Here is a 42932-nt window from a genome sequence, read left to right as displayed (position 1 = left end):
TTCATTTCTTCGTGTTGCATTTCATTCTACAATGAGCCTGCAAAAACTCGCTAACGTAGTTGACAAAAACATGCCTTGGAGTTAATATATGGTTGGTATCATTGTTTTTTTGACAAGGTTCGGGATCGATTTCTGAAATCGATTGCGGAAAGCAGGCGATTTGTTGTGCAACCCGAGTGGGCAGGCAGTTCCCCGGACCGTTGGCTAAACTGTGGGGTGGAAGGAGGTGCACGCAGCGCGTGCTCGGGTGAAGCATAGACAAACCCATAAGCCAATCCGATTAAGGGAGGAGAACAATGAAAAGATCGACCCTATCGATGCTTGTGTTGTTTTTGGCCCTTTGGTTCGCCTTCTCAGGGCCTGCGGCTGCTAACGTCACAAAGTTCACGTTCTGGACGTTTATTCCCCAGCATGCCCGCTTTTTCGATGTAATGGCGGAGAAGTGGAACGAACTGCATCCCGATCGCCCAGTCGAACTAGAATCCAGCGTAATGCCCTACGACGACATGCACAACAAGCTGCAGATCGCCCTGCAGTCTGGTGTGGGAGCTCCGGACATCTGCGATATCGAGATCAGCCGTTTCCCCAACTACCTCATGGGAGTTCCCCAGCTCATGCCGCTCAACGCATATTTCGAAGCCTATATCGACGACATTGTCCCGTCACGCCTTGGTATCTATTCCAAGGACGGCAATATGTACGGCGCGCCTACCCATGTGGGGGCCACCATGGCCTTCTACTATGTGGAGATTTTGGAGAGCGCTGGCATCGACTACCGTGAGATCAAGACCTGGGACGACTTCGCCGAAGCCGGCCGCAAATTGAAACAGGTCCATCCCGATAAGTTCATGGGTATCGCCGAGACCAGCGCGGCCTGGACTGTCACCGCCATGCTGGCCCAGCAAGGGACGGACCTGGTTTCCGAAGACGAACGGCCCCTGATCAATACGCCGGAGATGCTTAGAGCCGTGACCACCATGCAGAACATGGTCAAGGAAGGAATCATGACCACCTGCCCAGATGGCCAGCCCGACACCGAAGGCGGTAAAGGCTTCATCGACCAGGGCAATGTGGCCTGCGTGATCATGCCCCAGTGGTTCATGAGCCGCTTTGTGGATGAAATGCCCAGTATGTATCAGAAGATGGCCATAGCACCCATGCCCGTCTTTGAAGAAGGCATGCCCCGCTCCGTGGGCCTGGGAGGTACGGGCACTGTTGTCACCAACTTCGCCAGCAACAAAGAACTCGCTGGGGAGTTCGTAGCTTACGCGAAGCTTTCTGAAGACGCCAACCGCATGATCTGGGAAGACATGGGCTTCGATCCCTGCAATACCGCGCTTTGGACGGATCGGGAGATGACCCATAATCCTGAAAACCGCTATAACCAGTACTTCCTCACGAACGCCTTCGACGTACTGTTGGAGATCAAAGATGAGATCATGATGGTTCGCTCCACATCTATTTCGCCCACCATCAACCAGTATCTGACCACGGTAATGCTCAACGAGCTGTTTGAGGATCTGCTGGATCCCGCGGAAGTTCTAGAGAACGCCCAGTACGACATCGAAAACCAGATCTTCTAGGCTGTCTCAACTTCGGGGGAGGGAAGCTCTTTCCCTCCCCGCAAGTTCTGCAAGGGTGCGTGGTAAAGTGACCAGGATTCGCAAGTTTCTCTATAACCAGAAAGCAGCGCCATACGTTTTTGTACTGCCCTTTGTGCTGACCTTCCTCATCTTTTTTGTCTATCCCGTCCTTACCACTATACGCATGAGCTTTCAGGAAGTCCTGCCGGGTATGGTCACCAACGTGGGCTGGAAGAACTACCAGCGGCTTTTAGGCGATAGGATTTTCCGCACGGCGGTGGGCAACAGCTTCCGCTATATGTTCTGGACTGTGCTGATCCTGATTCCCATGCCCCTGGTTCTAGCCTATATGCTCAACAGCAGGCTGATGGTGGCCTCCGAGTTTTTCAGGGGTGTTCTCTTTTTGCCCATCCTGGTCAACGTGGTGGTCGCGGGCACCATCTTTCGCCTGATGTTCGGCGAGCTGCCCGGTTCGTTTATGAACACGGTGCGGGCCTTCTTTGGCCTTGAGCCCATAAAGTGGCTGCGGCAGAAGGAGACGGGCATGGCGGCGCTGGTGCTCATGGCTTGCTGGCGCTGGACGGGCGTGAACATCCTGTACTATCTGGCCGCTCTGAAGAACATCCCCCTGGAGATGTATGAAGCGGCGGAAATCGACGGGGCAAATGGCTGGCAGAGGTTCCGTCACCTGGCGGTGCCATTAGTCAAACCCACGATTATTTACGTCCTGACCATCAGTATCTACGCGGGTCTGGCCATGTTCACCGAAAGCTACATGCTCTGGGCCGGGAACAACTCTCCCCGCAACATCGGCTTGACCATTGTGGGCTACCTCTACCGCCAGGGTTGGGAGCAGAACCGCATGGGTTTCGCTTCAGCGGTGGGACTGGTACTTTTGCTGGTTGCTTCGATCATCAACTTCATCCAGCTGCGCATCACAGGAGTCTTTGGAAAGGAGCGGGATTGATATGGCTGCCAGAAAACACACCAGCATGCAGGCTTCCGTCCGCTTGGTCATGCTCCTCTTTTTCCTTCTCATTTCCGCTGTGGTGCTGCTGCCTTTTGCCGCCATACTCCTGGCTTCCTTTAAGCCCGGCGATGAGCTGATCCGCTTTGGGCTGAACCTGCGGCTCGATTGGGACGTTATGTCCTTAGCCAATTACAAGTACCTGTTTACGGGCATCACCAGAACCGGGCAGTATCTGCCCCATGACTATCTGCTCTGGTACCGGAACAGCGTGATCCTAACCGTGATGCAGACCGGATTCACCCTCTTTGTGAGCTCCTGGGTGGCCTACGGTCTAGCTGCGTACCGCTTCAGGGGGAGAAATGCCATTTTCACCTGCATCCTCGTTATTCTGATGATCCCCTTTGAAATCCTCATGCTGCCCATGTATGCCCAGGCCAGCGCCATGGGGCTTCTGGACAGTTTTTGGGGGATCGTCCTGCCCTTTATGGCTCATGCCTCCACCATCTTTTTCTTCCGCCAGTTCCTGCTGTCCATTCCTCAGGACATTGTGGACGCTGGACGGGTGGACGGGGCCAGCGAGTACGGTATTTTCTTCCGCTTGATAATACCCATCATGAAACCCGCCTTCGCGGCGATGGCCATTTTGGTGGGCATGCACAGCTGGAATAACTTCCTCTGGCCCCTTTTGGTTCTGCGTTCGGGGAAGAAATACATTCTGGCCATCGGCCTGAATACCCTGCTTACGCCCTACGGCAACAACTACGATATCTTGATTGCTGGAGCTTGTTTTTCCGTCATCCCCCTTTTGATCTTGTTTGCTTTCACCCAGAGGTATTTCATCGAAGGTATGACCATGGGAAGCATCAAGGGTTGACTTTGCACAGGAGGTGGAGCTGAATTTGATAACTATTTCTGACGTAGCAAAGAGAGCCCAAGTGTCCCGCAGCACAGTGTCGCGAGTGTTGAATAACCAGACGCACCACATCAGGGAAGAGACCAGGCAGAGGGTACTGCAGGCAGCCAGGGAGCTTAACTACAAACCCAATCGGGTGGCCCGCAGTCTAAAGACAAAAAAGAGTCATTGTATCGGCGTAATCACAGACGACATCGATACGCCCTTTCTGCCCTCCATGCTCAAAGCCATCGAGCAGTACGCCTTTTCCCGGGGCTACAACGCTCTGGTTTGTAACAGCGGCTACGAGTTCGACCGCCAGAAAGCCTATATAGAAATGCTGGTTCAGCGCCAGGTAGACGGGATTATCTTTGCCGCCTCCTTTGTCTCCTCCTACACCCAGGAGTTGATCAAGCCGGATCTGCCCATTGTCTATGCCTACTCTTTTTCGCCCTACACCAAGAAAAACTCGGTGCTATCCGCCGACGCGGACGCCGCCCAGCAGGCCGTGGACTACCTGGTGAGCCTGGGCCATCGGCGCATTGGCTACATCAACGGCCCGGAGAACGTCATCCCCTCCCGGGAGCGAATTAAGGGCTACCAGAAGGCCCTGGAGGAGCACGGCATTGCCTTTGATCCCGCCTTGGTAAAGAACGGCGAATGGGAAGAGCCCGCCAGCGCCTACAAGGCAGCGCGGGAGTTTCTAGCTCTGTCCGACCCGCCCACAGCCGTTTTCGCGGCCAACGATGTCATGGCCAGCGGGGTCATCGACGCCGTAACTGACCTGGGCCTGCGGGTGCCTGAGGATGTGTCGGTTGTGGGCTACGACGATCGGGATATGGCGCGCTTTCTAAAGCCCCCCCTCACCACAGTAAGGCTGCCCATGGCGGAGATCGGATCCACCGCGGCAAAAATGCTCATCGACTGCGTAGAGCGGGGCGAAACGCTTATCGATTCGGCTTATGTACCCTGCAAGCTCATTATCCGCGGCTCATGCGCGGCGAACAGCAGGTAGCAGGGGCAAGGGACAAGTCGAAGGCAGCAAGGAACAAGGAACGGACAGCAAATCCTGGTTCCTGCCTCGTGCTTCCTGCTTCTTGGACGGGAGGTGATACTGCAAAGGCTGTGTAGGGTTGTTGTTTTCTCCTGTACAGTGAAACTTAGGCCAATCAAACGGGAGGTATCTGCATGAAGAACAGAGCTTTGCTGCTCGCAGTTGCTGTCCTGGTGTTAAGTATGTTGGGAAGCGGGGTCAGCGCGGCCGAGAAAATCACAGTAGCTGTTGGCGGCTGGGCCCTGGAAGACACCATCCGGGCCCTAGAGGAGCTGGGCTTTACCGAGAAGACCGGCATTGAGGTGGAAGTACAGGTCCGGCCGGGAGCCGCCCCTGATTTTCTTTCCCAGATGACCAGTGCCATCATGGCCGGCACCACGCCCTATGACGTAATCGCTCTGGAAGACGAATGCTTCATCAGCATGTCCCGGGCGGGTTGGCTGGTGCCCTTGGATGAGCTGTTCGACGACGAATTTTGGACAGATTTCCCCCAGGATATGCTGGATATGATCGAGGTCTGGCACAGGCATGACGGCCAGCTCTACCGCATGCCCCACAATTTCGAGGCCCAGTATTTCTGGTACCGCAAGGATATTTTAGATGAGCTGGGCTTAGAGGTGCCCCAGACTTGGGAAGAGCTCATTGAAGTGGGCAAGCAGCTCACCGATGATGGCGTCTGGGCTATTTCCGACGGCATGGCCAAGGGTGCTTATCTCATGGTTAATCTGGGCTACTGGACGCTGCAAGCGGGTGGCAATGCCTTCGATCTCGGGCCGGAGTTCGAGACGGCACTCCAGTTCCTGCATGATTTGATGTACGAGCACGCAATCTTCCCAGTGGCCGCCCTCAACCGCGACTTCGACGCCCTCAATCAAGACTACATGAATGACCGCGTGATCATGATGCGCCAGTGGCCGTACTTCTGGGATGTGGGCCGCTCCGATCCCGAATGGTTTGAGGAGGATAAGATGGCCATTGCCTTGCCTCTCGAGGGTCCTGGTGGGAGGGCAACTTATGCTGCCGCCTGGGGATGGTCCATTCCCAAGACCTCTACCAAGATCGACGCAGCCAAAACCTTTATCGAGTTTATGACCTCGATTGAGAACGCACCGAAGCTGGCCCAGATGAGCGTGTGGTGGCTGAGCCCACGCAAGTCCATCTTGGAGGTAGTAGGCGATGAGGGCATCGCTAAGTACATGGCTTGGTACTCCGCGGAAGGCGTCATCAAGCCCCGGCCCTTCCATCCCAGGTTCCTGGAGGCCGGCACGGTCCTGGAGGATATCGCCTCTGCTTACCTCACCAACCAGATCACCCTGGAAGAGACCCTGAACCGGGCCCGGCAGCGATTTGACGATCTCTAGTTGATTTTGCGCTGGGGTGGCGGGTTTTCCCGCCGCCCCCGGCACGAGCGAGGGGGCAACAATGGTCAGTACAAAAAAGCGCTACTTCCTCTTTTTCGTCTTGGTGGGCCCTGCCATTCTGCTCCGTTTCCTGACGGCTGTCTACCCCGTCCTGGAAACCCTGTACCTCAGCGTTTTCAAGGTGGATCTGCTCACCAACACCCGGCAGTTTGTGGGATTGAGGAATTTTCAGCGGCTGCTTGCGGACCAGAGTAATCACGATATCATGTATTTTACTCTTATTTTTATCCTCGCCTCAGTGGCCCTGCAGCTGATTTTGGGTCTGGGCGTGGCCAGCATGCTCAACGCCCGGTTCCCCGGGCGCAACCTGGTGCGCACGATTAACCTGATTCCCTGGGCCATCCCCACCATTGTGGCGGGTTTGGCCTTTCGCTGGATGCTGGATGATCAGTACGGTCTGGTCACGGACTGGCTGTTCAGGCTCACAGGAAACAAATACGAGCTTTTAGTTCATCCGGCAACGGCCAGGCTGTGCGTGATTTTGGTTAACGTCTGGAAGAATACCCCCTTCATGGCGGTGGTGCTCCTGGCGGGGCTGCAGAGCGTTCCGGCGGAGCTTTATGAGGCCGCCCGCATCGATGGGGCCACGGCCTTCCAGAATTTCCGCCATATTACCCTACCCATCAGCATGAGCCTGCTCTTGACTTTGGGACTGTTTTCCTTCATCTGGCAGCTGGCCAACTTCGATCTCATGCTGGGTATGACCCACGGGGGCCCCGGCCTGGCCACGACGGTGCTCTCTTACACCGTGTTCCAGCAGGGTATCCTTTGGTTCAACTGGGGCATGGCTTCCGCTTTGGGAGTTATTCTGATCTTTGTAGTGGCTATAGTGGGTATCCTCGGCCTGGCCTTGTTCCGCCACTACGGGCTTTCTTTGTAAGGAGGGGTGGCTGTGAGCAAACATACACTGCGCAGGGGCTTAGGGCGGTTTGGGCTTTACCTGTCGGTTGTGGTTTTTGTCTTCCTCTCGCTTCTGCCCTTTTACTGGATCACCATCTCGTCCTTAACTGATAAGAATGAGCTGTTCAGCATTCCCCCGCGGTACTTCCCCAGGCCGACTCTGGAGAACTTCGCGATGCTCATCTCCCAGCTACCGTTCACAGAGTACCTACGGAACTCGGTACTCTTTGCCACCGGGGCCACGTTCCTCACGGTGTTCCTGGCCTTTTTGGCCGCTTACGGCTTTGCCCGCTATCCAGTGCCCGGCAGCGGGCTGCTGCTTCTGGCCCTGGTTTTGTCCATGGCTCTGCCGGAGATCACCACGGTTGTACCTTTATTCCGCATCCTGCGGGATCTGTCCCTGATCAATACGGTCCGGGGACTGATCGTGGTCATGAGCAGTGTGCTCCTGCCTTTTACCGTTTGGACCTTGGTTTCCTTCGTCCAGCGGGTTCCCTTGGAGATGGAGGAGGCGGCCATCGTGGACGGGGCCAACCTGATCCAGCGGCTGTGGTACATCGTACTTCCTGTGATGAAGCCCTCCATCGCCACCATGCTGGCCATCAACTTTATCAACGCCTGGAACAACCTCATCTACCCCCTGGTCTTTACTTCGACGCCCCAGGCGAAAACACTGAGCGTGGCGGTGACCGAGGTATTCCAAGCCCGGACACCCTACGGCAGGCCGTGGGAGCTGATCAGCGCCCTGGGGGTAACCATGGTCATCCCGGCTGTAATCATCGTCTTGTTCTCGCAAAGGGCCATTGTCTCTGGATTAACCCGTGGAGCCATAAAATAGTGAGAAAGGGGTATGGCTGTGAAACTCGACGTACTACTCCCTTGTAAGAACACAGTGCTCAAGGGAGGCCTGCTGGCTGATCGGGCCGCGGTGGTCAGGGAGAAGATGATCCCTTACCAGTGGAAGGCCCTCAATGACCTGCTCCCCGATGGGGAGCCGAGTCATGCCATAGAAAATCTGCGCATCGCCGCGGGTGAAAAGACTGGTGAGTTCAAGGGCATGGTCTTTCAAGATAGCGATGTGGCCAAATGGCTGGAGGCAGTGGCCTACAGTCTGGCGACCCATCCCGATCCCCAGCTGGAGGCCACCGCGGATGAAGTGATCGATCTGGTGGCCCGGGCCCAGCAGCCCGATGGCTACCTCAACTCGTATTACACCATCGTGGATCCAGAAAACCGCTGGACCAATTTGGCGGAAAACCATGAGCTGTACTGCGCCGGCCATTTTATCGAAGCGGCCGTGGCCTATTACGAAGCCACGGGGAAGGACAAGCTCCTGCAGGTGGTCTGCAAGCTGGTTGAGCACATCGATTCCATCTTCGGCCCGGAAGAGGGAAAGAAAAAGGGTTACCCTGGCCATGAAGAGATCGAGCTGGCCCTGATCAGGCTCTACAGGGTGACCAGGGATGAGCGGCACTTGAGGCTCGCCCAGTTCTTCGTGGAGGAGCGGGGGAAACAGCCCAACTACTTCGAAGAGGAAGCCCGGGCCCGGGGCCCGCAGCGCTCCCCCAATTGGGGCCTGTTCGGCCTGGATTATAACCAAGCCCACCTGCAGGTGCGGGAACAGACCACGGTGGAGGGGCATGCGGTGCGGGCCATGTACCTGTTCAGCGCGGTGGCGGATCTCGCCCAGGAAACAGGCGATCCCCAGCTGCTGCAGGTAAGCAAGACCCTGTGGGACAACATGGTCAGCCGCCGCATGTACATCACGGGCGGGATTGGCTCCCAGGCCCACGGCGAGGGTTTTACCATTGACTACGATCTCCCCAGCAGCAGGGCCTACGCCGAGACCTGCGCGGCCATCGGGCTCTTTTTCTGGGGGCACCGCCTGCTGCAGCTGGAGCCGGATAACAGATACGCGGATGAGATGGAGCGGGCGCTGTACAACGGTATTCTAAGCGGCATGTCCTGGGAAGGGGACCGCTTCTTCTACGTCAACCCCCTGGAGGTTGACCCCGCGGTGTGCCGGGCCCGCCATGATCACCGCCATGTCAAAGCCACCCGCCAAGGCTGGTTTGCCTGCGCCTGCTGCCCGCCTAATCTGGCGCGGCTTTTAACCTCCCTTCACCACTACATCTACAGCTGCGGACCCCAGGGACTGTTTGTGCACTTCTTCGCCGACAGTGCAGTGGAGTTCCCCGCCGCCGGGAAAAAGGTGGGGCTCCGCCAGACCACCGACTATCCCTGGGATGGCCGGGTGCAGTTGGATCTGGACCTGGAAGGAGAGGCCCCGTTCAGCCTCCATGTGCGCCTGCCCGGCTGGTGCAGGCAGGTGGAAGTCAAAGTGAACGGAGAAGTGCTTTCCGACCTGGCCGGGCACACCCACCGGGGCTACCTGGTTCTCACCAGGACCTGGCGGGCAGGGGATCGGGTGGAGCTGGATCTGGCCATGCCCGTGGAAAAGGTCTACGCCCATCCCAAGGTGCGGGAGGCCGCGGGCCGCATCGCTCTGCAGAGGGGCCCTGTGATCTACTGCTTGGAGGAAGTGGATAACGGCCCCGACCTCCACTCTCTGCTGCTGGCCCGGGAGCCACGCTTCCAGGTGGCCCGCGAGCCGGAGCTGGGCGTTCCGGCCATCTCTGCGCAGGGTTTCCGCTTGGAAGCAGCGGGCAGCCAACTCTATACCACGGAAAAGCCCCGGCGGACGGCGGTGACCATCAAAGCCATCCCCTATTTCGCCTGGGACAACCGCAGGCCCGGGGCCATGCTGGTTTGGATGAGGGCGGAAGGAGAAGGGTGATTTTAGAGGGCTTAAGCAGGAAGTGTTGAGTCTAAATAGAAGAACAATTAAGACAGGGTGCGGCTGCGAGGGCCGCTCCTTTTCGGAACTTCTTGCAAGCGAGGTGCTGAGATGAGTGAAGTGAAGTACGTAATCGGCGTAGACTTCGGCACTGATTCCGCACGTGCTCTGGTCGTGAACGCGGAAACCGGTGAGGAGCTGGCCAGCGACGTAGCCCACTACAAGCGCTGGTCCGAGGGCTTGTACTCCGATGCGGCGAAGAACCAGTTCCGCCACCATCCCCTCGACTATCTGGAAAGCCTGGAAGAGTGCATCACCGGCGCCCTGAAGAAGCTGCCGGCCGAGGTGGCGGAAAACGTCATCGGCATCGGCATAGACACCACGGGTTCCACTCCCGCGCCGGTGGACGAGAACGGCACACCACTGGCCCTTCTTGATGAGTTCCGGGATAACCCCAATGCCATGTTCATCCTCTGGAAGGATCACACCGCCGTCCAGGAGGCTGCGGAGATCAACAAGCTGGCCAAGACCTGGGGCGGCGTGGATTACACCAAGTACGAAGGAGGCGTGTACTCCTCCGAGTGGTTCTGGGCGAAGATTCTGCACATCCTGCGGGTAGATGAAAAGGTGCGCCAGGCCGCCCATTCCTGGGTGGAAGTGTGCGACTGGATTCCCGCGGTACTCACTGGGACAACCGATCCGAAAGTCCTCAAGCGCAGCCGCTGCGCCGCAGGGCATAAGGCCATGTGGCATCCGGAGTGGGGCGGACTGCCTTCGGAGGAGTTTCTGGTTAAACTCGATCCCCTCCTGAAGGGTGTCAGGGAGCGGATGTTTGAGGAAACATACACCTCCGATGAAAAGGCCGGCGAGCTCACGGAAGAGTGGGCGGCTAGGCTGGGCCTTCCCCCGGGCGTCGCCGTGGCGGTGGGTGCTTTTGATGCCCACATGGGCGCCGTGGGCGGCGGCATCAGGGAACATACTTTAGTGAAGATTATGGGTACCTCCACCTGTGATGTGATGGTGGCCTCCAAAGATGAACTGGGCCAAACCTTGGTTGAGGGCATCTGCGGGCAGGTGGACGGTTCGGTCATTCCCGGCATGATCGGCCTGGAAGCCGGTCAGTCGGCCTTTGGCGATGTCTACGCCTGGTTCAGAAATGTCCTGCTCTGGCCCTGGGAGACCTTAGGGGAAGAGCTGGGGTTGGGTGAAGAGGTCCTGGCGAAGGCTAAGGATAGGATCCTGGTTAAGCTGACGGAAGAGGCCGCCAAGGTGGATCCCACAACCACCACAGTGGTGGCCCTGGACTGGCTCAACGGCAGGCGCACCCCCTTTGCCGATCAAGAGCTGAAGGGAGCTTTGGTGGGGCTCACCTTGGGCACCGATGCCCCCCGGATCTTCAGGGCTTTGGTGGAAGCCACCGCCTTTGGCGCCAAGGCCATTGTGGATCGCTTCCGGGAAGAGGGTGTGGAGATCAAAGAAGTGATCGCCCAAGGCGGCATCCCCGGCAAGAACGAGTTTGTCATGCAGGTTTCAGCGGATGTACTGGGCATGCCCATTAAGGTAGTCCGCTCCGGGCAGGCGGTGGCCCTGGGCGCGGCCATGTTTGGCGCAGTTGCCGCGGGGCACTACGCCGATGTGTATGCCGCGCAGGATGCCATGCTCAGCGGCTATTCCAAGGTGTACCAGCCCGATCCAGAAAGCAGCCGGCGCTACGCCGAGCTGTACAAGAAGTACCTGGAGATCGGCGAGCTTCTAGCCGGTACGCTGCGGTCTTTGTAGGCGAGGAGGGAAGCCATGCTGCAAGAGCTCAAAGAGCAGGTTATGCTGGCCAACCAAGAGCTGCAGAGGCAGGGGCTGGTCATCTACACCTGGGGCAACGTGAGCGGCATTGACCGGGAGCGGGGCCTGGTGGTGATCAAACCCAGCGGTGTGGCCTATGAAGAGCTCACGCCGGAGAAGATGGTGGTTTTGGATTTGGAGGGCAAGATCGTGGAAGGTAAGCTGCGCCCTTCCTCCGATACCCCCACCCACTTAGAGCTGTACCGAAAATTCAGCGAGATTGGCGGCGTGGTGCACACCCATTCCAAATGGGCCACGATCTGGGCCCAAGCCGGCAGGGGTATTCCCTGCCGGGGTACCACCCATGCCGATTACTTCTACGGGGAGATTCCCTGCACCCGCATCCTCAATGAAGAAGAAGTGGCGCAGGCCTATGAGCTGAACACAGGCAGGGTGATCGTGGAGCGTTTCCAAGGGATCAACCCCCTGGAGATGCCCGCAGTTTTAGTGGCGGAACACGGCCCCTTCACCTGGGGCAGAGACTGCCACGAAGCGGTGCACAACAGCGTGGTTTTGGAGCAGGTGGCAGAAATGGCTTATTTCACCAGGCTGCTTACGGGCCACGACCGGCCCATCAGCCGGCATGTCCTGGAAAAGCACTATCTGCGCAAGCACGGCCCCGGTGCTTATTACGGTCAAAAATAGGGAGGTTGAAGCGATGGATTTCAATTTCAAAGACTATGAAGTGTGGTTTGTCACGGGCAGCCAGCACCTCTACGGCGAAGAAGCCTTAAGGCAGGTGGGGGAAGATGCGGAAAAGGTCGCCAAGAGCCTGGGCGAACGGCCGGAAATCCCCGTGACCGTGGTGTACAAACCGGTCATGACCGACTCCAGCTCCATCCGCCGGCTGATTCAGGAAGCCAATGCCCATGAGAAGTGCATCGGCCTGATCCTGTGGATGCACACCTTCTCGCCAGCCAGGATGTGGATCGCCGGGCTGGGGGAACTGCGCAAGCCGTACCTCCACTTCCACACCCAGTTCTACCGGGATATCCCCTGGGAGAGCATCGACATGGACTACATGAACCTGCACCAATCCGCGCACGGCGACAGGGAGTTCGGCTTCATCAACACCCGGATGCGCAAGAACCGCAAGATCGTGGTGGGCCACTGGCAGGATCCGGAAGCCCTGGCGGCCATCGGCGCCTGGTGCCGGGTGGCTGCGGCCTGGCAGGACGGCCAGGGGGCCAAGATCGCCCGCTTTGGCGATAACATGCGGGATGTGGCGGTAACGGAAGGCGATAAAGTAGCCGCCCAGATCCAGTTCGGCTACGAAGTGAACGGCTATTCGCTGAGCGATCTCACCTCCTACGTGGATGAGGTGGGCGAGGGGCAGATCCAAGCCCTCCTGGAAGAGTATGAAGCGAGCTACAACCTAACCGACCGGGTCAAGGAAGGCGGAGAGTTCAGGGAGTACCTGAAAGAATCGGCCCGGATCGAGGCTGGGCTGCGGGCCTTCCTCAAAGATGGAGGCTTCAAGGGCTTTACCACCAACTTCGAGGATCTCACCGGTCTGCGGCAGCTGCCGGGCCTGGCCGTGCAGCGGTTGATGAAGGACGGCTACGGCTTCGGCGCTGAAGGCGATTGGAAGACCGCGGCGCTCCTGCGGGCCATGAAGGTGATGAGCGCAGGGCTCAAGGGGGGCACTTCCTTTATGGAGGATTACGTCTACCACCTGGATCCCGCGGGGCAGAGGATTCTCGGCGCGCACATGCTGGAAGTGTGCGAAACCATCGCCAAAGATAAGCCTGTCCTGGATGTGCAGCCCCTTTCCATCGGCGGCAAGGAAAACCCCGCACGCCTCATTTTCACAGCCCCAGCGGGCCCGGCTATCTGCGCGAGCTTGATCGATTTGGGCAACCGCTTCCGCATGGTGGTCAACGAAGTGGAAGTGGTGGATCCGCCTGCGGATCTGCCTAAGCTGCCTGTGGCCAGGGTGCTGTGGGATCCCAAGCCCAATTTGAAGGTGGCGGCGGAAGCGTGGATCCTGGCGGGAGGCGCCCACCACTCCGTGTTTACCCAGGCATTGACCAGCAAGTATGTGGAGGATTACTGCGAGATCGCTGGTATCGAGTACGTCTTGATCAACGAAGAGACAGAGATCAGGAAGTTCAAACAGGACCTGCGCCTTGGCGAGATCTACTACCATCTGGCCAGGGGAATCTAAACGGCCAACCTCCCCGGATCCTCCGGGGAGGTTTAAAAACACGGAGGTGAGATAAATGGAAGTTGTGCGCAAAGCGGAGATGATCCTGGAGAAGGACTTTCAAATCAGCGAGATCGATCCCCGTTTGTACGGAGCCTTTGTGGAGCATCTGGGCAGGTCCATCTACGGGGGCATTTACGAGCCGGGGCATCCCAGCGCGGACGAACAGGGTTTTCGGGGTGATGTGCTGTCCCTGGTGCGGGAACTGGATATTCCTGTGATCCGCTATCCCGGCGGGAATTTCGTCTCCGGCTACAACTGGGAAGATGGGGTAGGGCCCAAAGACCAGCGCCCCCGCCGTTTGGATCTGGCCTGGCGTACCATCGAGCCCAACGAGGTGGGGGTCAACGAGTTTGTGGACTGGACCCGCAAGGCCGGTTCCCAGGTGATGATGGCGGTTAACCTGGGTACCCGGGGAGTAGATGCCGCCCGCAACCTGGTTGAGTACTGCAATCACCCCAGCGGCAGCTACTACAGCGACCTGCGCATCAAGCATGGCTATGCCCAGCCCCACGGGATTAAACTGTGGTGTTTGGGCAATGAGATGGATGGCCCCTGGCAGATCGGTGCCAAGACCGCCTACGAATACGGGCGCATCGCCTTAGAGAGCGCCAAGGTGATGAAGTGGGTTGATCCCTCCATTGAGCTCGTGGTTTGCGGCAGTTCCGGCCGGGGTATGCCCACCTTCGCCCAGTGGGAAGCCGAGGTTTTGGATCTCACCTACGACCATGTGGACTACATATCCCTCCATACCTACTACGGCAACCGGGATAACGACACACCGAATTTCCTGGCCCGCACTCTGGATATGGACCAGTTTATCAACTCGGTCATCGCCATCTGCGATTACATCAAGGCCAAGAAGCGCAGCTCGAAGACGCTCCACCTCTCCTTCGATGAGTGGAACGTTTGGTACCACTCCAACGAGGCCGACAAAAAGGTGGAGCCCTGGACGGTTGCCCCGCCGCTTTTGGAGGATGTATACAACCTGGAGGACGCCCTGGTGGTGGGCAGCATGCTCATCAGCCTGATCAGGCGGGCAGACCGGGTGAAGATCGGCTGCCTGGCGCAGCTGGTGAACGTGATCGCTCCCATCATGACCCAAACCGGCGGCCCTGCCTGGCGGCAGACCACCTTCTATCCCTTCATGCATGCCTCCCTCTACGGAAGGGGAACGGCCCTTCTGCCTGTGATCAAGTCGGATAAATACGACAGCAAGGACTTCACCGATGTGCCCTACCTGGATGCCATCGGGGTGTTCAACGAGGAGAAGGAAGAGCTGACCATCTTTGCCGTGAACCGCAATCTGGAAGGCGGTCTGGAGTTCACAGGTGATCTGCGGGGCTTCTGCGGCTACGAGGTGGTGGAGCACATCGTGCTGACCCACGAGGATCTCAAGGCTGCCAACACCGCGGATCAGCCCAACAACGTGGTGCCCCACTTAGGCGGCAATGCCCAGATCAGCGAGGGCAAGCTCAGCGCCCTTCTGCCCAAACAGTCCTGGAATGTGATCAGGCTGGCCAAAAAGGCATAGCCAGCTGGACAAGTTGTGATCAGCCCGGTACCCATGCCGGGCTTGTTTGCTAGAGCAAAGGTAACTCGCGGTAACTTCTCTTCGGGTAAAAAAAGCGTTAAAATTGGGGTGAAAGGGCGGTAACTAGGCGAGCAGCGGGCTCGCTAAGGAAGGAGAGGACGAGTTGGCCAAAGGAAAGCCCTATTTTGTGCTCGCCTTGCTTGTCATCCTGGCGGCGGCCTTGGTAGGCTGCGATGGGGAGCTGGGTGTGTACACTGTGAGCGGAACTGTGTGGGAGGAAGACAGCGGTAATCCCCTGGCAGGGGCAGCCGTGACGCTGGGTGAACAGCGCACCGTAACCAATGCCCGGGGGCAGTATGCCTTTGCTGAGGTTCCCGGGGGAGAGCAGCTGCTCCAGGTGGAGCTGGCGGGATATGAGCCCGCCTCTGTTCAGCTGAACTTGAGGAAAGACAGCACCGTGGATGTGGGTTTAGTGTCGCCCCTTCCGGTGCTCAGGGACAGTGGTTTCCATTTCGTTGATGGCGAGGGAGCTGTGTTGAAAGCCGGTGAGGGCACCACCGCGCCCCGGGCGGAAATCCTCTACTACCTGCGCTTCTTGTTTGCCGACCCGGATGCTGTGGAGATTGACTCTGTGGAGGCGGTGCTCAACGGAGTCGTCATCGGTTCGGCGCTGTACCGGGAGATGTGGATGGGGGCCGCAGGACTGCCCCTGGAGCCGGGCACCAACACCGTGCAGCTGCGGGTCTGGGACAGCGCAGGCTGGGCCAGAACCAGCAAACTGTACACCATCGATTTTGACGTGGAGCGTTTGGATTTGCGGGTGCTGCTGAGCTGGGACAAGGATGCCGACCTGGATCTGCACTTGTTTAAGCGGGAGAGCGACGAGGGCAATGTCTTCGATTGGTACACCGAAGACCGCCACCTCTCTTACTGGTCACAGCCGGAGGACTTCGGCGAAGGCCCTGCCCAGAACCCTGTTCTCGATTGGGATGGTTATGGTCCAAGGGGTTGGGATGGTTTATACTTAGAGGAAATGACGCCGGGGGATTACCACATCTGGATATCGGCTTGGCATATTGCGGAACCGATCCAGGCCCAGGTTAAGGTGATTGTGGATGCCACCGCAGACACGCGCAGCGAGTCGATTACCGCAGTGGAACTTACCGAGGATGATCAGGACCTGCCGGTTTACATCACCACTGTGCGGGTACATGAGGATGGAACCAAGGAGCTGATTCACGTAGAACCTGAAGTTGCAAGTATTGCTGAAGGTTGAGGTGTTGACGACTGCTAGCCGGAGGCAGCAGAGCAAGACAGTGCCAACAACTCTTCATGATCTCTCCAAGGTCACCGGGAAGCAGCTCGAACACAGGCACGGTTCGGGCTGCTTCCCCTGTTCAGGAGAGAGGTAGCCCCGGGAGGCTTTATACCCTGGCTAAGTTGGTGTAAGATTATCTATAAGAAGATTTTCCCAAAAATGGGGTAAGGCCATGAAAGCGGTAAGGCAGGTATTCGTGGAGAAGTTTTTCGGAAGGCATCTCGATTTAAGGGAGCGCTTGTTTAACCTCCTGGCCATTGGCGGCATTGTCATCAGTTTGACCATGGCCGCCGGAACTGTGCTCACAGGGGCAGGGCCCGTGCATTTCCTGGTGAACATGGCATTGGCCGCAGTTTCCTTTGGACTCCTCTATCTTTCCCGCCGGACCGGAACTACCGCCTCGCCTACCTTTTGACCGTGATCTGCATCTTCATGATCCTTTTTCCCGCAGCCTTCTTCGTTTCGGACGGGTATCGGGGCGGCATGCCGGTGTTCTTCGTGTTCGCCGTGACCATTTCCGTGTTTATGCTCAGGGGGCGCCTGGCCTGCATCGTCACAGGGTTGGAACTGGCCCTTTATGTGGGAATCAGCGTTTTCGCCTACCTCTACCCCACCTATATCCGGCACTTCGACAGCGAGATCGGCAGGCTCCAGGATGTGGTCCTCTCCTTCGTCACTGTGAGCATTGCCCTGGGCATCATCATGCACTATCACATCCGCCTCAACTATGAACAGCAGCGGGAACTGGAAAGGGCCCGGGAGGAAGCCTTGGCCTTGAGCAAGGTGAAGACCACCTTCTTGACCAACATGAGCCACGAGATCCGCACACCCATCAACGTGATCCTGGGCATGAATGAGATGATCCTAAGGGAAAGCACTTCCGATCAGATCCGCCGCTACGCCTCGAACATCCAGATCGCGGGCAAGACCCTGCTCAGCTTGATCAACAACATCCTGGATCTGGCCAAAATCGAATCGGGCAAGCTGGAGCTCATGGAGGAGAACTACAAGACGGTGGACCTCATCTTTGACCTGGTGGTGATTGGCCGGGAAAGCGCCGCCAGAAAAGGGCTGGTGTTCCAGACCCAGGTGGACCGCAATCTGCCCAGCGCCTTTTACGGCGACTCCCTCCACATCAAGCGGGTGGTGGTCAACTTCCTGTCCAATGCCGTGAAGTACACCAACGAGGGGTTTGTCACCTTGGGAGTCAGCTGCAAGGAGGTGGAGGGCCAGACGGTGCTTTGCATCTCCGTGCAGGATACGGGGATCGGCATCGATCCAGGCGATCTGGACCGCCTCTTCGAATCCTTCACCCGGGCGGAAGCGGCAGCCCAGAGGGCCATCGAAGGGTCGGGCCTCGGACTGGCCATTGCCCGGGAGCTCACCGAACTGATGGGCGGCAAGATCTACGTGGAGAGCAAAGTGGGCTACGGCAGCACCTTTACGGTGGAGATTCCCCAAGACGTGGTGGATCCCACGCCTTTGGGGCAGTGGGAATCCCAGCAGGCTGCGGTGACTTTAGAGCGGACAAGCTTTGTGGCGCCCGCGGCCAAGGTGCTGATTGTGGATGACAACAAGGAGAACTTGGAGGTGACCAAGACTCTCCTGAAAGAAAGCCTGATGCAGGTGGACACCGCCCTCAGCGGCCGGCAGTGCCTGGCCCTCGCGGAGCGCCACAGCTACGATCTGATCCTCATGGATTACATGATGCCGGAGCTGGACGGACTGGAGACTTTACGGCTTCTGCGGCAGCGGGGGATCGACACGCCCGTGGTCGCGGTGACCGCCAATATCCTGCCCGGGACCAAAGAGACGCTAATGGAGGCGGGATTTGCGGCCTTTTTGACCAAGCCCTTGATCTGGAACCAGCTGCAGCAGGTGCTGCTGCAGCTGCTGCCCAAGGAGGTGGTGGAGGTCAAGCCCAGGCGCACCATGGTCGATGCCCAAATCGAGGCGGAACTCCACCGGACGCTCCTGCCCTATGGTGTCTCCGTAACGGAGGGGTTGAAATACGTCAATGGTGATCTGGAGCAGTACAAAGCCCTGAGCCAGATCTTCCGTGAGCACTCCGACGAGGGCAGGGAAGAGATCCGCGCCTTGATGGACGCGGAGGACTTCGAGAATCTGCTCTACGTTATCCATTCCCTCAAGAGCAAAGCGCTGGCCATCGGCGCAGTGGAGCTGTCCCAGCAAGCTGCCACCATGGAAGAGCACCTGCGCCGGGGGGATACCCAGTATGCCCAAGAGGCCGTGTCCCTGCTCATGTTCACCTGGGAACGGGTCATTGCTGGTTTGAAAGAGGTGGAAACGTGTCTAGAGTCTTAGTGGTTGATGATGATGTAATGCTGCTCAAAATGGCGGAGCAGCTCCTCAAATCTGAATACACGGTTATGCTGGCCCGCTCCGGCTGGGAGGCTGTATCCTGTGTGGCCAACGGACCCAGGCCGGATATTATCCTGCTGGACATCGATATGCCGAAAATGGACGGCTACGCCACCCTGCGCAAACTCCAGGAGCTGGATCCGGACATCCCGGTGATCTTCTTGACCGGACTGACCGCGACGGAATATGAGCTGAAGGGCCTGACCGCGGGTGCGGTGGACTACATCACCAAACCCTTCGTCAAGGAAATCCTGCTGGCCCGCTTAAAGCAGAAAGGTGCGCAGCCTGGATCCGGAAAAGGTGGAATCCCTGCGCAGCAAGCTCAATGACACCGAACTGGCGGTGGCCAAGGTCATGGCCCAGGGCTACACCAACGCGGAAATCGCGGAACACCTGCATTACTCCTACAATTACGTGAAGAAAGTAAGCTCGGTGATCTTCAACAAGCTGGGAATCTCCCGGCGCAATGAGATTAGGGAGTTCTTGATGTAAATAGTTCGCCAAAAGCCAGCGTAAAGGCCCAGCGGTCGTGTGCCCGCGGGTCTTTTTTGACGGCGCCGCCCCAAGGGCGTAAGCAGGGAAAGTTGTGAACAATTTGTCCATTGGGAAGGATTTGACTGCTGCAAACAGAATGTATAAATAAAAACATGCTGCTATTTTAACTTTGCCAATAATTATTTATCCAGCTGCCCACTTTCCGTGCTCGGTGTGGGTGTCCTGATCCCGCAAGGGATTTAGACATAAAACACTAAAGGAGAGGTGTGATGCATGAAGGCAAGATGGATCGTGTTGGCTGTTGTCTTGTTGTTCGTGTTGAGCTGCGCAGCCTGGGCAGCCGAGCGCTATGAAACACTGATTGTAGGCGGCGGAACCTGGGCTCAGGCCACCAGCTGGAATCCCCTGTATGCCAATAACGCCAACGGCACGCTGGGGTTGGTCTATGAAACACTCTTTGCCTACAGTCCCCTCACCAACGAGCACAAGCCCTGGCTGGCGGAGAGCGGAGGCTGGATCTCGGACAACGTGTTCGAAGTCAAGCTGCGCCGCAACATCTACTTCTCCGATGGCCACGCCCTCACTGCAGAAGATGTGGTCTTCACCTACGAACTGGCTCGGGATAACAACCTCACTTACACTCCCATCTGGCGTACGCTGCGCGAAGTAAAGGCTGTGGACGATTACACCGTCCAGTTCGTCTTTGAAAACCCCAACTACCAAGAGTGGCAGATTGAGATGTACAGCCGGGCCATCCTGCCCAAGCACATTTGGAAGGATGTACCCGGGGAAGATCTGATGGTGATCACCAACGACGATCCCATCGGCAGCGGACCTTACAAGAAGCTCCTGGCTGGTCCCGACCGCAACGTATGGGTGCGCGACGACAACTGGTGGGGCAATGCAGTCTTCGGACAGCCCAAACCCAAGGAAATCGTGGACATGATCATCTACGAAAACAACGTGGCTTTGGGCATGCTCATGCAGCGGACGCTGGATCTGAGCAACTACTTCATCCCTGGGGTACCTGCCATCAAGGACCTCTACGGACTTACCACCTGGTATGATGGACCGCCCTACATGATCTCCGCCAACGTGGCTCTGCTCTTCCTCAATGCTCAGCGGAAGCCCATGGATGATGCTAAGTTCCGCAGGGCTCTGGCCTTCGCGGTCAATCCGGAGATCATCGTAGAGCGCGTCTTCGAGCACATGGTACCTGTGGCTGACCCCACCGGCCTCTTTGGCGGCTGGACGGCTTACAGGGATGCCAAGGTGGCTGAAGAGTGCGGCTTCTGGTATGACCCGGAGATCGCCAAGCAGATGCTGGATGAGGCCGGCTATGTGGACGCCGATGGCGATGGCTGGAGAGATATGCCCGATGGCAGCCCCATGTCCTTCGAGATCATCGTGCCTTCTGGCTGGACCGACTGGATGGAATCCATCCGCATCATCTCCGAAGCCTTTAGGGCCATTGGCATCAACGCCAACCCGGCCTTCCCCGATGCCGGTGTCTACAACGACCGCATCCAGACCGGTGATTTCGACATGTGCATCAACAACTACGGAAGCGGTATTTCCGGCTCGCCGTATTCTTACTGGAACTGGGTGGCTAACCACAACATCAACCGCACCCATGTCACAGAAGGCAACTTCGGACGCTACGACAACCAAGAGCTGTTCGATCTGATCTTCAAGTTCAACCAGCTGCCGCCCATGAGCGAAGAGTCGCTGGCAGTGGCATCTGAGATCCAGAAGATCCTGCTTCTGGAGATGCCCTCCATCCCCTTCTGGCTCAACGGTCTGTGGGCCCAGAGCACTTCCCAGTACTGGACCAACTGGCCCACGGAAAACAACCCAGTGGGCTACCCCTGCACCTGGGCTAACCAGTGGCAGTTCGGCGGCATCGAGATGCTCATCAACCTCCAGCCCGTACAGTAACACAGCAAACTCCAGTTAGTGCTGTCCCGGCGGAACTCGGCTTCCGCCGGGACTTCACCAACCACACCAGTCTGCCCAACAGGGAGGGGTAACCATGGGTCGCTATCTCACACGGAAGATCGTGATCTATCTCATCACTTTTTTCTTTGCCGTGACGCTCAATTGGGCTGTCCCGCGGTTTGCGCCGGGAGATCCCATCAGCATGCTGCTTTCCCGGTTTTCGTTCCTCGAAGGGGGCAGGGAAATCCTGGAGAGCTTTTTTGTGAAAACCTTCGGTTTGGATCAGCCCCTGCTCCAGCAGTACTTCGGCTTTTGGCGTTCGCTGTTTGCAGGGGATTTGGGCATCAGCATCAGCCAGTACCCTAAACCGGTTATGAACATCATTCGCGAAGCCATCATCTACGACATCATTATTCTGGTGCCGGCCATCATCCTCAGCTGGATCATCGGGAACAAGCTGGGGGCCTCTTCCGGAGTAAACAAAAAGGCCGACAACTTCCTCATGCCGGTCTTTTACTTCCTCACTTCCTCCCCGTATTTTTGGTTTGCCTTGCTGGTCTCCTATCTGCTGGGAATTGTCCTGGGTATCTTCCCCACTAGCCACGCTTACAGCGCCACCATGCGGCCCGGCTGGAACTGGGCGTTCATCCTGGACTTTTTCATGCACTGGTTCATGCCCTTTCTCAGCCTGTTCCTGGTGCAGTTGGGGGGCTGGGCCATCGGCATGCGCAACATGATCATCTACGAGACCAATACCAACTACGCCAAGTACATGGAGTCCTTGGGCGCGAGCGAGCGGCTGATCAGGCGCTATGGCTTCCGCAACGGCCTTCTTCCCCAGGTTACGGGGCTGGCCATCAGCCTGGGGACCATTGTTTCCGGGGCGGTCCTCACCCAGATGGTCTTTTCCTACCCGGGATTGGGTTACCTCATGGTGCAGGCCATCAAGCAAAATGACTACTTCCTCATTCAGGGCTGCTTCTTGTTTTTGATCATTATGGTGCTGGTGGCGAATTTCACCGTGGATATCATCTACATGATCATCGATCCGCGGGTGCGCCATTCCTATGCCGGGGAGGTGTAACGATGGCAGCTAAGGGTTTTTGGAAGCGGCATGAAAACCTGTATTTCGCCGTGACCAACAAAAAGGTCATCTTCGGTGTTGTGGTTTTCCTGGCCATCGTCGCCCTGGCGATTTTCGGGCCCCTGTTCACTCCCTACGGCTACGAGGAGTTCGCCGGACCTGGCTACCGGCCCCCCTCCAAGGAGCACTGGTTTGGTACCACCATCATGGGCAGGGACGTGTTCACCCAGGTGGTGTACGGGCTGCGTTCCACCCTGCTGGTGGGCTTTCTGGCCGGTACCATCGCCTCCGCGGTGGGGCTGGTGGTGGGCTTTGTGTCCGGTTTTTTCAGCGGCAGGGCACCCGATGAGGGGCTGATGATGCTCACCAACATGTTCATGGTCCTGCCCTCCCTGGCCCTGCTGATTATCCTTTCCGCCTACCTGCCCTACCGGGGCATTGTCACCCAATCCCTGATTGTGGCGGCGACCGCCTGGCCCTGGACTGCCCGGGCGGTGCGTTCCCAGACCTTGTCTTTGAAGAGCCAGGAGTTTGTCAATCTCTCCCGGATCTCCGCGGCACCGGTTTTCCGCATTATCCGGGAGGATATCGCCGCGAACATGTTCTCCTACGTGTTTATGGTCTACATCCTCCAGTTTAACGGCACCATCCTATCCTCGGTGGGCCTGGAGTTTTTGGGTTTGGGCCCCACCCGGGGGATTTCCCTGGGACTGGTGATGCAAAACGCCGTGAACTGGAATGCCCTGCATCTGGGCATGTGGTGGTGGACGATCATCCCCGGCCTCATTTTGACCCTGCTCATTGTCTCGCTGTACTTCATCAACACGGGTCTTGATGAAGTGTTCAATCCGCGTTTGAGGGAGTTGTAGCCATGGCAGCAGAAGTGATTCTCGATGTACGGGATTTGCGGGCTTATTACCGCATCCTCAAGGGCGATGTGAAAGCGGTGGATGGAGTATCGTTCCAGGTGCGCCGGGGCGAGATTGTGGGTATCGCGGGGGAATCGGGCTGCGGCAAGAGCACTTTAGCGCACACGCTTATGCTGCGCAAACCGCCCCTGACCCACATTTCCGGCCAGGCTTTGTTCCTGGGCAGGGATATCATGGCCATGGGCAGGGAAGAGTTTCGCCAGCTGCGGCTGCGCAAGATCTCCATCATCCCCCAGTACGCACTGGACGCCCTGAGCCCCACCAAGAAGCTGGGCGAATTCGTTGCTGACTTGGTGCGGGAACACGGCATCCCCGCCGACCGGGCTTTTTGGGCCAAGGTGGAAGAACGGCTGCGCTTTGTGAACCTAGATCCCAAGGTGCTGGATCAGTATCCCATTGAGCTTTCGGGGGGCATGAAGCAGCGGGCCATTATGGTTGTTTCCACCATCCTCAATCCGGAACTGATCATAGCCGATGAGATCACCTCGGCGCTGGATGTGAGCTCCCAGCGCTTCGCCGCCAGCCTCCTGGTGCAGCTGCGGGACGAGGGGATTATCGGCTCTGCCATCTTCATCACCCACGACCTGGCCATCCTGTACCAGATCGCCGATAGCTTGCTGATCATGTACGGCGGGCACATTGTGGAAGCCGGCCCCGTGGATACCATCGTCCATGAGCCCCGGCATCCCTATACCCAGGCTCTGCTCAACTCCCTGCCCAAGGTGGGGGTACAGGTCAAGGACCAGCGGCTGGAGGGCATCAAGGGCACGCCGCCGGAGCTTTTGGAGATTGGCCCGGGCTGCCGGTTTAGGGAGAGGTGCCCATACCGCACCGAGCGCTGCGAGCAGACCCCTGTGACCGAGGCCATTACGCCTGAACACACCATTGCCTGCTGGCACCACCGGGAGATTGGAGGGGAACGGGTTGGCTGAGCATAAGAAAGATCCCATCATGTCCGTGGAGCAGGTCACCAAGATCTTCTCAAGCGGAGTGTTCTTCCGCAGCTACACCACCGCGGTCCAGGACGTTTCCTTCAAGATGTATCCCGGCACCGTGCTATCTTTGATCGGCGAGAGCGGAAGCGGCAAGACCACCATGGGCCGCATGATTTTGAAGCTGCTCCGCCCCACCGCGGGGAAAATCTACTTCCACGGCCGGGACATCGCCACCATCCGGGGGAAGGCGGAGCGCTGTGAGTACTACCGCCGGGTGCAGGGGATTTTCCAGGATCCCTTCTCCTCCTTCAATCCCCTCTTCAGGGTGGACAGGGTCTTTGACCAGATTTACGATGTGTTCTTCCCGGAGCTGCCCGCGGCGGAGCGCCAAGCCCGCACCAGGGAGGCCCTGCTCAAGGTGCACCTCCATCCCGAGAGGACCCTGGCCCATTTCCCCCATCAGCTCAGCGGCGGCCAGCTGCAGAGGCTGCTCATAGCCCGGGCGCTCTTGCTGGATGTGGAGATCTTGGTGGCCGATGAACTCATCAGTATGCTGGACGCTTCCACCCGCATGGGCATCCTCAACCTCCTGGTGGACATCTGCCGGTCCACAGGCATGTCTGTGTTGTTTATCACCCACGATCTGGCCCTGGGCTATTACATCAGCGATTACACCATGATCATGCACCGGGGCCGTTTGGTGGAGCAGGGCGCGACCCACGAGGTATACCACAACCCCGTGCATCCCTACACCCGCATGCTCTTCCGCTCGGTACCGGATATTGGGCGGCGCTGGGATCCCAAGGAGAGATTTATCCCTGAGCAGGTGAGCAGGGAGATCGAAGAATTCTACAGCGCCAACCGGGGGAGGGGGCTAGTGCAGGTCAGCCCCAACCATGCGGTGCTCATGAGCTTGGACTAACCCCAGCACAAGGCGGGCAGAAGGGCCCGCCTGCTTTTTTGCTGGCGCGGGGGCGGTGAAAAGAGCTATAATAGGATGAGCGGAAAGAGCTAATCAATCAGAGGAGCAGGATGATGAAGCAAGGGGAACTGACCAGAGTGATCGTTGATGTGCGGGATGTGTATAAATCCTTTGGCACATTGGAGATTCTGCGGGGCGTGAGCCTCCAGGTTCGGGAGAAGGAGGTTGTGGTGATCTGCGGGCCCAGCGGCTCCGGGAAGAGCACTTTGATCCGCTGCCTCAACGGTTTGGAAAAGATCGACGGGGGAGAAATCTATGTGGGCGGGCTGCCGGTTCATGATCCCAAGACCAAGTCCACGGAAATCGCCAAGAAGGTGGGCATGGTCTTCCAGGATTTCAACCTCTTCCCCCATATGACTGTGCTGGAGAACGTCACCTTGGCCCCCATCAAGGTGAAAAAGATGCCCAAAGAAGAGGCCGCAGAGCTGGCCCTGGATCTTCTAGCTAAGGTGGGCATCCGGGACCAGGCGGATAAGTACCCCGCGGCCACCTCCGGAGGTCAAAAGCAGCGGGTGGCCATTGCCCGGGCCTTGGCCATGCAGCCCGATGTGATGCTCTTTGACGAGCCCACCTCAGCCCTGGACCCGGAGATGATCGCCGAGGTTTTGGATGTCATGAAGGGGCTGGCCCAAGGGGGTATGACCATGATCGTGGTCACCCATGAAATGGGCTTTGCCCGGGAGGTGGCGGACCGGGTGATCTTCTTCGACGAGGGGAAGATCGTGGAAGAAGCCCCGCCGGAGCAGTTCTTCACCGCACCGGAGAACGAGCGCACCAAGCGCTTCCTGGCGCAGATTCTCTAGTACATCTTTAGCCGTTCGATGCTGATTCCCACAATCATGGCTTTGACATTAACTGGGGACGTGTGTATACTATTGGTGCAAATGCATATCCTAATAGTCAATGAATGAGGGGTTGGCTTTCGGCTTCCCAGCAGGTCTGGGCCCGATTGACCAATCCCTCTTTTTTCGCTTATTCGGCAGTCAGGCTTGTTTTCCTACTGCCTTCGCTCGCGCCGACTATGCTTCTGAGCAAGTGGGAGTTGCCAAGCCCACCGGCCAAGTGCCGGAAGGGCTTGGCTTTTTCATTGCAAACCCTGCCTTTGTGCGAATTTCGTAAGAAGTAAAGGCTGGGTGTAAAGTTTGAAACAATCCGCAAGGCAAAATGACACAAATTGAAAACAATGTTGCCTAGCTGTAAGGTACCATAAAGATGGAAGCCATGGAATTTAGGGCATGAACAGGTCTTTTTCGCCTTTACAATCACCTTACGCCTCGTTACAACCAGCTGTGGTTTCCTTGTGAAAACCATACCGATACTGGGGCGTGGAAACCCGGGGCCATGCCTAGTGATCGTTTAGATAAGGGAACGAAGGAAGGCGAGTAACAGGACAGACAACAAAAGAAAGGAGAGAGAAGCATGAAAAGGCTGTCCATTTGTTTGTTGTTGGTTTTCTTGCTCAGCGCCAGCGCACTGGCCGCGGACTACAAGATCGGGTTTAACAATGCCCTGTCCGGCGTCTACTGCCTGGATATCTTGGAAAACTTCGCGGTCTACGCGGCTGAAGCCCTGGGCGCTGAGCTGATGGTGGTGAACGACGAGGGTACCATCGAGAAGTCCATCGCCAACGTGGAGAACTTGATCGCTTCGGGAGTGGATGGAATCATCTACTTTGGCCTTTCCGACGCCACCTTTGCCATTGTGGGCAAGATGTGCGCCGATGCTCGGGTACCTTTCGTACTGTATGACCACCTGCCCACACCGGAGACCCTGGCCCATCTGCGCAACAACCCCTATTTCGTCGGTGCCGTGGGAGAAGATGACTACGACGCCGGCTATCCCATCGGGGAGTTTGCCGCTGCCACGGGGGCAAAAACCGCAGTTTTGGTCACCGGCAACCGGGGCGACACCACCCACGAAGCCCGGGTGAAGGGCTTTACCGATGCCTTTGAGGCCGCGGGCGGCAAGGTTTTGGATATCGCTTGGGCGGCCACAGGCGGCCGGGCCGAGGCTTTGAAGAAGAGCGAAGACCTGCTGGTGGCTTACCCCGATGTTGAGGTTGTCTACACCACTTCCGGTGAGCCGGCAGTGGCCACCATGGAAGTACTCCAAAAGTATGGGGACCAGGATATCCAGTACTACGTCACCGACCTTGATCCCCCCATCCTGGAAGGTCTGCAGGAGGGCAAGATCACTGCCGCCAACGGAGCACACTGGATCAACTCCGGCCTGGCAGTGGCTCTGCTCCACAACTTCCTGGAAGGCAATCCGCTCAAGGATGCCAACGGGCAGGCACCGGTATTCCATGTACCCATCATCGTGCTGGAGGCCGGCCAGTACAAGGCCTACGAGGAGCAGTGGCTGGACAACATGCCCTTCACTCCCGACGAGATCAGGAACCTGAGCGTGAAGTTTAACCCAGAAGCATCTGCAGAACTGTTCGAAACCTTACTGGCCAATTACTCTGTTGAACAGCGGATCAGGGACAAATTTGAAGCAGGCATAATCACCGAAGCAGATCTAGAACGGTACGGCTTCTAGCACCACAGCTGGGCTGCCAAACACGCTCTGCGCCTTTGGCAGCCCCCTTTTACAAAGGGGTTGAAGTTCATGGATAGGAAAGCACAAACAGTGGGGGTTCCCATGCTCCAGCATCTGCGCACCAGAAGAATGCAGCAGATTCTGGTTTTAGCCGGGCTGCTCCTGATCTTTGTCATCATCCATTTCGCCACTGGCTCTAGGTTTCTCACCAGGAGAAACCTGGGCATCATCGTTTCCCACGCTGTTATCCCCACCTTCATTACCTGGGGTCTGATTTTCTCCTTCACCAGCGGCATGATCGATCTTTCCATCGGCGCCATCGTGGTTCTGGCCTCAAACTTCGCGGGAATCCTCGGCCTGAAGTTTGGCTACGCCGGGTTGATCCTGGGGGGCCTTGCCGCGGGCGTGGCTCTGCAGGCCCTCAACGGCCTCGTGTTCCTGAAGACCAAAATTCCGCCCTGGGTGGCCGGGTTGGGCATGGCCATGATCTACGAGTCCATCGGCGCCTTCTATTCCAACGCCGCGGTGCGCAGCGGCGGGATGGTGGTCAGTCTAGGCTCTCAGCTGCGGGGTCTGGGGCAGCTGCCCGTGAACGTGCTGATGCTGATACCTGGCCTCATAGCTGCTTATATCCTCTTCTGCCGCACCAGCATTGGGCTGAACGTGCGGGCAGTAGGCAGTGACCTGCGGGTTACCAAGGAAATGGGCATCAATCCTGACCGGGCCAAGTTCTTAGGCATGCTGGTCTGCGGCGTGTTCATCGGCTTAGGCTCCGCGATCAACCAAAGCTACGTGGGACAGCTGCTGCCGCGCACAGGGCTGACCACGGTGAGCACCATTTTCCAACCCCTGACCGCCGTGCTCATCGCCACTTCCATGGGCGCCATCTTCAACGTGGTGATCGGTGTCGTCCTGGGCACCATTTCCCTGTCCGCCCTGTTTAACGCCTTGACTCTGCTGGGCGTTCCTTCCGGGACATGGCAGGAAGTGGTACTTGGTGCGCTAGTAATTGCAGTGACCGTTGTGTCCATGCGGGGCGAGGAGGGTGTCGTAAAATGACCGATGCAAAGAAAAAAGCCAATCAGACAGTCGCCTTAAAGGTGGAAGGCCTCTCCAAAAGTTTTGGACCCACCCGCGCCGTTGTGGATGTTTCCATGGAATTCTGGGCCGGTGAAATCCACGGTTTGATCGGGGAGAATGGTTCCGGGAAATCCACCCTGATGTCCATGGTGGCCGGCATTCACACCAGGGATCAAGGGAGGATGTTCAAGGATAACCAGCCCTACGATCCTGTCAGCCCTGCCCACGCCAATGCCCAGGGCATCAGCATGGTGGTGCAGGAACTGGGCCTGGTGGACGGCTTGACGGTCACGGAAAACATCTTCCTGGGAAAAACCGACCGCTTCGCAAACCGCGGCGTGATCAACCTCCGGAAAATGCGGGAGGCTGCCGCGGAGGCCTTCGCCGCCTGGGGCATCGAGCCGGTTCCCCTGGATGCGCTGGCCAAAACCCTCACGGTGGAAGAAAAGAAGCTGGTGGAATTGGTGAGGGCTCTCCATGTTGATCCCGATATCCTCATCCTGGATGAGATCACCGCGGCCTTTTCCCACAACAACCGCACCGTGCTCTACCAGCTGCTGGCTAAGCTGAAGGCCCAGGGCAAGCTGATTCTATTCATCTCCCACAACCTGGGGGAAGTTCTCTCCCTGTGCGATCGCATCACGGTGCTCAAAGACGGGGAGAAGGTGGCCACCCTGGCCGCGGAGGGGGCGACGGAAGATGATCTCAAGCGCCTCATGGTGGGGCGGGAGATCAAAGAAACGTACTTCTACACCCCCGCGGAAACGGATCAGGCCGAGCCGGTGCTGATTGTCGATGGAGTGAGTGTGGAGGGTGCTTTGCACAACGTGTCCTTTGAGCTCCGCCGCGGCGAAGTGCTGGGCCTAGGCGGCTTGAGTGACTCGGGCATCCACGAGCTGGGCAAGGTTCTCTTCGGACTGACCAAGCCCGACCAGGGACAGGTCATCTTGGCCGAGACGGGGGAACGTTTGGACAGCCTGCGCAAGGCCATCGATCGGGGAGTTGCCTACGTGCCCAAGGACCGGGATATTGAAGCTCTTATGGTCCGGGCCACGATAGAAGACAACCTCTGCCTGCCTTCCATTGATTCCTTCACGGGGCGGCTGGGTTTCATCAGCCCCCGGAAAAGGAAGGCCTTTGCCCAGGAGCAGCTGCAGGCCTTTGAGATCAAGGCCAGCGGGATTAGGCAGGCTGTAGCTGAGCTTTCCGGCGGCAACCGCCAGAAGGTGAGCCTAGCCAGTTGGCTCTCGCGCCCCAACAAGATCCTCATTTTGGACTCACCCACACGGGGAGTGGACGTGGGGATCACCGCCAACATCTACAAATTGATTGCCGAGGTCAAAGGTCAGGGCATCGGAATCATCCTGATTTCCGACGAACTGCCGGAGCTCATCGGCTGCTCCGATCGCATTTTGATCATGAAAAACGGCGAAGTTGCCAAGATCTTCGAACGCGCCGAAGGGTTCAGCGAACATCGCATAGTGCAGGTGATGATCTAATGAAAACAAGGAAGCTCTCTGCGGAGCATATCATACCGTTTGCCGGTCTGGTCTGCCTGATTCTCCTCTTTACCATCCTCACCGGGGATAAGTTCTGGCGGCCGTACAACCTGCGTTCCATCTTGAACCAGACGGTGCTGTACATGTTCGGCGGCCTGGGCCTGATCTTTGTGATCGCCCAAGGCAGTATCGACCTCTCGCAAGGTGCGGTGCTGGCCCTCACTGCCGCCATCAGCGCCATTTTGGTGAACAAGTACGGTTTGTGGCTTATCTTTCCCTCAAGCATCATCCTGGGGGCACTCTTGGGTCTGCTCAACGGACTGATCATCAGCAAGCTCAAGGTTCCTTCGGTCACATGTACCCTGGCGTTTTCCATTGCCTACCGGGGACTCTTGCCGGTGTTTACCCGGGGAGGCCCCATCTACGTTCCCTTTAAGCTCTTTGACCTGTACAACTTCGAGAACATGTTCCCCGTTCTGGTTCTGTTAACGCTGATCTTCGGCTACCTCTTTGAGTACACCAAGATAGGGTACTACTCCAAGGCCATCGGCGAAAACGAGATCAAGGCCCGCAACAGCGGGGTGCCGGTGGAAAGGATCAAGATCATCGCCTACGTCCTATGCGGTGTTATGGCCGGTATCGCCGGGGTTTTCACCCTCAGCCGCGTGGGCGGGGTGGATGTGTCCATGGGCAACTTCTTTGAACTGGAAGTAATGCTGGCCATCTTTACCGGCGGTGTCCCCGTCACAGGCGGCATGCCCACCAGGATCTACCGCCTCTTCGTTGGTGCCCTGACCATCGGGGTTTTGGTCAACGGGCTCACTTTGTACGGGGTAAGTGCCGCCCTGGCGGAAGGCCTCAAGGGCTTGATGCTGATTGGGCTGGTCTTCTTGACTGCCCGCTTCACCACGGGCAGGAGAGCAGCCACCGCTTGATGGGTTAGGGAAACAATACCAAAATTATAAAGGAAGGGAGAAAGAGGGTTATGAAGTGCACGAAGGAGTACAGACTCCGCTACACGGAAAGGGCTAAAGAAATAGTTAAGGGGCTCACCCTGGAAGAAAAGGTTTCCTTGATGAGCGGCCAAGTGCAGCTTGAGCAGATGATCAAGGATATGACCGAGGATCCCAACAAGCACTACAACTACATCCCCTATCCAGCGGGGGGCATTGAGGAAAAGGGCATCCCCGCCATGAAGTTCTGCGACGGCCCCAGGGGAGTTGTCTGCGGTGTGGGCCAGAGCACCTGCTTCCCCGTGACCATGCTCAGGGGGGCAACCTTCGACGTGGAGCTGGAGGAGCGGGTGGGCCGGGCCATCGGTAAGGAAATCAGGGCCTGGGGCGGCAACCTCTTCGGAGGAGTGTGCATCAACCTGCCCTACAACCCCGGGTGGGGCCGCAGCCAGGAGACCTACGGCGAAGACTCCTTCCACTTGGGCCAGATGGGCTCCGCCTTGGTGCGGGGAGTGCAGTCCGAGAACGTGATTGCCTGTGTGAAGCACTATGCCTTCAACTCCATGGAAATCTCCCGCTTCAAGGTGAATGTGGAATGCGACAAGCGCACCGAGCGGGAAGTCTACCTACCCCACTTTAAGGACTGCATCGACGCAGGGGCAGCCAGCGTCATGAGCGCCTACAACCTCTACAAGGGCGTGCACTGCGGCCACCACGACTACCTGCTGAACCAGGTCTTGAAGGGGGAATGGGACTTTGACGGTTTTGTGATCAGCGACTTCATCTGGGGCATCCGGGATACGGTGGAGGCTGCCAATGGCGGCATGGACATTGAGATGTGCTGCACCATCCACTTCGGCGAGAAGCTGGTGAAGGCGGTGCGGGATGGTCTGGTACCGGAAGAGAAGATCGATGAGGCTGCCGTGCGCATTGTCCGCACTCTGCTGGCCTTTACCGAGGCGGATGGTAGGGAGTATGACATGAGCCTGGTGGGCTGCGATGAGCACATCGCCCTGGCCCGGGAGGTTGCCGAAAAGGGTATCACCCTCCTGCAGAACAAAGAAAACGTACTGCCCTTGGACAAAAACAACCTGAAAAAACTGGTGGTCTTGGGCGAGCTGGCGGATAAGGGCGTCATCGGCGACCACGGCTCCAGCCGGGTGTTCCCCAAGTATGTGGTGACCGCGCTGCAGGGCATTACCGAAGCTGTGCCCGAGAGTGTGGAAGTGGTCTACTACAGCGGAGAGGATCACGACCATGCCCGCAAGCTGGCTAAGGAAGCGGATGCCGTGGTCTTTGTGGTGGGCTATGACCACGATGACGAGGGAGAATACGTCACCGAAGAACAGATGGAATCCTATACCGGCGGCATCGGCGGCGATCGGGTGAAGTCCTTAGGACTCCACCAGCACGAGATCGACTTGATCAAGGCTGTGGGACCGGTGAACAAGAACTCCGTTGTGGTCATGATTGGCGGCAACATGATCATGATGACCGAGTGGAAGGATGATGTGAGCGGCATCCTCATGGCCTACTATCCTGGCATGGAGGGCGGCCGGGCCCTGGCCAGCATCATCTTCGGCGAGGTCAACCCCAGCGGTAAGCTGCCCTACGTGGTTCCCTACAAAGAAGAGCACCTGCCCCAGGTGGAATGGGACACCACCGAGCAGTTCTACGACTACTACCACGGTTACACCAAGCTGGAAAAGGAAGGCATCGAGCCCCTGCTGCCCTACGGCTTTGGCCTCTCCTACACCACCTTCGAGGTTAAGGATGCCAAGTTCAGCACCGATGGCCAAAACGTGATCGCGGAGTGTACCGTAACCAACACCGGCGGCCGGGCCGGAACTGAAGTGGTCCAGATGTATGTGGGCTTCAGCAACTCCCAGGTGCACAGGCCCAAGAAGGTGCTGCGGGGCTTTGCCCGCGTGGAGCTGGAACCCGGCGAAAGCAAGTCCGTCACCATTTCCTGCCCCTACGAGAAGCTGCGCTACTACAACGAGGAGATCAACGACTGGGTGCTGGAAAAGATGGACTACGAGGTCTACATCGGCACCAGCAGTGCGGACAAAGACCTGCTCAAGGGGAAAGTGACCATTGCCTAGGCAGGTGGTGGGAGCGGACGAGGAGAATAGCTTAAGGAGAGGAAACGGGAGCCCTGCTCCCGTTTCCCCCACCGAAAAGGCGGCTGAGACTCTGAAGAGGGAGGTGAACCGCCAGTGGCAGAGTCCTTCAGTCTCTACGAAGAGATTGAGTACCCGTTTTCCATCGGGTTTAAGTGCTTTACCGCCTCAATTGAGAGTTCCTGCCCCCACTGGCATGAGGCTTACGAGCTGGTGACCCCGATTAAGGGGGAAGTGCGGGTCAGGCACAAGGGTGTGGCCTATACCTTGGCCAAGGGGCACATCATGCTCATCAACAGCCGGGAGATTCACTCCTTCGCCTCTTGTCCCCGTCCCAACATCTGCCTTTTCCTCCAGTTCAGTCCCAATGTGTTTAGGCTTGACCGCAACCAGGATTCCAGGATCTACAATTTCTACTTGAACACCGCTGATCCCGATCTGAGGCTGGGGATACCCCCTGAACGGCTCATCGCGCCCGTGGCCAAGATCTGGCTGTATGCCTATGAAAAGCGCAAGGGGTACCAATTCCGCATGCACCCGGAGTTTTTCCGTTTGCTGGCGGATCTTTTTGCCCATACCATCTACGATGAGCGCTTTCTGGGCGCGGTCGACACAGCAGACAGCGATACATATATCCTCGATCGCCTGAGCAGCTATGTGCACGAGAACTACACTGAAGACATCTCCATGGAGGACATCTGCCGGACGCTGGGGATGAGCCGCAGTACTTTATACCGTTTCGGGAAGAGTGTTTTGGGCTGTTCCATCAATGACTACATCCATCATGTGCGGATTAAGGAAGCGAAGAAGCTGCTCCGGCAGACGGATCAATCCATCTCGGCCATTGCCCAAGCCTGCGGCTACACCAATGATACATCTTTTTACCGCGCTTTTAAGAACCAAGTGGGCAAAACGCCCAATGAGTACCGCAAAGAGGGGGCCGCTGCTTCCGCCTCCGATGGCCGGATCCAAGGCTACATCACCCACGATGTAGGGGCGGTGTACCGGCTTTTGAAAGAAGCGCCCCTGTGGGTGCACTAGACCTGCAAAGAAAACCGCTGGGCCGGAGCTCAGCGGTTTTTTGCAGCGGGGGCTGGACGAGAGTTAACGGACGATGGTCATGTAATAGCCCTGGAGCGGCCAGGTGATTTCCCCGAAATAGAGGGGGCTGTCGGCGAAGGTGCCGATGTAGTCTTCCCCGAGCATCTTGAACAGATTGGAGCGCATGGCAAACTCCGGGAGTTTGCCCACAAGGCGCTCGCCGTCGAAGAGGAAGCTGATCTGCACAGGTGTGGCGAAGCTGCCGTCCGCGGTGAAGTCTCCCCCGGAGCAGATCAGGGCGAAGATCGCGGGACGCCCCTGCAGGGCCGCAGCGACGTTTTGGCTGTCGGGCCTAAAGAAGAGGTGGCGCGCTTGGGACCCGTCAATGGTGGGAGGATCGTCGTATTCTCCCAGGGCCGCCCCGGTATGCTCCAGGCCGAAGCTTTGCGCCGTTTTCTTGTCCGTGAGCACCCTGGCCAGCCTGCCGTTTTCGATCAGGGCCAGGCGATCACCTGGCAGTACTACCCCCTCCGCATCGAAGAAGGGGCTGGCCATCTCCAGGGGATCCCGGTTGAGCTCCAGGGTGATCTTTTCCGCAAAGAGCCGCTGGCCCAGCTTGCCGCTGAACAGGGAGCCGCCCTTGGCGAAGCGCTCACCGTGCAGGTGCCTGCCTAGAAAGTCCAAGATCACACCGATATCCACCGTGAACACGGGCAGTACATCGCCCTCCGGCAGCTCCACCTTGTTGCGGTAGGCCTCCAGGAAAGAGCGGTTGAAGCTCCAGAACCTCTCAGGGTCGAAGCTGCGGGTGTGGCAGATCAGCGCTCCATCTGCCAGATTGGCGCTGGTCTTTTCTTTGAGCATGAGGCTGAGGGCGAAGTAGGCATCTTTGTACTCCAGATCAAGCCCTTCGCTGTTTTGCATCTGCACGGTGACTTCCTGGGCGGTGATGGATTCGCTGAAAATGAAGTCGGAATAGTCCTTCTCCAGCACCTGGAGGATGGCCTCCGCCTGCTCCAACAGCTCCTGGGAACCCATGGGTTCTGGGTTGCAGTCGCGCCGATCTTGGAGATTTCCCGTGAGCTCATAGGGGTAGGGAATACCCGCCTTGAGGTTTTCCACCGCGCCCTGCAGGAGCTCCTCCTTAGGGGCATCTCCCACCGCGCCGGCAATCCCGATCTTGCCGTCCCGGTAAACCCGCACGCCCTGTTTGGTGATATCCTTGATCCGCACCGCCGCCACCTGGCTGGCCTGGATGCGGGCTGTGGTTTCCTTGTTCCTGATGGTGATGAATTCCTGTTTCACAGCTCTGCCCCCTTTACTGAACCTGCAGCTTTCTCACTCGAGTGTACGGTCCGCCAAAGCCCACGGGCAGGGGCCACTGCTCCATCTTACCGCAGCCTCCCCCCACGAAACTGGCCAGCCTGAACTCCTGGCTCACCGCATCCACTTCCTGCAGGGTGGTGAACACATTGCCCGTGATCACGGAGATTTTCACAGGCCTGGTGATTTTGCCCTGCTCGATGAGGTAGGCCCGGCTGGGGGCAATGGTGAAGGTGGACATGCCTGAACCGTGCTTGACGGTGTCCACGAAGATGCCCCGCTCCATCTCGGCGATGATCTCCTGCAGGGGCCGGTCCCCCTTGGCGATGTAGGTTGTGGTCATGCGCACGATGGGCTCAAACTCGAAGTTCACCGCCCGGGCATTGCCGGTGGGCTCTTCCCCCAGGGCCAGCGCGGTGAGCGTGCTGTGCAGGCGGCCCCTGAGGATTCCCCCGGAGATGATCTCCGTCTTCCGGCCCCGGGTGCCTTCATCGTCGAAGGGTGTGTAGCCGCTGCCCAGCTCGGTGCTGTCATCGATGATGGTGAGCAGATCCCGGCCAACCCGCTTGCCCAGGGCCCATTCGGCCTTCACCGTTTCATCCCCGAGCATGAAATCGGCCTCGCTCTTATGCCCGAAGCTCTCGTGGGTGAAGACGCCTGTGGCCTCGGGGCTCAGCAGCACCTGGTATTCTCCGGGTACCACCGGCTCGGCATCCCGCACATAGGCAATGTCCTTGGCCATTTCCTCCAGGAAGAACTCCCTAAGGCCCCTCAGTTCATCGAAGGTGTCGGCCGCTTTAGATATGACTGTTTGGTCCCGCTTGTCCCCAAAGGCGATGTCCAAGGAGAGGCGGATACCGCAGATCTGCCGGTCAAAGGTAACCGCTGCTCCTAAAGAGGAGTAAAACGATTTGACGGTGCGGTTGTCCACGTAAGCGGAGGTGTGGTTCACCACAGCCGGGTCAGTGACTTCCTCCAGGATTCCTTCCAAAAGCGCCTGCTTGTCCTGGAGGGGAACGTCGGTAACGGCGTTCTGGTTGTACCTGAGGAGCGTCTCCCGGTGCACCTCAAAGGCCTGCACCAGGGGGTGATCGAGGATCCGGGGATTGGGCGCCGCCATCTGGGCCAGGCTGTCAATCTGGGCCTGGAGATTGTCCACGTCGGTGGTGGAGCTGTAATACCAGCGCTGACCGTCGAACACCCTGATCAGCGCCCCCTTGGTTTGGCGCACCTTCTGGCTCTGGAGCGTACGCTGTTTGAAGCGAATTTCCGTGTCCACTGCTTCTTCCACGCGCACATCTACATACAAGTCACGGGGAAAACTAAGCATTCTAGACCTCCTTTTTAGGTTGGCAATCCCTCTGCCTGTAGTTTTCTGGCAACCGTCGCGGATTTCCTTCCTTAACGGGGCTTACCCGGGCCAGACTGGCAAAAAAGGTTCCAAGGGCCGTTTGGCGAAGTATAAGCCTGATCAAAGAACAGGCTGAGGCCGGCTGCTTTTGAGAATCCATAAGGAAAGGAAGATGCTCATGAGGATTGAGTTTTTGGGTCATGCCAGTTTCCTGCTGGAAGATGCCCAGACGAAAATCTTGATCGACCCCTTCTTGACTGGAAACCCCCTCGCCAGCAAACAGGCAGGGGAAGTGGAGGCAGATTTCATTCTGGTCAGCCACGGCCACCACGACCATGTGGGGGATGCGGTGGAGATCGCCAAGCGGACTGGGGCGGTGATCTGCACCACGGTGGAAGTGGCCCGGGAGCTTTTTGAGCCTGAGGGGCTGGAGGTCCTCGCGGGTAATATTGGCGGGAAGCTGCCCACAACCTTCGGCAGCATCAAGCTGGTCTCGGCCCAGCACGGCAGCGGAGTCACGGGAGGGCTGGCCTGCGGTTTTGTGGTGGAAATGGACGGCAGGAAGGTCTACCATGCCGGGGACACCGGTTTGTTCGCGGAAATGCAGTTCCTCAAGGATGAAGGGTTGGATGTGGCCCTCTTGCCCATCGGCGATTATTACACCATGGGTCCTGCCGATGCGGTGAAGGCAGTGGAGATGATCCGCCCGCAGGTGGTCATCCCCATGCACTTCAATACCTTCCCCGCGATCAAACAGGACCCGCTGAAATTCAAAAAAGCTGTGGAAGCCCAGGATCTCAGCCGCGTGGTGGTGCTGGAGCCCGGGAAGAGCTTCGAACTTTAGGCCGCGGCTCGGCCCGCCGGCGCCCGGGGAAAGAGCTTGCCCTTGAGGGCCTTGTAAGTCACTGCTGCCCAGTCTGTTACCGGGATGAGGATGAGGAAATAGGTGAGAATCCAGGCAGGCGAACGGGGCGGCAGCAGGAAGATCATGGACCAGGCCACGATCATCCAGTGGATCACGTACATCTCCGTGATGTTCCTGCTCCAGCGGGAGAGGGTTGCAACGACAAACCCCGGCAGCCGGGGGGCCAGGAAGAAGAACAGGCTGATCCAGGCCACAACGAAGGTGATGAACAACAGGTTGCCCAGGAGATTGTGGTGGAAATAGACGTATGAGTAGTAGTCGTAGTTCTCCCAGCCGATGGGAATGCCGTAGTGCCGGAAGAGCAGCCAGCCGGCGAAGGCAGCTGGCAGGGAGATTTCCAGGCACAGGCGATAAAGGCGCGCCTTGTCCCGGCAGCGCACCAAGAGCTGCCCGAAGAGATAGCCCACGATGGGATACGGTATCCAGGTGAGAAAGGGGAACCAGGAATACTCGCTGGTTCCCCAAATCAATCCCGCGATCACATTCAAGGCAGGGGAAGAGAGAACTCTCCCCGCGAGCAGCAGGTTGGCCGCGGCGCCGAGCAGGGCCGCCGCGGCGTAATGGACGCTCTGGAACTTGAGCTTACTGGCCGCCGCGAAAAAGAGGAAGGCCAGCCCCGCAAAGGGCAGGATATCCACGCCTAAAGCTTCTTCAATGCCCACCGCCAGGTCGGCGGGGTCACCGGTTCTTAAGTACAGCACATACATACTGAGGAAATCCCGGAAGAAAGCCACGGCGAAGCCTAAAAGCAGGATGCGCAGGCCCCGCCGGGCCAGATCTCCAGGCGTGTTTTTGCGGGTGTAGGCCAGGCCCACACCCAGGGCAAACATGAACACCGGGGCCCCCGGTGGGCCACCCAGGAAAAAGATCAAGCGGTTGGGCCAAGTCGGTTCCCACGGTAGAGAGGTAAAAGACTCAAAGCAGTGGACCAGGAGCATAAACAAGATGGCCAGGCCCTTGACCAGATCCAGCTCCACCTGCCTGCCGCGGTTAACCGGGCTGTCTGCAAACAAGCCCGTATGCTCCATGGCGGTACCCCCTAGTAAAGTTGTTTTTGCTTCTGCGCGTATTCCTCAAACAGCTGCACGCACTCTTCCCGCCCGTATTCCTCGATCAGGAGGATGGAGCTGTCGATGCGCCCGCCTTCAATGAAGCGGTAGATGAAATCGTCCCGGAAACCAATGGCTTCAGCATCTTCCGGCCGGGCCCCATAGATCACATGGGTGATATTGGCCCAGATGGTGGCCCCCAGGCACATGGGGCAGGGATAGCCCGTGGCATAGAGGATGTAGCCGGAGAGATCGTGGGTGCCCAAGAGGCGGCCCGCTTCCCGAATGGCATTCACTTCCGCATGGGCGGTGGGGTCATGGTCCCTGAGGACGCTGTTGGAAGCCACCACGATGATGTTGCCCTCTTGGTCGAAGATGGCGGCGCCGAAGGGTCCACCGATGTTTTCGTTCATGGTTTGGCGGGCCCGGGCAATGGCCTGCTCCATGGCTTCATCTAAGACTCCCCGCCAGGTCGCGTAGTCCGGCGCATCAACGGGGAAATCGAAATACTGGTCGGTATAGGGTTCGTCGATGAGGCGGTAATGCCACCATTCCTCGGGATAGGGTTCAAAGCCGGCGGCCACCATGGCATCCCGCAGGATGTTGCGGTTGGCTTCCTGCTCTGGAGTGATCAGGTCCGTGCCGTGGTGGGAGATGGGACCGAAGAAGTCAAAGGAGCTTCCCATGTCCACCTCATCTAAGGTATCTTTGTACACCAGGGTGAGGTCCACCACGCTGCCCCTGCTGTGGCCGGATCTGAGGGCGATATAGCCTAGGTCAAAGAGGAGCGCTTTATCTACGTCGGGATAGAACTCTGCTTTCATTTTCTGGTCTTCCAGATCCTGGGCCCAGAGCACAAAGTGCTCCACCGCGCGCACCGGCCGGTAGGCGTCGAAGATCTTGATGTAGTAGCCCTGCTCGTCCAGGATGTCCGCGGCTTTCTTCAGGGCTTCCGCGGCTTCCCTGGTGAGGATGGCCACCGGTGCATTGTAACCGTTGATGCGGGTGCCCACGAAGTTGTATCCTGTGTAGTAGCGGATATCCAGCCGCGCCGTGGGGATGACATCTTTGACGTACACAAACCCTTCTGGAAGCTCGAAGGCCAATACGGGTGCTGCCACCAGGGCAATCAGCAGAACAATCAGGAGCGTGCGCAGTTTACTTTTCATCTTCTCCACCTCGCTATCTAGTTTGCTGTCCTGTTGCGGCCAGCGTCGGTTCGGTCCGATCTTCGCAGCGAAACCAGTCTTTTCCTGCTCATTTTTTTCATAAAACGTTACCTTTAAGGTTACCTCCCGCGTTTGCCCTGGCAGGGCGGGGAAGGTTTTTTCCTGCCGCCGTCTAAGTTCACAGAAGAAGACTTGGGGAAGGGAAGTGATTGGGTATGAAAGGCATGGGCAAATCCCGCTGGCTATCTTGGGCTGCAGCGCTGAGCCTGATGTTCTTATTTGCGGTCAGCGCCTGGGCCCAGGCCCCAGTTAAGAACGTGATTTTACTCATCGGCGACGGTATGGGCATCAACCAGATCAGTGCGGCCCGGCTCAGCCTGGCAGATGGGGCCCGTTCAGTGCTGAATCTGGATACCATGCCTTACACCGGTTTTTCCCTGAACTTTGCCAATAACAATCTGGTCACCGATTCCGCGGCTGCGGCCACCGCGCTGGCCACAGGCTTTCGCACCGACACCGGCAAGCTGGGTACCCTGCCCGATGGCACGCCGGCGGAGAGCATCATGCTCAAAGCCAAAGAACAGGGGCTGAGCATCGGGCTGGTGACCACCGTGAAGGTGACCGACGCCACCCCCGCTGCCTTCCTGGTGAACGCCGACCACCGGGCCTTCGAACGGGATATCGCCAGGGCCATCCTGCAGGCCCAGCCCGACGTGCTTTTGGGGGGTGGAGCAGATGCTTTTGGCATTAACCCCTTCACCAAACAGCCCAAAGGCAATGCCTTGATCAAGGAGGCCTTGGCAGAGGGCTACACCTTTGTGGCTGACCGCGCCGCCCTTCTCGACTTGGAGATCACCCCGGGGATGAAGCTCATCGGCCTGTTTATCGGGGGAGATATGAGCTTTGAGCTCACCCGCCTGCCCACCGAGCCCTCCCTTTTGGAAATGGCCCAGCGGGCCCTGGAGGTGGTGAGCAGCAATCCGCAGGGCTTTTTCCTCATGATCGAAGGGGCCCGCATCGACCGGGCTGCGCACACCCACAGCGTGGAAGAGATGGTGGGGGAGCTGCTCATGTTTGATCAGGTGGTGGGGCTGGCCTTAGAGTTTGCCCGGGCCAATCCTGGTACCTTGGTGGTGGTAACCGCGGACCATGAAACGGGGGGCTTGGCCATCACCGGCGGACATCCATCCGGCGAAGGGGTGACCTACGGCTGGGCGACCTCCGGCCATACCGCCAGCATGGTGCCGATCTATGCCTTTGGCCCAGGTGCGGAGCGCTTCAGCGGCACGCTGCAGATCACAGATATCCCGGTGCACATGGCCGAGCTTCTGGGCCTAAGTGGTTTTCCTGCCCTCAAGGTAGAGGAATAGGATAAGCGGGATGTTGGGAATGCTAAGGGTCCTTTAAATAAAGCTAAAGTTTCCAAACCAAGCAGGAGTGGATAGGCGCAGTGTGGAAGAGAGGTACAGGCAGCAGCCCCAGGGGGTGCTGTCTGTTTGCGGGTCAAAGGAAAGCCTAGTCCGCATGAGCGCACTACTTGGGTCCAAGGCTATGATCGTTATCAGCAGCACGCTTTCCAGCTCACTTGCGCTACAAAGGTATCCTCGATGGCAGCAGATTCCAGGCAAGACGGCACCACTGTTCGCACCAACCATTCTAATTAATCTGGGATTAGGCGTCCTTTGCACAGGGTGCAGCCGCAAGGCTGCACCTTTTTCGCGGTCAGCAGAGGTCTGGCTGGGGTATAAGAAGCCGGCAACTTGGAACCATAGAAGTGAAATCAACCCGAAGGAGGTTGTCTATGGAAGTCCACTGCACTGTGAAAAACTGCCAGTGGTGGGATGACAACTACTGCGCCGCCCAGAGCATTCTCATCACCAGTGATGAGCTCGGGGCCAAGCTGCCGGAGAGCTACGACTACGAAGATACCCAGAGCATTGTGCAGCAGTACGGGGAAACAGCCGTGGGTTCCTGCGAAGCCACCTGCTGCAAAACCTTTCGGGAACGGGGGACACCTTAATAGGTGTCTCATTTGTTTCCAGAATTGACCATGGATTGAAAGGAAATGTAAAGGAAGGAATCAACTGGTCCGCGGAGAAGTACTAGGATGGTCTTAGTGGTGTCCTGGCAATTTCTGGACACACTCGGCGGAAAAGGGGGGAATCGGCGGGACGAACAACAGCAAGCTGTGTTTCGCAAAGTTCTTAGGAAAGGGGAATTCTCTTGAGAAAAGGTTTAGTGCTGTTAATACTTGCGCTGTCTTTGGTGTTTGCAGGCTTAGCGAACGCCCAAACCATTGAGCTTACTTACTGGACACATACCGATGATAACCGTACTATGATTGAAAACCGCTATATCGAAGAGTTCCAGAAGCTGTATCCCAACGTGACCATCAAGCGGGTGGTCAATGAGGCGGCCAAGATGGGCGATCTGGTTCTCACCGCCTTTTCGGCACAGAACGCTCCGGATATCTTCAATCTGCCCATTGAGCAGGAATACGGCTATATGATCCACGGCCGGGTGGCACCGGTCAACTATGAAGCCGCGGGCTATGCCAGCGCCGAGGAACTTGTGGCCAACTACCTGCCCGGCACCTTTGACCCCGTAACCATGGATGGC

The 42932-nt window shown here is 57.8% G+C and carries 36 protein-coding genes and 2 pseudogenes; 33 read left to right on the top strand and 5 right to left on the bottom strand.

From position 1 onward, the window contains the following. The first annotated feature begins 296 nt into the window (after positions 1-296). The 29 genes from ACE4YL_RS06215 to ACE4YL_RS06075 all read left to right on the top strand — a co-directional run bounded on the left by ACE4YL_RS06215 (position 297) and on the right by ACE4YL_RS06075 (position 34496). The gene (locus ACE4YL_RS06215; protein WP_461367872.1) at positions 297-1583 is read left to right on the top strand and encodes an ABC transporter substrate-binding protein; all 1287 of its coding nucleotides are present in this window, start codon (positions 297-299) and stop codon (positions 1581-1583) included. Between the two features lie 67 nt (positions 1584-1650). Next, positions 1651-2550 (top strand): carbohydrate ABC transporter permease, encoded by a 900-nt coding sequence (locus ACE4YL_RS06210; RefSeq protein WP_461367008.1) that lies wholly within the window; start codon positions 1651-1653, stop codon positions 2548-2550. A 1-nt stretch (position 2551) separates the two neighbouring features. Beyond that, positions 2552-3427 (top strand): carbohydrate ABC transporter permease, encoded by an 876-nt coding sequence (locus ACE4YL_RS06205; protein ID WP_461367007.1) that lies wholly within the window; start codon positions 2552-2554, stop codon positions 3425-3427. A 13-nt stretch (positions 3428-3440) separates the two neighbouring features. Beyond that, a complete protein-coding gene (locus ACE4YL_RS06200) occupies positions 3441-4460 on the top strand; it encodes a LacI family DNA-binding transcriptional regulator (RefSeq protein ID WP_461367006.1) in 1020 nt (339 codons plus the stop codon). Between the two features lie 173 nt (positions 4461-4633). After that, the gene (locus tag ACE4YL_RS06195) at positions 4634-5860 is read left to right on the top strand and encodes an ABC transporter substrate-binding protein (RefSeq protein WP_461367005.1); all 1227 of its coding nucleotides are present in this window, start codon (positions 4634-4636) and stop codon (positions 5858-5860) included. 61 nt (positions 5861-5921) lie between these two features. Next, positions 5922-6800 carry a carbohydrate ABC transporter permease gene (locus ACE4YL_RS06190; RefSeq protein WP_461367004.1) on the top strand — a complete coding sequence of 293 codons (879 nt, stop codon included), beginning with the start codon at positions 5922-5924 and terminating at the stop codon, positions 6798-6800. Between the two features lie 12 nt (positions 6801-6812). Next, positions 6813-7658 carry a carbohydrate ABC transporter permease gene (locus tag ACE4YL_RS06185; RefSeq protein WP_461367003.1) on the top strand — a complete coding sequence of 282 codons (846 nt, stop codon included), beginning with the start codon at positions 6813-6815 and terminating at the stop codon, positions 7656-7658. Between the two features lie 12 nt (positions 7659-7670). Further along, positions 7671-9617 carry a glycoside hydrolase family 127 protein gene (locus ACE4YL_RS06180; protein ID WP_461369374.1) on the top strand — a complete coding sequence of 649 codons (1947 nt, stop codon included), beginning with the start codon at positions 7671-7673 and terminating at the stop codon, positions 9615-9617. A gap of 111 nt (positions 9618-9728) precedes the next feature. Beyond that, a complete protein-coding gene (locus ACE4YL_RS06175; protein WP_461359198.1) occupies positions 9729-11396 on the top strand; it encodes a ribulokinase in 1668 nt (555 codons plus the stop codon). A gap of 15 nt (positions 11397-11411) precedes the next feature. Beyond that, on the top strand, positions 11412-12101 hold the full coding sequence (locus ACE4YL_RS06170) for an L-ribulose-5-phosphate 4-epimerase (protein ID WP_461359199.1): 690 nt from the start codon (positions 11412-11414) through the stop codon (positions 12099-12101). Positions 12102-12114: 13 nt separating this feature from the next. Next, positions 12115-13623 (top strand): L-arabinose isomerase, encoded by a 1509-nt coding sequence (araA, locus tag ACE4YL_RS06165; protein WP_461359200.1) that lies wholly within the window; start codon positions 12115-12117, stop codon positions 13621-13623. 55 nt (positions 13624-13678) lie between these two features. Continuing rightward, positions 13679-15196: an arabinosylfuranosidase ArfA gene (gene arfA / locus ACE4YL_RS06160; protein ID WP_461359201.1), complete on the top strand. Its 1518-nt coding sequence runs from the start codon at positions 13679-13681 to the stop codon at positions 15194-15196. 163 nt (positions 15197-15359) lie between these two features. Next, positions 15360-16472, top strand: a complete 1113-nt coding sequence (locus ACE4YL_RS06155; protein ID WP_461359202.1) for a carboxypeptidase regulatory-like domain-containing protein — start codon at positions 15360-15362, stop codon at positions 16470-16472. A gap of 214 nt (positions 16473-16686) precedes the next feature. Next, positions 16687-16929 (top strand): hypothetical protein, encoded by a 243-nt coding sequence (locus ACE4YL_RS06150; protein WP_461359203.1) that lies wholly within the window; start codon positions 16687-16689, stop codon positions 16927-16929. Positions 16930-17003: 74 nt separating this feature from the next. Then, the gene (locus tag ACE4YL_RS06145) at positions 17004-18839 is read left to right on the top strand and encodes an ATP-binding protein (RefSeq protein ID WP_461360426.1); all 1836 of its coding nucleotides are present in this window, start codon (positions 17004-17006) and stop codon (positions 18837-18839) included. Then, positions 18824-19225, top strand: a complete 402-nt coding sequence (locus ACE4YL_RS06140; RefSeq protein WP_461365437.1) for a response regulator transcription factor — start codon at positions 18824-18826, stop codon at positions 19223-19225. The genes ACE4YL_RS06145 and ACE4YL_RS06140 overlap by 16 nt, the downstream gene beginning before the upstream one ends. Continuing rightward, positions 19197-19388 (top strand): response regulator transcription factor, encoded by a 192-nt coding sequence (locus ACE4YL_RS06135; RefSeq protein WP_461368383.1) that lies wholly within the window; start codon positions 19197-19199, stop codon positions 19386-19388. The genes ACE4YL_RS06140 and ACE4YL_RS06135 overlap by 29 nt, the downstream gene beginning before the upstream one ends. Positions 19389-19664: 276 nt before the next feature. Then, positions 19665-21329 (top strand): ABC transporter substrate-binding protein, encoded by a 1665-nt coding sequence (locus tag ACE4YL_RS06130; protein WP_461359206.1) that lies wholly within the window; start codon positions 19665-19667, stop codon positions 21327-21329. Positions 21330-21423: 94 nt separating this feature from the next. Next, the gene (locus ACE4YL_RS06125; protein ID WP_461360427.1) at positions 21424-22413 is read left to right on the top strand and encodes an ABC transporter permease; all 990 of its coding nucleotides are present in this window, start codon (positions 21424-21426) and stop codon (positions 22411-22413) included. Between the two features lie 2 nt (positions 22414-22415). Beyond that, positions 22416-23282: an ABC transporter permease gene (locus ACE4YL_RS06120; RefSeq protein WP_461359521.1), complete on the top strand. Its 867-nt coding sequence runs from the start codon at positions 22416-22418 to the stop codon at positions 23280-23282. A gap of 2 nt (positions 23283-23284) precedes the next feature. After that, positions 23285-24274 (top strand): ABC transporter ATP-binding protein, encoded by a 990-nt coding sequence (locus ACE4YL_RS06115; protein ID WP_461359522.1) that lies wholly within the window; start codon positions 23285-23287, stop codon positions 24272-24274. A 19-nt stretch (positions 24275-24293) separates the two neighbouring features. Further along, complete coding sequence (locus tag ACE4YL_RS06110) at positions 24294-25199, top strand: ABC transporter ATP-binding protein (protein WP_461360443.1); 906 nt, start codon at positions 24294-24296, stop codon at positions 25197-25199. Positions 25200-25339: 140 nt separating this feature from the next. After that, entirely contained in the window at positions 25340-26062 is a 723-nt protein-coding gene (locus tag ACE4YL_RS06105) for an amino acid ABC transporter ATP-binding protein (protein ID WP_461359525.1), read from the top strand. A 616-nt stretch (positions 26063-26678) separates the two neighbouring features. Next, complete coding sequence (locus ACE4YL_RS06100; RefSeq protein WP_461360428.1) at positions 26679-27800, top strand: sugar ABC transporter substrate-binding protein; 1122 nt, start codon at positions 26679-26681, stop codon at positions 27798-27800. Between the two features lie 69 nt (positions 27801-27869). Next, positions 27870-28859, top strand: coding sequence for an ABC transporter permease (locus tag ACE4YL_RS06095; RefSeq protein WP_461360429.1), 990 nt, complete (start codon positions 27870-27872; stop codon positions 28857-28859). Continuing rightward, positions 28856-30379: a sugar ABC transporter ATP-binding protein gene (locus ACE4YL_RS06090; protein ID WP_461360430.1), complete on the top strand. Its 1524-nt coding sequence runs from the start codon at positions 28856-28858 to the stop codon at positions 30377-30379. Before ACE4YL_RS06095 ends, ACE4YL_RS06090 begins: the two co-directional genes overlap by 4 nt. Then, positions 30379-31314: an ABC transporter permease gene (locus ACE4YL_RS06085; RefSeq protein ID WP_461360431.1), complete on the top strand. Its 936-nt coding sequence runs from the start codon at positions 30379-30381 to the stop codon at positions 31312-31314. The genes ACE4YL_RS06090 and ACE4YL_RS06085 overlap by 1 nt, the downstream gene beginning before the upstream one ends. Positions 31315-31364: 50 nt before the next feature. Next, a complete protein-coding gene (locus ACE4YL_RS06080) occupies positions 31365-33437 on the top strand; it encodes a beta-glucosidase family protein (RefSeq protein ID WP_461360432.1) in 2073 nt (690 codons plus the stop codon). 114 nt (positions 33438-33551) lie between these two features. Then, the gene (locus ACE4YL_RS06075; protein WP_461360433.1) at positions 33552-34496 is read left to right on the top strand and encodes a helix-turn-helix domain-containing protein; all 945 of its coding nucleotides are present in this window, start codon (positions 33552-33554) and stop codon (positions 34494-34496) included. A gap of 63 nt (positions 34497-34559) precedes the next feature. Here ACE4YL_RS06075 and ACE4YL_RS06070 read toward each other — a convergent pair whose 3' ends face one another. Further along, a complete protein-coding gene (locus ACE4YL_RS06070; RefSeq protein WP_461360434.1) occupies positions 34560-35801 on the bottom strand; it encodes a metallopeptidase TldD-related protein in 1242 nt (413 codons plus the stop codon). A gap of 13 nt (positions 35802-35814) precedes the next feature. Further along, a complete protein-coding gene (locus tag ACE4YL_RS06065) occupies positions 35815-37149 on the bottom strand; it encodes a TldD/PmbA family protein (protein ID WP_461369373.1) in 1335 nt (444 codons plus the stop codon). A gap of 199 nt (positions 37150-37348) precedes the next feature. Between ACE4YL_RS06065 and ACE4YL_RS06060 the strand changes: the two genes are divergently transcribed. Then, a complete protein-coding gene (locus ACE4YL_RS06060; RefSeq protein ID WP_461360436.1) occupies positions 37349-38014 on the top strand; it encodes a metal-dependent hydrolase in 666 nt (221 codons plus the stop codon). Here ACE4YL_RS06060 and ACE4YL_RS06055 read toward each other — a convergent pair. The 3 genes and pseudogenes from ACE4YL_RS06055 to ACE4YL_RS06045 form a co-directional block, all read right to left on the bottom strand. After that, positions 38011-39123 carry an acyltransferase family protein gene (locus ACE4YL_RS06055; protein ID WP_461360437.1) on the bottom strand — a complete coding sequence of 371 codons (1113 nt, stop codon included), beginning with the start codon at positions 39121-39123 and terminating at the stop codon, positions 38011-38013. The two genes, ACE4YL_RS06060 and ACE4YL_RS06055, sit on opposite strands and share 4 nt — an antisense overlap. Positions 39124-39134: 11 nt before the next feature. Beyond that, entirely contained in the window at positions 39135-39590 is a 456-nt protein-coding gene (locus ACE4YL_RS06050) for a nucleoside deaminase (RefSeq protein ID WP_461360444.1), read from the bottom strand. 45 nt (positions 39591-39635) lie between these two features. Continuing rightward, positions 39636-40313 (bottom strand): annotated as a pseudogene (locus tag ACE4YL_RS06045) (M15 family metallopeptidase); the annotation flags it as partial. 215 nt (positions 40314-40528) lie between these two features. On the opposite strand from ACE4YL_RS06045, the gene ACE4YL_RS06040 reads away from it, so the two are divergent. The 3 genes and pseudogenes from ACE4YL_RS06040 to ACE4YL_RS06030 form a co-directional block, all read left to right on the top strand. Then, a complete protein-coding gene (locus tag ACE4YL_RS06040; RefSeq protein ID WP_461360445.1) occupies positions 40529-41683 on the top strand; it encodes an alkaline phosphatase in 1155 nt (384 codons plus the stop codon). 431 nt (positions 41684-42114) lie between these two features. Further along, complete coding sequence (locus tag ACE4YL_RS06035; RefSeq protein ID WP_461360438.1) at positions 42115-42333, top strand: DUF1540 domain-containing protein; 219 nt, start codon at positions 42115-42117, stop codon at positions 42331-42333. 203 nt (positions 42334-42536) lie between these two features. Continuing rightward, positions 42537-42932, top strand: a pseudogene (locus ACE4YL_RS06030) (ABC transporter substrate-binding protein); the annotation flags it as partial.

The sequence above is a fragment of the Candidatus Darwinibacter acetoxidans genome, assembly GCF_041936445.1.
GTDB lineage: Bacteria > Bacillota > Limnochordia > Darwinibacteriales > Darwinibacteriaceae > DTU010.
Note: the sequence above shows the minus strand (reverse complement) of the source record. Positions and strands in the feature narration are given on the sequence as shown.

What these genes read in the sequence shown, in the direction of transcription:
- ACE4YL_RS06215 (WP_461367872.1), top strand. Translation starts at nt 297, where the DNA reads ATGAAAAGATCGACCCTATCGATGCTTGTGTTGTTTTTGGCCCTTTGG.
- ACE4YL_RS06205 (WP_461367007.1), top strand. Translation starts at nt 2,552, where the DNA reads ATGGCTGCCAGAAAACACACCAGCATGCAGGCTTCCGTCCGCTTGGTC.
- ACE4YL_RS06195 (WP_461367005.1), top strand. Translation starts at nt 4,634, where the DNA reads ATGAAGAACAGAGCTTTGCTGCTCGCAGTTGCTGTCCTGGTGTTAAGT.
- ACE4YL_RS06190 (WP_461367004.1), top strand. Translation starts at nt 5,922, where the DNA reads ATGGTCAGTACAAAAAAGCGCTACTTCCTCTTTTTCGTCTTGGTGGGC.
- ACE4YL_RS06180 (WP_461369374.1), top strand. Translation starts at nt 7,671, where the DNA reads ATGGCTGTGAAACTCGACGTACTACTCCCTTGTAAGAACACAGTGCTC.
- ACE4YL_RS06175 (WP_461359198.1), top strand. Translation starts at nt 9,729, where the DNA reads ATGAGTGAAGTGAAGTACGTAATCGGCGTAGACTTCGGCACTGATTCC.
- ACE4YL_RS06170 (WP_461359199.1), top strand. Translation starts at nt 11,412, where the DNA reads ATGCTGCAAGAGCTCAAAGAGCAGGTTATGCTGGCCAACCAAGAGCTG.
- araA (WP_461359200.1), top strand. Translation starts at nt 12,115, where the DNA reads ATGGATTTCAATTTCAAAGACTATGAAGTGTGGTTTGTCACGGGCAGC.
- arfA (WP_461359201.1), top strand. Translation starts at nt 13,679, where the DNA reads ATGGAAGTTGTGCGCAAAGCGGAGATGATCCTGGAGAAGGACTTTCAA.
- ACE4YL_RS06150 (WP_461359203.1), top strand. Translation starts at nt 16,687, where the DNA reads ATGAAAGCGGTAAGGCAGGTATTCGTGGAGAAGTTTTTCGGAAGGCAT.
- ACE4YL_RS06130 (WP_461359206.1), top strand. Translation starts at nt 19,665, where the DNA reads ATGAAGGCAAGATGGATCGTGTTGGCTGTTGTCTTGTTGTTCGTGTTG.
- ACE4YL_RS06125 (WP_461360427.1), top strand. Translation starts at nt 21,424, where the DNA reads ATGGGTCGCTATCTCACACGGAAGATCGTGATCTATCTCATCACTTTT.
- ACE4YL_RS06120 (WP_461359521.1), top strand. Translation starts at nt 22,416, where the DNA reads ATGGCAGCTAAGGGTTTTTGGAAGCGGCATGAAAACCTGTATTTCGCC.
- ACE4YL_RS06115 (WP_461359522.1), top strand. Translation starts at nt 23,285, where the DNA reads ATGGCAGCAGAAGTGATTCTCGATGTACGGGATTTGCGGGCTTATTAC.
- ACE4YL_RS06110 (WP_461360443.1), top strand. Translation starts at nt 24,294, where the DNA reads ATGTCCGTGGAGCAGGTCACCAAGATCTTCTCAAGCGGAGTGTTCTTC.
- ACE4YL_RS06100 (WP_461360428.1), top strand. Translation starts at nt 26,679, where the DNA reads ATGAAAAGGCTGTCCATTTGTTTGTTGTTGGTTTTCTTGCTCAGCGCC.
- ACE4YL_RS06095 (WP_461360429.1), top strand. Translation starts at nt 27,870, where the DNA reads ATGGATAGGAAAGCACAAACAGTGGGGGTTCCCATGCTCCAGCATCTG.
- ACE4YL_RS06090 (WP_461360430.1), top strand. Translation starts at nt 28,856, where the DNA reads ATGACCGATGCAAAGAAAAAAGCCAATCAGACAGTCGCCTTAAAGGTG.
- ACE4YL_RS06085 (WP_461360431.1), top strand. Translation starts at nt 30,379, where the DNA reads ATGAAAACAAGGAAGCTCTCTGCGGAGCATATCATACCGTTTGCCGGT.
- ACE4YL_RS06080 (WP_461360432.1), top strand. Translation starts at nt 31,365, where the DNA reads ATGAAGTGCACGAAGGAGTACAGACTCCGCTACACGGAAAGGGCTAAA.
- ACE4YL_RS06065 (WP_461369373.1), bottom strand. Translation starts at nt 37,149, where the DNA reads ATGCTTAGTTTTCCCCGTGACTTGTATGTAGATGTGCGCGTGGAAGAA.
- ACE4YL_RS06060 (WP_461360436.1), top strand. Translation starts at nt 37,349, where the DNA reads ATGAGGATTGAGTTTTTGGGTCATGCCAGTTTCCTGCTGGAAGATGCC.
- ACE4YL_RS06055 (WP_461360437.1), bottom strand. Translation starts at nt 39,123, where the DNA reads ATGGAGCATACGGGCTTGTTTGCAGACAGCCCGGTTAACCGCGGCAGG.
- ACE4YL_RS06050 (WP_461360444.1), bottom strand. Translation starts at nt 39,590, where the DNA reads ATGGAGCAGGCCATTGCCCGGGCCCGCCAAACCATGAACGAAAACATC.
- ACE4YL_RS06040 (WP_461360445.1), top strand. Translation starts at nt 40,529, where the DNA reads ATGAAAGGCATGGGCAAATCCCGCTGGCTATCTTGGGCTGCAGCGCTG.
- ACE4YL_RS06035 (WP_461360438.1), top strand. Translation starts at nt 42,115, where the DNA reads ATGGAAGTCCACTGCACTGTGAAAAACTGCCAGTGGTGGGATGACAAC.